The sequence below is a fragment of the Shinella yambaruensis genome, from assembly GCF_050859155.1.
Classification (GTDB): domain Bacteria; phylum Pseudomonadota; class Alphaproteobacteria; order Rhizobiales; family Rhizobiaceae; genus Shinella; species Shinella yambaruensis.
The window spans coordinates 3,776,463-3,822,500 of the sequence record NZ_CP150638.1; the positions used below are offsets into that span (position 1 = coordinate 3,776,463).

The window sequence follows — 46,038 nt, forward strand, 5'->3', positions numbered from 1 at the left end:
GGGCAGCGTCGACTTGCCGGGCACCAGCTTGAAATCGTATTCGCAGGTGTAGAAGGGCAGGCTCGCATCCGGATAATCGGGGTGCGGCGCGGTATGCATGACGAAGTTGCCGACGATCTGCTGCTTGGCGCCGAACACGACATCCGCCGCCAGCGCCTCGGGCGTGTCGGAGAAGATCTGCGTGATCAGGGTCTTGTGCCCCGGCGCGGACACGATGAAATGGACGTGCGCCGGTCGCATCGGCTCGCGGTTCTGGGCCCGCAGCAGCACGCCGACAGGCCCGTCGGTCGGCACGGGATAACCTGCGGGCTTGACCGAGCGGAAATGATACCGGCCATCGGCCTCGCTGATGAACTTGCCGCGAAGGTTGCAATCCTCCTGGGTTTCATCCTGGTTCTCGTAGAGGCCAACGGGCGATGCCTGCCACACATCGAGCATGGCCCCGGCAATCGGCGCGCCGTCGGTTCCGATGACCCTGCCGGAGAAGAAAAGCGTGGCACCGGGCGTCTGCGAGCGGGCGATACAGTCGCCGTTCGCGCAGACCGGCGCATCGCCGCGGTAGAACGGCCCGAGCAGCGCCGACATCGTCTCGCCCTGCATGCCGTCATTGTTGATGAGGTCGATCAGCGTGGATGCGCCGAGCACGTCGGCGGCGAGCACCACCTCGTTGTGGAATTCGTTCGTCCGCTGGCCGATCTCGACGATCCAGCGCAGCGCATATTCGAACTCCTCCTCCGTCGGGCGCGTCTTGAGGATGAACTGGTGGAGGTGTTCCACCAGCACGGTCATGATTTCCTTCAGCCGGGGATTGTCGGTGTCCGCCATCGCCGCAAGAACGGTGGGCGTCACGTCGGCTTCCCTGGTAATGAGCTTGGGCGGGGTGCTGACATAGTCCATTTCATCCTCCACTGCGTTCATGCGTCCATGGGTTCGCGCCGCTTGGCGGCGGCCGCGAGATGCGGGTACTTCTCGGTCAGCAGCGACCCGTGATAGTAGGTCGCGGAGAAGGCGGGCGTTTGCCGGATTCTCTCGAGCCAGCGGCCGATGGCGGGCGCTTCGCGCCACATCCCGGCAAGCCGGATGTCGTCCATCCGCACGATGACGGGCATGATCGCGATATCGGCAAGGCTGAGCTCCGCGCCCATCAGCCAAGGCCCGCCGCTGGCGGCAAGCCATGCCGCCATGCGGTCGATGCCGCGCTGCAGGCGCGCCAGGGTCTCGTCCATCTCAGCCTTCGGGAACCCGGTGCGCCCCATCTTCATGAGGAATTCGCGGCGCAGGGGCTTGCTGTCGCACAGCGCCTGGAACTCTTCATCGCCCATCGCCTGGAAGTGCGGCAGGAAGGCGAGGTTGTACGACGGCACGCGGATTGCCGGCGTCGGCACCTCGTCGATGAAGCGCAGCATCGCGCGCATCTCGGCCACCTTGAGCGGATCGCCGGGCCTCAGCGGCGTAACGCTACCGAGGATGTCCTCCAGATACTCCATGATGACGGCGGAATCGGTCACAGGGGCGCCGTCATGCAGCAGGGTCGGGACCACGCCATTGGGATTGATCGCGAGGTATTCGGGCTTGAGCTGATCCCCCTTGAAGAGATCGAGCCTGTGCTCCTCGAAGACCCTGCCCTTCGCATGAAGCACATAGCGGACCCGCTGGCTGCATGTGGACTGCGGCGCGTTGTAGAGAACGAATTCCGGCATGTCGTTTTCCTCTCGTTGACCGTACGAGCCGTATCCTCGATGTCGGGGCCTGGCGGCGCCCTGCTAGTCCCAGTTGAGGATGCGGGGGAGCCTTCCGCTTCTGGCGAGGGTTCCGACCAGTCCCAGCGGGAAGAAGATCAGGCCGATCGCCATCACCAGGCCGGTGCCGAGAATGTTGATTTCAGAGGCCCCCATGGTGGCGACGAAGAGCTCGTTGAGCGCGACGATCAGGATCGCGCCGATCACCGGCCCGGCGATCGTGCCCTTGCCGCCGAGGATGCACATCAGCACCATGTTGGCCGAGACCAGGATGAGCAGGAAGATGTTCGGCCGCAGATAGGTGAGATACTCCCCCCACACCGCGCCCACCATTCCGACGAAGAAAGCCGAGAGCGCGAAGGCCGCGACCTTGTAGAAGCGCGTGTCGATACCGGCGCTTTCCGCCTTGATTTCGTCCTTCGAAAGAGCGCGAAGGCCGAGGCCGAACTTCGAGTGCTTGATCTTGTAGGCCGACCATATGGTGAAGGCCGCGATCGCCAGCATCGCATAGTAGTAGGGCAGCTTGGCCCACTGCACAGAAAGATCGTTCGGCGGCAGGGTCAGGCCGTTGGCGCCGCCGATGAAATGCCAGTTGTCGAACAGGATGCGGGCGATCATCAGAAGGGCGATCGAGGAGATGATGAAGCTCGGGCCGCGCACCTTGAGCGTGACCAAGCCCACGGCATAGCCGATGGCCGCCGCGACGAGGCCGGCGAGCGGCGCGGTGATCAGCGTGGAAATGCCGTAGCGCGCCAGGAGCATGCCGGAGAAATATCCCCCGACGCCGAAGAACACGGCGTGGCCGAGCGAGACATAGCCGGCGAAACCGCCGAGGATGTTCCAGCCCGAGGCCATGGCGACATAGGACGCGGTGAACAGCACCAGGTGCAGGACGTAATTATAGTTGCCGACGAATTGCAGCAGCGGCAGCGCGGCGAGCAGCGCAAGCAGCGTGAGCGGAAACCAGGTCGCCCGGGTCTGGTCCGCCTTGCGCGACAGTTTCTCGTTGTGGGCGCGGCGTGCCTCGATGACGGCGCTGGCGCTGGAATCCTGAAGGGTAACGGCCATCATGCCATCTCCGGTTTTTCGCCGAACAGGCCCTGGGGCCGAACCAGCAGAATGATGAAAAGGGCGAGGAAGAAGGTCAGCGTCGACCAGGTGGCCCCGATCCAGGTGCCGACAAAGGCGGCGACAACGGACAGGATCAGCGCACCCACCACCGTGCCGAGGATGCTGCCCATGCCGCCGAGCACCACCACCGACATCAGCATGGCGATCCATTCCCAGTGCTTGGCCGGGAAGAAGCTGAACACGAAGCTGACCAGCGATCCGGCGGCGCCCGCAAGGCCGATGCCGATGGCGAAGGCGAGCACGCTGATGAACTGCACGTTGACCCCGAGGAGCTCCGCCGCCTCGCGGTTCTGCGTCGTGGCGCGGATGGCATAGCCGAGCCGCGAATATTTGAGGAACAGGGACAGCGCCGCGATGATCGCCAGCGAGACGAGGCCGGCATAGAGCTGCCCCTTGGGGATGAAGACATCACCGATGAAGAAGGCGGCGGTGGCGTAGTCGGGCGACGTCACCCGCTGCGTGTTGGTGAAGAGACCGCCGAGCAGCCCTTCCACCATCATTGCCAGCGCAAAGGTGAGAAGAACCGTCATCTCGGAATATTTGGCGCTCTTGGCCTCCCGCTGGAACAGCAGCCGGTAGAGCACCACGCCGACGGCGGCCATGGCGACGGCTGCGACGGGCAGCATGGCGATCGGATCGATGTCGAACGTCTTGAACGCCAGGTAGGTGATGTAGGCGCCGCCGATGATCAGCGCGGGATGAGCGAGATTGACGATGCGCATCACGCCGAAGACCAGCGACAGGCCGGAGCCCATGAGGGCGATGACGCCGCCAAGCGCCAGGCCCAGGATCAGAATCTGCAATATCTCTGCCATGTCTGTTCCTCGTCAGGCGGCCTTCTTGCCGCCGAGGTAAAGTTCCTGGATGCGCGGATCGGCCAGCACCGTGGCGGCCGGGCCTTCGAACAGCGTCCGGCCGAGATCGAGCACCACGCCCCAGTCGGCGTTCTTGAGGCCCATCAGCGCGTTCTGCTCGACGAGGAGCACGGTGACGCCTTCCGCCGACATCATCTTCATGATGTCGAACATCTCCTGGACGACCTTCGGCGCCAGACCGAGGGACGGTTCGTCGAGCATGACGATGTCGGGCTTGATGATGAGCGTGCGGGCCATGGCGAGCGTCTGCTGCTGGCCGCCGGACATGGTGCCGGCATGCTGGTCGGCACGCTCGCGAAGGATCGGGAAGCGTTCCAGGATGCCATCGATGCGGCGCTCGAGCTCCCGCTTGTCGTCGAGGATGAAGCCGCCCATGCGCAGGTTCTCGCGCACGGTCATCTTCGCGAACAGCGCGCGCTCCTGCGGCACGAAACAGATGCCCTTGCGCAGGATCTGGTCGGGGCGCAGCCCGTTCAGCCGCTCGCCCTTGAACACGACGTCGCCCTTGCGGATCGACAGCATGCCGCAGATCGCCTTGAGCAGCGTCGATTTTCCGGCGCCGTTCGGGCCGATGATGCAATGGACCTTGCCGGGCTCGATGGTCAGCTGGGCACCATCGATGATGGCGGGGCCGTCGCCGTAGCCGGCAGTGATGTTGGTGACCTCCAGAAGCTTCGTCATCAGGCTGCCTCGTCTTCCAGGACGCCGCCGAGATAGGCATCGAGCACATGGGGATCCTTGCGCACCACATCGGGCGTGCCGGCGCAGATGACCTTGCCGTGCGCCATGACCACGACCTTGTGCGAGAGCCGCATGATCAGGTCCATGTTGTGCTCGACGATCAGCACCGTCAGGCCCTTGTCGTTGAGCGCGCGGATATGGCCGACGATCTCCTCCATCAGCGACGGGTTGACCCCGCCGGCCGGCTCGTCGAGCAGGATGATCTTGGGATCGGACATCAGGAGCGCGGCAAGGTCCATGAGCTTCTTCTGGCCGTAGGAAAGGTTGTGGCCATCCTCGTGGGCGATGCGGGTGATGCCGAGGAAATCGAGGATCGACATCGCCTTGTCCTTTTCCTCGCGCGACATGGCCGGGCGGAACAGGCCGCGCAGGCCATCGACCCTGGACTGGACGATGACATTCTCGATCACGGTCATGTCGCCGAGATTGCGCGAGATCTGGAAGGTCCGGCTCAGGCCCTTCGCCGTGATCTTGTGGGGGCGGAGGTGGTCGATCCGCTCGCCGTCGAGCCAGACCTCGCCCGATGTCGGCGCCGCCGTCCGGCTGATGCAATTGAACGCGGTCGTCTTCCCGGCGCCGTTCGGTCCGATCAGGGCGGTAATCGCGCCTTTCTCGACCGTGAACGTGACACCGTCGACGGCCTTGATGCCGCCGAAATGCTTACAGAGGTTCTTCACTTCAAGCATGCGCCATCTCCTCTTCCGAGTTGCGCTGACAATGGCCGCAGTGGGAAAGATGCCCGGACCGGGCACCTTTCCGCTGCCGTCTTCTCAGAACCCGTTCTTGGGGTAGCGGAACGGCGACACGCCTTCGAATTCGCCGGTCGGGTAGACGAAGGTCAGGCTGCCGTCCTGCCACTGCGTCATGATGTGGGACTTCTCCACCGGCAGGCCGACTTCGTCCCAGGAGAAGCGGCCAAGGACGGTGCGCACGGGATCGTCCTTGGTGCGCGCATGCAGCCATTCACCCATCTTGGCATTGTCGGTCGTGCCCGCCCCGAGGATCGCCTGCTCGATGCCCTGGCAGACGGCGAACGGAATGGCGCTGTCCTCATCCGGCTCGACATCGTATTCGGCGGTGAAAGCCTTGACGAAGTCGGCATTGTTGAACGGCTTGCCGGCCAGCGTGCTCTCGAACGGCACGTCCTTGTGCCAGGTGGTGTGGATCAGCACGCCATCGGCCGCTTCCTTGCCGACACCCTCGACGAACTCCGTCTGCGCGCCCTGGCTGAGATAGACCAGCTTGGGCGTGGCGCCGACGGTCTTGAGGCTGCGCGTCAGCTGCACGGCCTCCTCCGCCGAGGCCGTCAGGCCGATGACCATTTCTGCACCGGAGCGCTTGATCGAGTTGGCGAGGTTCAGCCAGTCGTTGAAGCCTTCCTCCGGCCATTTTTCCTGCATCAGCACCTCGATGCCCGCATCGGAGAGATAGCCTGGCGCCAGATCGGCGATCTCCTTGTCGGTCGCCGGGTCCTTCACCTTCTGCCCGAGCAGGCCCGCCTCGATGGCATTGGCGAAGAAGTCGTCGGCCGAGACCACGGCGACCGACTTCGGCGCCTCGCCCGCCGGAATGAGCTGCTTGATCACCGCGGCCACGTCCTTGCCGGTATATTCGGCAGCGTTGACCTGGAAGTAGAACAGGTTCTTGTAACCCTGCTCGTAGATGCGCAAGGCGCCGCCCGAGGGAATGGCGTGCACCATGTTGTATTTCGAAAGGATGCTGGCGACGGGAAAGGTCAGGCGGCTCGAAAACGTGCCGTATACGACCTCGACCTTGTCGACATTGATGAAGCGCTCATACTGGTTGATCGCGGTTGCCGTGTCCGACCGGTTGTCGCTGACGACCAGCTCGACCTGCCGGCCGAGAATGCCGCCGGCGTCATTGATCAGCTTGGTGCAGAGTTCATAGCCGCGCCTGTGCTTCTCGCCGCTGACCGACAGGCCGCCGGTAATCGGCAGCGAAGCGCCTATCTTCAGGTTTTCGGCATGCGCCGCGCCTGCCATTATCGCCGCCGCGGCCGTTGCCGCGAGCAATGTGTTCAATCTCATACGCCTTCCTCCCGTTAGCGCTCGATTGCATCGATGACCAAGCGTCCGCTATTGGGACGCCCGGCTGCGTTCCATGCCCGGCAAAGTTCGTCCTGCGGCCTTGCCCGCTTTTCCGTCCGGGTCCATTGGGGATGTTTGCTCGCCCGCCCTCCTTGACGACCAAGCAGTTGCTCGATGCACGAACACTCCTCCAAGCCTTTCCGTGCAATCGATTGCGAAGATGAGGTATCATGGGACTTGCGTTTGGTCAAGGATTTTTGCAAACGATTGCGTACGCCGTCCGCGATCTGCTAATATGTGCAAATCAAAGGGGGCCAGATGCGGCAGAAACGGATTACGCTGAAGGACATCGCCCGTGAGACGGGCGTGCACGTATCCACCGTCTCCCGGGCCCTGGATCCGGTCGAGCGCAAGTCGATCACGGAGGAAGTCGCCAGCCGCATCCAGGCTGCGGCGGACGCGCTGGGATATCGGCCGAACCGCATCGCCGCGGGCCTGCGGACCAATCGCACGATGACCGTGGGCGTGATGATCCCCGACATTACCAATGTCATCTTCCCGCCGATCCTGCGCGGCATCGAAAGCGTTCTGGAGCCGCTGGGCTATGCGTCGATCATCGTCAACACCGACAGCGAGCGGGACAGGGAAACCCGTCTCGTCGACGTGCTGCGCGACCGCGGCGTCGACGGCATCATCCACGCGGCGGTGCTGAGGAGCGACCCTTCCATCGCGAGGGCGGCAGCCGAAGGCTTGCCGGTGGTGACGCTGAACCGCATGGTCGAGAACTCGCAGATCCCCTACATCATCAATGACGAGGATGCCGGCATCTGCGAGATGTTGCGCCATCTGCGCGACCTCGGGCATCGCGACATCGCCCATGTGGCCGGCCCGCAGGATCTGTCGACCGGCCAGCTTCGCCTGGCCGCCTTCCGCAATGCCGCCGCGACACTCTCGCTCGACTTCGATCCGGCTCTCGTGGCGACAGCCCGGCGCTTCGACGAGAAGGAGGGCGCGCGCTGCATCCGGGAACTGCTGGCATCGGGCAGGAGATTCACCGCCGCCCTGTGCGCCAACGACCGTCTCGCGCTGGGCGCGATCGACGAACTGCGCGAGCACGGCATCGATTGCCCCCGCGAGATCTCCGTCACCGGCTTCAACGACATGCCGTTCCTCGAACTGATCCGTCCCCGACTGACGACCGTCCGCATCCTCCAGCACAGCGCCGGCCAAACCGCCGCCACCGTGCTGCTGAAGCTCATGAACGGCGACAAGGCCGAAGACATTCCGATGGAGACGATCCTCCCCGTCGAAATCGTCGTTCGCGAGAGCACTGCCCGGGTCAGGCCGGACGATGAGGACCGGCCGGCATGAGGCAAGTCAGCCGGCGTAGTCCGTCGGCGCAGCAGGCAGGCCGCAACGTTCCCTTGCTGGAATTACCCATGGCAGCCCGCCGGCATCAATAGGTCGCCCGGCCGCCCGAAAGGTCGAACACGGAGGCGGTGGTGAAGCTGTTTTCGCGGGAGACGAGCCAGGCGACCATGCTGGCGGCCTCGTCGACCTCCAGGAACCGGCCGCGCGGGATCTTCGACAGCATGTAGTCGATATGCTCCTGCTTCATCTGGTCGAAGATGCGGGTGCGCGCGGCGGCCGGCGTGATGGCGTTGACGGCGATGTCCTGGCCGGCCAGCTCCTTACCGAGCGACTTGGTCATGCCGATCACCCCCGCCTTCGAGGCTGAATAGGCCGATGCGTTGGGGTTGCCTTCCTTGCCGGCGATCGAGGCGATGTTGACGATGCGGCCGTAGCCACGCGCCTTCATGCCCGGCACCACCGCTCGGTTCACGTAGAAGGCGCCGTTGAGGTTGATGTCGATGACGCGCTTCCAGTCGTCGAGCGGATAGTCGTCGAGCGCATGGTTCGGCCCGGCGATGCCGGCCGAATTGACGAGGATGGAAATCGGCCCGCGTTCCGCCTCGGTCCGCGCCACCGCATCGACCACCGCCTGCGGATCGGTGATGTCGACGGCGACGGCGCATGCCGCTTCGCCGAGTTCGGCAACGGCCCTTTGCAGTTCGGCAGCGTCAACGTCCCAAAGCGCGACCCTTGCGCCCGACGCGGCGATGCGCCTGGCGATGGCGAAGCCGAGGCCCTGCGCGCCGCCGGTGATGACGGCCGTCTGGCCGGTGAGGTCGATCTGGTTCATCCTGTTGATCCTGTCCTATTCGAAAAGCGTCAGCATCGCCCGGTCGGCGATCTCCATGCCGAAGCCGGGGGCATTCCCGACGGTGAGCTTGCCGTTCCGCGGCATCGGCTCGTCCCTGAACAACCGGCCGAAGACCGGAAGCACCGAGCGCCCGTCCGGGCTCGCGGCGACGTATTCGCAGTAGGGCGAGTGCGGCTGGGAGGCGATGAAATGGTAGGAATAGGGGCCGCTGCCATGCGGGATGACAGGGATGTCATAGGCCGAGGCATGCGCGGAGATGCGCAGCAGCTCGGTGAGGCCGCCCACCCACATGACATCCGGCTGCAGGACGTCGATCAGCCGTTCCTCGATCAGCCGCCGGAAGCCGTAGCGCGAATATTCGTGCTCGCCGGTGGTCCAGCGGACGGTCGGCTGCGCCTGCTTGATCAGCCGGAAGCCCTCCACGTCGTCCGGATGCAGCGCCTCCTCCCACCAGTAGATATCGAGCGGCTTGCAGGCTTCCGCCAGCCTGATGGCATAAGGCACGTCGAGCGACATGTAGCAATCCACCATCAGGGGATAGCCGGGGCCGACCTTTTCCCGATGCCGGGCGAGGAAGGCGACATTGGCGCGCAACCCCTCCTCGCCATCCGCGGGACCGTGCGGCAAGGGCACCTTGCCGCCCCAGAAGCCGAGCGCCTTGACCGCGTCCGGCGCCGGCCCCGTGCAGTAGAAGCTGATCTCCTCGCGGCTCAGCCCGCCGATGAGATTGTAGACCGGCTCTCCCCGTACCTTGCCGACGAGATCCCACAGCGCAAGATCCACTACGCTGATCGCGGCGATCGGCAGGCCCTTGCGGCCGTAGAACATCGAGGCCCGGAAGAGCTGGTCCCAGATGCGGTTGATGTTTCGGGCATCCTGGCCGACGAGGAAGCGGGAAAAATGGTTGCGGATCAGCCAGAGAGCGGGCGGCCCGCCGAAGCCGGTGGCAACGCCTGTCGCCCCCGTCTCCGTCTCGATCTCGACGACGATGGAGCCGAGCACCCCGATGCCCCAGCTCGTGCGGCTGGCCTTGTAGTCCGGATAGGCGGACATCGGGTTGCTGATCAGCGTGTCGATCAGCCAGTGCCCCTCCTTCTGCCGGTGGTAATCGCCGCCATCCCCCTGGCTTTCCACGAGGTAGGTGCGCACGGCGACGATACGGAAGGGTGAACTCATGGCCTTGCTCCGGCGGTCAGGTGGACTGTCATTGAAGATTGACGAACATGCCGCCGTCGACGAGCAGCGAGGCGCCGGTGACATAGGCCGCCATGTCGGACGCGAGGAAGGCGACGCAGGTCGCGACGTCCCGGGGCTGGCCGATACGGCCGAGCGGGATGCGCTTGCTGAAATAGGCAAGCTTCTCCTCGTCCTCGAGGTCCTCGCGGTTGAGGTCCGTCAGGATCGCGCCCGGCATCACCGAGTTGCAGCGGATGCCATGGGGGCCGAGCGCGATGGCGGTGGACTGCATCAGCGAATGCAGGCCGGCCTTGGTCGGCGTATAGTGCGTCTGCATGCCGCCGCCGACGAGCGCCGAGATCGAGCTCGTGGCGACGATGGCGCCGCCCGTGCCCTGCGCCTTCATCCGGTTGGCCGCCGCCTGGCAGATGTAGAAAGCCCCCTCGAGATTGACTGCGACGGTGCGCTGCAGGATCTCCGGCGGCATGTCGAGGAAACCGTGGAACGGGCAGATGCCGGCATTGGAGGACAGAACATCGACGCCGCCGAACGCCGTCACCGCCGCATCGACCAGTTTCGCGGCCGTGGCCGGCTCGCCGATATTACCTTCGACGGGCACGCATCTGCGGCCGAGCGCCGCGACCTCGGCGACGACGCCGTCGACCGCCGAAGCCCTGCCGTAGCCGCTGTCGTTCTCGCCGAAATAGCCGAGGACCACATCCGCGCCCTGCCGGGCGAACTCCACGACGATGGCACTGCCGATGCCGCGCGATCCGCCGGTGACGATGGCTCTTTTGCCTTCGAGAAGCATGGTCGGTTCTCCCTAGATGGCACGCGGCGCAAAGCCGGCTTCCAGCACCGGCATCAGCAGGTCTTCGAGATCGGCGATATCGACCCGCGCCGGTTTCGGCTCGCGCCCGGGAAAGCCGACGGCCGCGCGCACGTCCGGCGAGAGGAAGTAGATGGCCGCGATGGTCTCGCAGATGGTATCGTAGGTCGCCGGATCCGCCGCCTTCAGCGCCAGCAGCGCCGGGCGCGGCGGCGCATCGCCGACGGCGGCGATGACCTTGTGCAGCACGGTGACCAAGCCGGGGGCATAGGCCAGCGCCTGCTCCAGAAGCGCGCCGGCAATGCCGACCTCGCTGGCGGACAGATGACCGGGAGCCGGCGGGATGAGGGTATCGGCAAGCCCTTCGAGACGGCTGCGTTCGGCCTGGGTCAACGGTTCGGTGCTCATGACGCCATCCTCTGGCTTGCCCGGTTCGCAACGACATGGGCGGCGCTCCACGAAGCGAAGGCGGCGATGGTGGCGGTCGGGTTGACGCCGGCCGAGGTCGGCCAAACGCTGCCGTCGACGATGAAGAGATTGGCAACGTCATGGGCCCGGCCGTAACGGTCGACCACGCTGTCTTTCGGGTCGTCGCCCATCTTCGCCGTGCCGAGGATGTGCCAGCCGGATTCGCGGCTTTGCGGGGCGGTCACGGTGCGGTAGGCACCCGCCTCGATCAGCGATTCCCGCGCCCGCTCGGCCATGAACTTGAGCATGCGCCGGGAGTTCTCGCCCGTCTTGTAGTGGATCTTCACGCCCGGCATGCCGGTGTCGTCCGGCGCCGCCTCGTCGAGCTCCACGCGGTTCTCCGTGTCCGGCAGGTCCTCGCAGATGATGCCCCAGGAGACCGACCGGCCGAAGCGGCGGGCGAACTCCTCGTGGAAGGTCTCGCCCCAGAGTTGGTTCTCGTCCCCCCAGGGCCAGCGGCGGGCGATCTGGGCCGGGCTGCCGGTCGGTTGCAGGCTCCATTTCGAGCCGCGCACGAAGTCGCGGTCCTTCGATGTCTCGTAGAACTGCAGCGTATAGGCGACCTGCCCCCAGGCGCCGCGATAGCTTTCGAGCGGCTGGTCGAACAGGCCGACGACCGCGGCGGTGGGATGCAGCATCAGCCGCTTGCCGACGAGGCCGGAACTGTTGGCGATGCCATCTTCCTTGCCGGGCACGCGGCTGGAAAGCAGCAGGCGCGGCGTGCCGATGCCGTTGGCCGCGATGACGACGATGGCGGCCTTGGCGAGATGCTCCCTGCCCGTCGTACGGTCGATATAGACGGCGCCGCGTGCCAGCCCCTGCCCGTCGAGCTCGATGCGGATGACGCGGGCATTCGTCACGAGGCGCACGCCCTGGCTGATGAGGGCAGGCCAGTGCGTGCGGTCGGTCGAGGCCTTCGCCTTCTCCACGCAGCCCCACATGCAGGCGGTGCGCTGCTGGCACGGCTCCATGCCGTTGCGGGGCACAGTGGCGATGGCGTTGGTGCCGGGCCACCAGTGCCAGCCGAGCCTGTTCTGCGCGGCGGCGACGAGGCGACCCGCTCTCGTCAGGTCCACCGGCGGCAGCAGCTCGTCCTGTCCGGGATACATCGGATCGCCTGCGACGCCCGACACCACGAATTCACGCTCGGTGCGCGCGTAGTGCGGCATCAGGTCCTCGTAGGAGATCGGCCAGTCATCGGCGACGCCGTCGAGCGTGCGCACGCGGAAATCGCTCGGCAGGTTGCGCATCCAGTTCGCCGCCCAGGAGATGGACGATCCGCCGACACCGTTCCAGTAGAGCGGGATGATATCGGAATCCTCGACGGCGATGGGGTAGTCGCCGGATTTTTCGCGCTTGGTCGGCACATATTGCCAGTCGCGCGAGGCGGTCAGTTCGAAGCCGGGCTTGTCCGAGATCGCCTTGGAGTAGTCGACCCAGTCGCCCTGCTCGAGACAGACGACGCGCATGCCTGCCTCCGCGGCACGCTTGGCGAAGACCGCGCCCGAGGGGCCGGAACCGACCACCAGCACGTCGCAATCGATGGGTTTCAGCGTCTCAGCCATGTCTTACGCACCCTTGCGGTTGCGCCGCGCGCCGTAGCGGGAGGCGAGGATGTTCAGCAGCACGGCCGCCACGATGATGACGCCGCTGACGACCGGCTGCAGGTAGGAGTTGACGCCCATCAACACGAGGCCGTTGCCGATCAGCGAGATGACGAAGATGCCGAGCAGCGTGCCGAGGATGGAGCCGCGCCCGCCGGAAAGCGCCGTGCCGCCGACCACGACGGCCGAGATGACGCTGAATTCGAGCCCGCTGCGTGAGACGCTGGCATCGCCGACGCCGTTCCGCGCAGTGAGCAGGATCGCGGTAACCGCGGCGAGCACGCCGGCGATGACGAACAGCGCCACGCGGATGTTCCGGACCTTGATGCCCGCCAGATGCGCGGCGCTGGCATTGCCGCCGATGGCGAAGATGGAGCGGCCGAACGCCGTCTTGCGGCTGATGAAGACGAAGACGCCGAAGAGGACGAACATGACAAGCGCCGAGATCGGCAGGCCGAAGAGCTCGCCGCCCAGCCAGTCGAGAAAATCGTTCGGCGGAATGGTGACGGGGACGGAGTCGGTGAAATAGAGCGCCAGCCCGCCCAGCGCGCTCCAGAGGCCGAGGGTGCCGATGAAGGACGGCACATCGAACACGGCCCGCAGGATGCCGGGTATCGCACCGAGCGCCCCGCCGATGACCAGGGTCGAGAGGAAGGCCATGACCATGGGCATGTCGTCGGACTTCAGCAGGAAGGCGAAACAGACCGACAGGAAGGCCACCATGGGGCCGACGCTGATGTCGATCTCGCCCGCCACGATGATCAGCGTCGCACCCCAGGCGGCGATGCCGAAGGTCGCCGCATCGCGCAGGATCGATACCTGGTTGCGGAAGGTCAGGAAGTTGTTGGCGTAGAGATAGAAGGCGAGATAGAGCAGCGCGATCACGACCAATAGGCCGATCTCGTTCATGCGCTGGAAATCGAGGCGGCGCTGCGGCCTTGCGGCCGCCCGTGCGGCAGTGACGTCAGTCATGGTCCGTTCCATTTCGATGGTTCCGACCGGCAGGGTCGGATACCTGGCCAGCGATGCTGGCGGTCATCAGGTCGTCGGTGCTGATACCGGGCGCGGTGAAGGTCTTCACGATGCGGCCCTCGCGCAGCACCAGCACCCGGTCGCAGACCCGGGGCAGTTCCTCGATCTCGCTGGAGACGAAGACGATGCTCCGGCCTTCGGCCGCGAGCTTGCGGATGATGGCGTAGATCTGGCTCTTGGCCTCGACGTCGACGCCGCGCGTCGGCTCGTCGAGCAGGAGCAGGCGCGAGCCGGCATAGACCCAGCGGCCGATCACGATCTTCTGCTGGTTGCCACCCGACAGCGTGCCGATCGGCGTCGTCGTCTCCGGCGCCTTCACGCTCATGCGCTCGACGATCCCGCGTGTCGCGGCCGCAACCCGCCGGGCCGACAGGACCCCATAGGATGTCACGGCCCTGGCGTCGGTCATCACCGTGTTCTCGTCGATGCCGAGCAGCGGCACGATGCCGTCGTCCTTGCGGCTTTCCGGCGTCATGCCGAGCCCGCGCTTCAGCATGCCGGCCCAGCTCTCGCCGGTGACGTCGACACCATCGAGGCTCACGCTGCCGGCATCGGCCCGCTCCAGGCCGGCGATGATGCGCAGAAGCTCCGTCCGGCCCGAACCGAGCAGGCCGGCAATGCCGAGCACCTCGCCCTGCCTCAGATCGAAGCTGATATCCTGGAGCTTCGGCCGATAGCTGACATTGCGGACGGACAGCAGTGTCTTTCCGGCCGCACGCGGCGTGACGAGGTCGTCCTTCTTCTCGTCATGGCCGAGCATCATGCGCACGATGTCCCGCGTGTCGGCCGCACCGATATCGAGCGTCGAGACGATGTGGCCGTCGCGCATCACGCTTGCCGTGTCGGCGATCTCGCGGATCTCCTTCATGCGGTGGCTGACATAGATCAGCGCGACCCCGCGCTCGCGCATGCGGCGGACCGCCGCGAACACCTGCTCCACCTCCGCCGCCGCCAGCGAACTCGTCGGTTCGTCGAGGATCACCAGCTTCGGCGCGCCCATCGTGGCGCGGGCGATTTCGACGAGCTGGCGCTCGGCGGGGCTGAGCGCGGCGATCACGGTCGCCGGATCGAGGAAGAGGCCGAGATTTTCCAGCGCCTCGGCGGTGCGCCGGCGCATCTCGCGATGGTCGAGCACACCCCACCGGCGCGGCCAGGCGCCGAGGAACATGTTCTCCGCGATGCTGATATCGCGCACCAGGCTGAGTTCCTGGTAGACGGACCGCACGCCAAGCGCCGAGGCCTGGCGCGTCCGGTTCTCGCCCGACTGGTCGAGGGCCGCGCCGGCCAGCGTCACGGTTCCCTCGTCAGGCGTCTCGGCGCCGGTGAGCAGCCGGATCAGCGTCGACTTGCCGGCGCCGTTCTTGCCGAGCAGGGCGCGCACCTCGCCCGGCCGCACGGCGAAATCGACACGGTCCAGCGCAACGACGCCGGCATAGCGCTTCACGGCGCCCGAAATGCCGGCAATGGGCTGGACCGGTTGCTGCGATGGAGCTGGTGCTGCCATAGGGTCATTCGTTTCGAGAAAGGGAGCGTCGGCGTGTCGCCGACAGGAAGGAACGTGCCGGCCGGAACGCGACCGGCACGCTCGAACGGAAAGGCTACCGCCTCACGGCAGGCCGTCCGGATGGGCCGCAAGCCAGGCTTTCGCCTCTTCGGCGCTGGTGTAGAGGTCGATCGGGTTCGGCACGATCAACTCGCCCTGCGGCTCCTTCTCGATCGCTTTCACCGCCTGCTGCAAGGCGAGCTTGCCGAGCGCCTGGCCCGAGACGTCCACGGTGCCGCGCATCACGTCGCCGGCGATGATCTCCTGCGCGATCTCGGTGGTCATGTCGGAGCCGTAGGCCATGATCTTTCCGGCATTGCCGGTATTGCGGATCGCCTTGGCCGCGCCGAGCGCCGCACCGCCGGATTCGCCCCACAGGGCATCGAGGTCCGGATTGGCGGTGATGATCTTCTCGCCCGTCGAGATCGCCTTGTCGAGGATCGTCGCCTCCTGGTTGGAGACGATCTTGAAGCCCGGCACCTTCTCGCCGAGCGCCTTCTCGAACCCGAGCCGGCGCTGCACGCAGACATCGACGAATTCGCAGTTGAGAATGCCGATCTTCGGCTCGGTCTTGCCCGCCTTGACGAAATCGTCCGCCGCGACCTGACCGATCTTGTAGCCGAACTGGAAGGGATCGCCGACCGCGTAGGCGTAGACGTATTCCTTCATGTTCTTTTCGTTGAGACAGGTGTTGTAGCACACGATCGGTATGCCGGCCTCATGCGCCCGCCTGATCGCGCGTACCGACCCGTCCGGCGACACCGCCGAAAGGATGATCGCCTCCACGCCGGCCGAGACCAGCCGGTCGATGAAGGACGCTTCCTTGCCCACGTCGCCGCCGGCATTCGTCTCGATGATCTGGACATTCTTGCCGAGCTCGGCACCGCCGACCTGAACGCCCTTTCGGACGCCGGCGTAGAACCCCTGCGCGTCCAGATAGATCGCGCCGACGGTCAGTTCATTGTCCTGCGCGAAGGCAGAACCGTTCTGCATGACGGCCGCCAGCGCAAGCGCTGCGACGGTCGTGGTGAGTCTCCTCAACAAATCGAATTCCTCCCTGATGACGCTCCTCCATCGGCGCAGCAGCATCATCGGCAGAAACGCGAAAGTTGTCAACCGGTAATCTTGTAAGCTAAGTTTACAGGACGACTAAAAGGCGGCCGGCGCCCCGTCCCGCCTGCGGGTCTTCTCGGTGCCGACACGGTGCATGGCGTCGTAGGTCGTGCGGTTGATGGAACTCAGATGGGCCTGCATGGCCGCAGCGGCGGCTTCCGGATCGCGCGTTGCAAGCGCCTCGACGATCGCCTCGTGCTCGGCCGCGCTGCGGTCCAGCACGCCTGGCGTTTCGGAGGCGACACGGCGGTATTCCATGCCGAGCTGGTAAAGGCTGCGCGCCACCACCTCCATGAAGGGATTGCCGGCGATCGTCATGATCTGCTCGTGGAACTCGAGATCGAGCACGCGGAAGCCGACGGGATCCTTCGTCAGGCCGTAGCCGGCGGTCACCATTTCCCGCAATCGGGCAAGCGTCGCGTCATCGACGAGCGCGGCACCGAGCCGGATCAGCCCCACCTCGATGATCAGCCGCGCCTCATAGAGCGCGTTCACATTGCTCTCATCGAGCGCGATGACGAACTGGAGCGGCGCGAGAAGCCGGGAGACTTCGAGGCTGGTCACGTAGCAGCGCCCGCCCTGGCGGCTTTCCACGACACCCATGATCGAGAGCCCGCGCAGCGCCTCGCGCACGACGGGGCGGCTGACCTGCAGCGCGCGCGCCAGGTCGTTTTCGGACGGCAGCATGTCGCCGGCCTTCAGGTTGCCGGACCGTATCAGTTCGAGCAGTTGGTTGGCGACCCGCTCGGCCGCCGCCGGCGCACGCTCCAGCGGCGTGATCTGTCCCAGCTCTTGCATTGAATTCTCCACGTTTGCAGGCACGGCCGAACGGCCGAGACGAAGGTGGAGACTACAACGCGGCTCCAAAACCTGCAAACTTGTCTGGCAAGACGTCAGCAACCATTCGGTTTTCGCGCTTGCCGGTCACATCAGGCGCAACGTCGCCCGGCGCTGCGCCGCGCCCTTTTCCCTGGTCACGGCGTCGAACGCCCCGAAGCCCTCGTCAAGGCGCTTCACGAGCTCCGGTGGCGACAGTACGGGCGAAAGCGCACGGCCCTCGCCCAACGCAATGTTCATTTGGCGAAGACGCTTCAGGTCGTCGGTGCTGTCGATGCCCTGCGCGACGATGGCGGCCGACATCTGGCGCGCCAGAACCGCAAGGCCTGCAACGACGCCGCGGCTGCGTTCCGACCGGCTGACCTCCTCGACGAGCGCGCGGTCCAGCTTGAGCGTGCCGAAGTCCAGATTGGCGAGCCTGTTGCGCCGATCGATGGCCCTGCCGATATCCTTCGTGGCGAAGGCGACGCCCGCATCCCGCAGGCGCCGGATGCTTGCGAGATAGGTCTCGCCATAGTCCGGTTTCTCGTCGCGCCTCAGTTCCAGCTGAAGGCGGCCGCGCTCGATGGAGAATTCGTCGAGGAGGCGGCACAGATGGCCCGCGAAGGTCGGCTGCGACAGCAGGTTTTCCGGAATGTCGAGGTAGAGCGTGGGAATCCGCTGCAGGACGCGAGGGCCAAGTGCGCGGAATGCCTTGCCGAGGATGCCTGTGGAGAGTTCCAGGGCGAGATTGCCGTCCTCCGCGATCGCCCTGATCTCCGCCGGCGCGATCACGCCATAGGTTTTGTCGGTCCAGGCGGGCCGGACCTCCACTGCTCGCAACGCGAACGTCCTGAGGTCCAGGATCGGCCGGAAGACGATATCGACCGCACCGCGGCGCACCGCCTCCGACAGCGCCTTCTCCAGCCGGACCTTTCGCTCGTGGTCGACCAGCATGGGCGGGACAAACGGCCGGACGCAGTTCCGGCCGGCGGACTTGGCAGCGTAGAGGGCAAGGTCCGCATTGCGCATGAGGGCGTCGGTCGCCTCGCCCGCGCTGAGATCCCGCATATGGGAGAAGCCCGCGCTTGCCGAGACCTGGACGATGTTCTTCGCAAGGACCGCAGGCCTGGCGATCCGGTTGACGGCCCTCTCCGCATAGGACGAGGCCTCTTCGGGGCCGCCGACGAGGAGCACGGCGAACTCGTCCCCGCCAAAGCGGAACGAGGCCGCGGCCTGGTCCTTGTGGGTCGCGACGAGGATGGACGCGACATGCTTCAGCAGCGTGTCGCCCATGGCATGGCCAAGTGTGTCGTTGACCTGCTTGAAGCCGTCGAGATCGAAGTAGATGACGGAGAAATCCGCCTGCGGAACGGCATCCAGCTCCTTCAGCAGATTCTCGAAACAGGCGCGGTTACCGATCCCGGTCAGATGATCCGTGAAGAGCAGTTGGCGGTTTTCGGCAATGCTGCGGCCGAGGCGCTGGTTGAGGCGGCGGGTGAGATACAGCTCCGTCAGCACGTAGATCACGGCGCCGACGCCGAGGACGACATAGGCGATCTGGATCCGCTTCAACGTCGTCACGCTCTTGAGGTGGGTTTCGACCGCCTTGTTCATGCGCTTGCGGCGCGCCTTGTTGGCATCGTCGCTGAAGGCGATGATCCGTTCGCGGTATCGTCGCGCGAAAGCCCCGACGTCCCGATAGCTTTCGGGCTTTCCCTGCCGGAGCGTCGCGGCCGCCTGCTCCAGCGCCGGCATCGCCGACAGCAGCTCCGTGATCAAGGCCTCATCGAGCGCTTCGTCCTCCTGGATCCGCCGATAGGACTTGGTCGAAAGGACATCCACCCGCGACCAGAAGAGATCGAGCGCCAGCCCGACTTCCTTTTGCGTCCGCCGCGCATCGCCCTCGGCAAAGGCCTCCGCCTTGCTGAAGAAGGTCGTGGCTTCGAGCTCGAGCCGGCTCGCCTCCTCCAGCCGAGCTGAAAAATAGAGCCGGTTGTTGATACCGTCGGCGATGCCCGCCAGGCCGAGATAGCTGACCGGCAGCATGATGACGAAGAGCGCCAGGATGATGGGGAAGCGTACCAGCGGCAGCTTGCCGAGAAGCATTCGCAATGCCGTCATTGTGCCACGAGTTCTTTCAGCTGCCAGACGCTGCGGGATTCGTAGAGCGGGTCGGCAAGGGCGGGATTGTCCGTTGCCGGATAGACGATCCACGCCGGGCCCTTGTCGCGCACGGTGAGAGCCTTGCCATCGACCTCGACCGCGGCGATGGCCCCGTGGGCCTTGAAGTCTTCCGCCGGCACTTCGATCTCGTAGTTGTCGAGCGCGACGGCCATGTAGTTCGCCGCGTCAATGCCCGCCTCGTCGAGCAGCTTTTGGATCAGCGGCCCCTTCACCTCGTGGACAGCCCCGTCCGTGCCCGGCAGGATGGTCCGGTAGGTGACGCTTCCCACCCTGGCCATCATGTCCGCGGTCACGTCCAGGGTCCTGGCGCTGTCGGCGGTGCGGATCGTGAAGAGCGGGTCGGCAAGGGCCGGTACGGCGCCGAGCGCGACGGTGATGGCGAGGCCTGCTGCGATTTTGGAAAGAATGGACATTTCGATCTCCGTTGGTTGGCTGAAGGTCAGGCAGGGCGGCGCGCGGCTTGGCGGCGGCCTGCAAAGTTGCGTCGGCGAGGTTTTGGAAACTCGGCGGGTTCATTTTGCGATCGGCGGGAAACGGCCGTTCCGGCAAAGGTCGCGTCGATGTAGCCCAGCACGGCATCGGCGGGCAGCGGACGCGAATAGTAGTAGCCCTGGACAAGGCCGCAATCGAGCTCGCGCAGCGTGTCCAGTTCCTCGACGGTCTCCACGCCCTCGATCACGCAGTTGATCTTCATGTCGCGGCAAAGGGCGATCACCGATTTGACGATCTTGTAGCCGGTGGTGCTCTCGTTGATGTTGGTGACGAAGCTTCGATCGACCTTGATCTTGTCGAGCGGGAGCCGGTTGACTTGCCAGAGCGTGGAATAGCCCGTGCCGAAGTCGTCGAGCGAGATACCGGCCCCCATGGCTCTCAGGACGGTGACGGCCTCCACAAGCTGATCGAAGTCGCCGACGACGGCCGTTTCCGTGATCTCGAAATCGATGCGCCCGGGATCGACGCCGCTTCGGTTGAGGATCGCGACCAGTCGCAGCACGCTGTCCGAGGAACAGATGTCCTGCATGGAGAGATTGAAGGAGAGCCTGAGCCAGGCCGGCCAGGTCGCCGCGACGGCGAGCGCCTTGGCGAGCAGCACGCAGGTGAGCCGATTGGCGAGACCCGCGCGTTCGGCGACAACGATGAACTCGTCCGGCCGGACCGGCCCCAGGTCCTGGCTGTCCCAGCGGGCCAGCGCCTCGAAGCCGATCGGCAGGCCGGAGCGGACGTCCACGATCGGCTGGAAGGCAAGTGTCAGCTCCGCATCGAGGTCGGTCGTCTGCATCGCCTGCTCCAGGATCGAGTGCCGCCGGATCGCATCCTGGTGGTCCATCGTGAAGAGCGTCACGCGCCCGCGCCGGTGGTTTCGCTTCGCGTGGACCAGCGCATATTGCGCGGCCTCGTGGATCGAGCGGGCGCAGCCCGCAACGGTCCCCGACGAGGACAGCCCCATCGTGGCCGAGATGCGGGCCTCGACGCCGCCGACCGGATAGGGAACGGCGAGCGAGGCGCAAATTTCCTCGCATTCGGCCAGAACGGCGGCGACGCCATTGCGCGGCCGCTGCCAGACGAGCCCGAATTCATCGCCCCCCAGCCGGAAGACCATGAAGTCGATGTCGTCTTTGATCCCGAGACGTCGGGCAGCCTCCATCAGGACGTGATCGCCGCCCTGGTTGCCGAAGGCATCGTTGACGGCACGGAACCCGTCGAGGTTGACGACCGCGATGAAGAGTTCCGCATGCCTTGCGTTCATGCTGGAAAGGGCGGCATCGATTGCGGCGAGAAAATTGTGCCGGTTGGGAAGCCCGGTCAGCGCATCGTGATTGGCGAGCCACCTGTTTTCGGCGGCCAGGTCCTCGATTTCCGCCTGCTTCAGGCGCTGGCGCCGGCGCTCGCGAATGAGGCTCGCAAAATCGTTGTAGTGCGTACCGAGGATCGCCAGCATCGCCATCGACACCAAGACGATGTTGACGGCAACCGCGATGGAGGCCTGCGTGCCGGTCGAGACGAGGAAGACGACGAAGGGGATGTTGACGATGACGGCCGCGCACAGGGCGGCCAGAGGCAGGTGGATCAGGCAGAAGACGCAGCCGACCACCGTGATGCCGATGAAGAATGCCACCTGCCCCTGGGTGAACGCCGTCCCGTAGCTGTAGAGCGCCAGTCCCCAGGCAAGGAACGCGGCGGCGAGGAGGCCCGCCAGAACGGTCGTCGCCCTGAGCGAGCGGCTGGCCTGGGAAAACGATGGTTCGGCCTGCGAACGGCGCCACCACCGCAGCAGGCGCGCAACGCAAAGCCCCGTGAGGATGACGAGTATGTGCAGGGTCAGCGGCACGGGTGCACTTCCATGGTGGGAAAGCGCCACCATCCAGGCATTCGACAGCAGGATGACGTAGAGAAGCGGGATCTGCTTCGTCAGCGACTTGTATTGCGCGACGACCAGTTCCTCGCGATCGCGCGGATCCTGCTCTGATGCGAATACACGGAATAGCGGGCCTATCATTCTCGTGAACCTCCGCGGTGCAGCCGGCTCGGCGCGCCGCAAGAAAAATATCTGTCCCCTCCGGCACAGGGGGTTGCCGGAGGGGTGCAGCCCTCAGAACTCTTCCCAGGTGCCCGGATGCACGGCGAGAGCGCCGTGCATGCGCGGGAGCGAGCGAGGCTGAGGACGCGGGATGTCCTTGACGACGGCCGGCGCTTCCGCGCGGCACTGGCCGCGAAGCGCGAAGTGCGAGATGAGGTCCCGCAGTTTCAGCGCTTCCTCGGCGAGCGTCGCACCGGCAGCGTTGGTCTCCTCGACCATGGCCGCATTCTTCTGGGTCACCTGATCCATCTGGTTGACGGCGGTGTTGACCTCGGCGAGGCCGACCGACTGTTCCTTCGCGGCGGTGGCGATGGCGTCCATGTGCTGGTTGATCGAGCCGACATATTCCTCGATCGTCCGGAGCGCCTGGCCGGCTTCACGGACCAGCTCGACACCGCTCTTGACCTCGGCCGTCGAATTGCTGATGAGGCCCTTGATCTCCTTGGCGGCATTCGCCGAGCGCTGCGCGAGCTCGCGCACTTCCTGCGCCACGACGGCAAAGCCCTTGCCCGCCTCTCCGGCGCGCGCAGCCTCCACGCCGGCATTGAGCGCCAGAAGGTTTGTCTGGAAAGCGATGTCGTCGATCACGCCGATGATGTTTGAGATCTGGCCCGACGAGTGCTCGATGCGCCGCATCGCGTCCTCGGCATTGGCGACGACCGTGCCGGATTTCGCGGCGCTGACATTGGCCTGGGTCGCGACCTGCCGCGCCTCTTCCGTGCGCCTGGCCGAACTCGTCACATTGGCGGTGATCTGCTCCAGCGCAGCGGCGGTCTGTTCGAGGGAGGCGGCCTGCTGCTCGGTCCGCTTGGAAAGATCGTCGGCGCTGGTGCTGATCTCGCCGGTGCCCATCGAGATCGTCTCGGCACTATGCGCGACGGCGCCGAGTGCGCTCGCCAGCTGGCCGATCGTCGCATTCAGATCGTGCCGCAGCGGCTCGAAGTCCTGGTGGAAGGGTTCGGCCAGTTCGAAGGAGAGGTCACCCTTCGCCAGACGGCGAAGCGCGTTGGCAAGGCCACTGGTCGCCTGGTCGAGGCGCTCCTGCGCAGCCGCATCGGCTTCCGCCTGGATGCGAAGCCGCTCCGCCTCCGCACCATCACGCTGACGCTCGGCCTCCTGTTCGAGCGCAACCTTGGCAAGGGCAGCCTGGCGGAAGCCTTCAAGCGAGGTCGCCATGTCGCCGATCTCGTCGCGGCGATCCTGCCCCGCCACGGTCTCGCTCAATTGCTGGCCGGAAATCCGGTCCATGGCGCTCCGCAGGAACAGGATCCCGCCGATGACCCGCACGAAGACGGTAACGCCGAAGACGCCGAGGATCGCACCGAGAAGCGCGGTGGAGACGATGACGGCGGTCCAGTAGAACGCGGCCGTCGATTCCGCCGCATGGATCGCCGCCTTCAGCCGCGTTTCGAGAGCGACGTAGAATTCGTCGGCCGGCTGCATGATGTCGGCCTTCAGCTTGTGATAGTCCTGCGAATTGAGCATCGTGATGGCGCGCGCCCGGGACGCGGCACTGGTGCGTTCGTTGATGTCGTCGACCAGCGCCATGGCCTCGACCTCCAGCTTGACCAGCCCGTCCGAGCGCTTCTTTGCCTCGCCCAGCAGCGCGAACTCTTCCTTGGTAAAACCGGCCTGCTTCATCAGGTCGCCGATCGAAACCGCTTCACCGGACGGCCGCGGCTCGGCGATGCCGCCAGCGACGAAATCCCAATAGATGCGGTGATAGTCGGCCGGACGCGGCGCCTTGCCGTCCCGGATCGCGAGCACGCGGTTGTACTGATCCTTGAAATCGGGGTTACCCGTCGCGGCATAGGTGCGGACAAGCCGCGTCAGATCGTCCGAGGACTGCCGGACCTCATCGGCCAGCAGATAGGAGCGATACTGCGAGACATGGGCGGCCTTCACCTGCGTCTCGGCTTTCCCATAGAGCCAGAGCGAGAGGATGAGGCCGGCCGCCACGACAATCGTGGCGGCTGAGGAGATGATGAAGAACTGCTTGATGCGCATCGGGATGGCTCCGGAAATGAGCGACGTGCCCGCAATCGTTCGATCGACAGCGACCGACCTTGCGAGGCCAACCGAGCCTCGTCATGAGACAAGTTGTCATTGGAGCGGGAGCTCATTCCCGCCGGGATTCCATACGCGCCGGGCATCGGAGCAAGCTGCTCTGGACGCTTGCCATGCACGCCGACTGAGCGTGGTTGCTCGTTGCGCAGAGCCGGACTATGAGTATTTCAAATTAATGGTTAGTAAAAAATCAGCAACTTGACCGCAATATTACACCTGTATCGTAAAGTATCTTAGATACGCAGGGTGTATCTTGAGCTACACCTCAATTATCACTTGTTATAACATTCAATTTTAACTCATCATTAATCAAGAGAAGCGACAACATATCTTGAATAAATACAAATAAAGGCAAGATTCGAGGTTAAAAATGTCGAACGTTATTGAATTTCCTGAAAAGACCGATGCCGGCCTTGCAAAGGATCCGGGCAAAGACATTCTCAAGTTGATGGGAACCCTGGCGCAGGAACTGGAGGCCGTTCGCGACAATCTGCGTCGGCAGGTCATCACGGCGGGAAGCAAATGCAATTCCGCCGACGCGGCCAAGTGGTAGACGTCGGCCTCTATTGGATCTCTAGGCCGGCCTTCCGCAGGCCATCGGCCAAACGCTCGGTCAGTTGCGGGCTGGCGCGCCGGTTTGCGGCATCCTTCGGGAAATCCCTGGCGTAGTTGGGCCGGATCTTCAGCAGCTCGTCGCGGGCCGTCCGCGCGTTCTCCGCATCGCCCAGCTGGCCATAGGCGGCGGTCTTCAGGACCTCGTAGAGATAGTCGCTTCCCTGGCGGCCTTTTTCCAGAAGCTCGATGACCTCCCGGTCTCGGCCTTCCGTATAGGCACTGAAGGCAAGGGACATGTACGCCGCCGAGCTCGACGCAGCGCCGGCGGCGATGCCTTCCTTGACGAGGTTGCGTCCCTCCTCTTCCTCCCCGACCGTCGCCAGGCGAAGGCCGAAACGAACCTTGATGTCGGGATCGCCCGGATAACGCTGCAGCAGGGTCGATGCTATCGATTTGAACGTGGCGACGTCGCCGGTGCTGAATGCGATATAGGCAAGGGCCTCCTGCGTGAGGAAATTCTGGGGCGCCAGTTCCCGCGCCCGCGCGGCGGCGGCCGTCGCCTTTGCAATATAGGGAACCGGATCCTCGCCCTTCGAGACGGCATAGGTGCTCAGGCGATAGTTGCTGTACGCGAGCATGGCCCAGCCGTCCGCGAAATTCGGCGACGAGCTGAGCGTTCTATCGAGACAATCCACCGTCTGTTGCTGCGTTTCCTCGCCGTAGACGAACAGGATGCGGCGGGCATTGGAGAAGCACCTTGTCAGTTCGTTCGAGTTCACCACACGCGACTGCAGGATGGGCACTGCGCCATCGAGCCCGAGCACCTTCGAGGCGACGAGGCTTGCGACCTGCTGCGGCGTTCCCGCCCCATTCTTCGCCGCCGTCTGGCTTGCAGCCCACAGGACGATACCCGTTTCAGGATCGACCAGCCGCCAGGACACGGTGAGATCGCCCGCCCCTTCGCGCAGCGTGGTCTGCAACTCGTAGTCCGATGACATCGCCCCTTCGCCGGGAGACGGCCGGTTCCGATCGGAATCGACGATGGCCGCGCCGCCGACATTCGACAGCGTTGCCACCAGGACGTCGCCCGCCTCGGCCGCGAGCGCCTGGGCGTCTCCCGTGGCGGCCAGAACCTTGATCGGCTGAACGAAGATACGAGGCATGTAACCCGCCTCATCGCGCGTGCGCCCCATCGTCAGCCAGGCGCCGAGAGCAAGAAGCGCCAGGACGCCGCCGATTGCACCGAGGCCGATCAGTGCAGAGGCGCGCGAGAATACGGGGCGGTGTTCGTCTTTCGCCGGCCCGCCGGGCTCGCGCGCATATTCCCACCGCTTCCCGCCGCGATGAACGAATTCAGGCGTATAGCTGCCCTTCGCGATGCGGATCTCGACGTCGTCCATTCGCGTGTCATCGGCAAAATAGGCCAAAAGCGCCGCCCGCAAACGGCTGACGGTCGTTCGTACGATGGGATCGTCGACGGCATTGAAATCGTCCGTCCGGTTGAACAGCGCCGCGGCGATGGCCTCCGCGGTGATCCTCGTATCGGGCTGCTCGATGACCTGTGTAACGAGATACGTCAGAAGACCGGTCATGCGGTCCGACTTGCGGAAGGGATCCGTCGCCGTTATCGCCGCGACTGTTCGCCAGATCTGCTCTGCCGATGGCTTCTGCATGTTTGCCATATGATACTTGCGCTGCCTCCCCCCAAGGCGCGACACAAGAGCGCCGCTTATTAGGCCCTTCGTATATCCCGAATCGACCCGTTTTGCACGCAAGCGGGACGCGATCCCGCCCCACCGCGCCGGCGAGGACGCGGGAGGAGCCACTCATGGTCCGGATACACGCCATGGCTGCGGACGACGAAGCGAACGAACGCAAGGAGCCAGAGCAGGCTTTGGAAATCGAGCGTGCGCCGCCTTTTCGCCACCGCCCGGCGGACATCCACGGGTTGTCTCCTGCAGAACATGCCCTGAGTGCCGGGAGCGGCCGATCCGATAAATGCGGTGCGTAACATTGATACGGCGCTTCGTATCGTTACGCCAACACAAGTATCATTCAGGACCTTCCATAATTCCAGCGTAGCATAAACAGTCAATCTCATTCCGCTAGACATTCAATGAACGATTAATTTACCCTCAAATCAAGAAAATCCTCCCACATTTACATTCGGGGGATTCCCATGTCCATCAAGTTCAAGCTCCTCGGAGCCATTGCCATACTCAGCGCCATCGCGATCGGCCTTGCGCTCCATGTCCGGGGCATTCTCCAGGAAACCTCCGTCACGCTCGACAGCGTCTATACGGATCGCATCCTGCCGCTGAAGGACCTCAAGGTGATCTCGGATGCCTATGCCGTGGCCATCGTCGACGCCGCGCATAAGGCGAACCATGGCGCCATCACCACGGAGGACGGCCTCGCGTCGCTGAACAACGCCACGGCTTGGATCAACACGCACTGGCGGGCCTACACGGGTACGGAGCTCACGACGGAGGAGGCCAGCCTCGTCTCGAGCGCACAGCAAAAGCTGGCGGCCGCCGATGCGTCCGTGGGCCGCCTCAAAGGCATTTTCCAGTCCGCAAACCGTGTTGCGCTCGATGACTTCATTCAGAAGGAGCTTTACCGGAGCATCGATCCGGTAACCGCCACGATCTCCATCCTTTCGGACCTGCAGGTCAAGCAGGCGGAAACCATTCTCCTCGACAAGAAAGCCTCCTTCGAGCGATTGGAGACCATCGGCTCGATCGTCATCGGCTCCGTCCTGGTCGTCGCGCTGGTCTTCTTCATTTTTACCTCACGCCACATCGTTCGCCCGCTCGCAGGGCAGATTGCCGCCATGCGCCGGCTCATCGATGGAGACCTGACGGATGACGGGAGCCCCCATGACCGGAAGGACGAAATTGGCGAGATGGCGCGCGCCATCGCGACGTTCCGGCAGGCGGCGCGCCGCAATCACCAGCTTGAACGGGAAGCTGGCGAAGCCCGCCAGCGCGCCGAGGCGGAGCGGATGGCGATGCAGGAAGAGGCCGAGCACCGCGCGAAGGACATGATCCGGCAGGCCAATTCGGAGCTTGCAAGCGGCCTGAAGAGGCTCGCGGAAGGCGACCTCGCCTTCAGCCTGGAAACCCCTTTCTCCGCGGAATTCGAAGGCCTTCGCCACGATCTCAACAGCGCCGTCGGACAGCTCGGGCGGACGCTCGCCTCCGTTTCCGAGGCGATCGTATCGATCGGCAGCGGCACGCAGGAGATCAGCCGCGGGGCCGACGATCTCTCGCGCCGGACCGAGCGCCAGGCCGCGGCCCTCGAACAGACGGCGGCCGCGCTCGACGAGATCACCGCAAATGTCACGAGCGCATCGCGCAGGGCCGACGAGGCGCGTGCCGTTGCCGCGCAGGCGAACGAAAACGCCCAGAAGTCCCATGCCGTGGTCGTCGATGCTGTCGATGCGATGCGGCGGATCGAGGAGTCCTCCAACCGGATCTCCAGCATCATTGGCGTCATCGACGAGATCGCCTTCCAGACCAATCTCCTGGCGCTCAACGCGGGCGTCGAGGCCGCGCGGGCGGGCGAGGCCGGCAAGGGCTTCGCCGTCGTCGCCCAGGAAGTCCGGGAGCTGGCGCAGCGTTCGGCCGGCGCCGCCAAGGAAATCAAGGGATTGATCAAGACCTCCAGCGGCGAGGTCGAAGGCGGCGTGAAACTCGTGAGCGCGACCGGCGGGGCCCTGAAGGACATCAGCGAATATGTCGCGACGATCAACCATCATGTCGATGCCATCGCCATGTCCGCCAGGGAGCAGTCGATCGGCCTGCAGGAGGTCAATTCGGCGGTCAACCAGATGGACCAGGTCACGCAGGAGAACGCCGCGATGGTCGAGGAGACCAATGCGGCATCGGCGACGCTTGCAGATGATGCGGCCCGGTTGAGGGAGATGGTCGGGCAGTTCCGCCTGTCCAGGACCTGCGATGCCGGACGCGAGGTCCATGGCCTTCGCTCTATTGCCTCGGCAATGGCGGCGCCGGCGGTCACGGCGCAAGGCGCCAGGCTGGCGGCAAACGGCTGGCAGGAATTCTGATCCCCTGCCGCTCTCTCAGCCCGACACCATTCCAACTTTGTCACCCCGGGAGCAGACCTTGGTTAAGCGATCCAGCCTGATGACGCGCATTCTGACCCAGCAGAACACCGAGATGGTGAAGGACACGAACGCGGTGACCTCGATGCTTGCGCAGGAAGCGTCGCGCCTGCGACAGCTTCTGAGCCACTTCCGCCTCGCGAACAGCACCACATTGCGCGCGGTCGCCTCCGGCCTGGCCCCGACCTCCGGCGCGGCGTCCAAGACCGGGAGCCGCCGCTCCGCCGGCACGTAGACAATAAGGGGCCAAGGCCGGAGGGGAATCCCTCCTCCGGTCTTCGGGGGCATTCGATACCCTTGATTCCTTTTCGATAACGCCGCCGACCGGTTGGCTTGCCCGGCAACTGCTTCGGCCCTTGCCCTTCGGTCCGCGCTCCTCACCGGAGCCATTGCCCCGGCGAACCGACACACGCGGAAACGCTGCCAACATTCACGCCTATCAAGCGGCTGCCAAACGATCATCGAGGGCTTTCGGCCGCCCCGGAACCTGGCAACGCCCGTCCTTCACGCTGCCTCCCGAGGAAAAGGAGGTATCGGCATGAGCCCGGTGAAATCTCTTGCACCTTGCTTGCCCCCTCGCCCTGCCGGCGGATTGGTGTTGCAAAACGCGCTGACGGCGGAGGCCTACTGGCCCCCGTGAGCTTTTTTGCCGGCGGCCAAGCAAAGAGAACGCCGCCGACGTCCTGCTCAACCAGTCAACGACGATTCCCCGGCTCGATTCGGACGGACGCGCCGGATTGAAGGGACAGAAACGAGCGGCCGCATGACGACGGAACGCGGCGACGAGCACTATCGAACGTGTCCGGACAAATGCAGCCCTAAGGCAAAGGGACTGCGCCCGGATCACCCGGAAAATACCGTTGCGTTGATAAACCGCGGACGGATGAATTTCCGATTGTGGAAATGCACGGTTTCGACGCCGAAGATCGATGACAGCATGGTGTAGATGGTGCCCGTCTCGATGAGGATCACGCTGTCCTGATCGGAAAGCGCGGGAATTTCGTCGAGATAGAGGCCCGCCGGCGCAAGCAGGTCTGCCCGCCCCATCTGAACCGACCAATCCGCCGTATACCGCCCTTCCCTGTTGGCAATGCTGGTCAGCCTCAGGGCGTTCGGCACATTTGTCGTCTCCGACAATTCGCCAAAGACGGCATAGAGCCGCTTCGCGTAGCCCCCATCCAGAGCGGTTTCGCGCGAGACCATGTCCGCCACGATCAGGCTCGCCTGCTCCAGTCGCGCATTGGACCGGTACATGTCGAACACAGCCAGGCATCCGAGCAGCAGGAGCAGAATGACGGGGGCGACGATGGCAAACTCGACGGCCGCGGCGCCGGTCTTGTCATGCAGGATACGCATTGCATCTCATCCGGGTTCGTTGACGAAGGCAAACAGCGAGGTCAGCCGGACCTCGCCGGTCTCGCTGTGTGGCATGGCAAATCCGAATTTCAGGCCGGGCGACCACGGCGCCAGCATGTAGCAGGCGCGGACATAGACCATCTGCGCACGCCGCCCGGGATTGAACGCGGTCGCCGGCGCGATCGGCACCTTTCGATCGACGCAAGGAGCATCCGCGGCAGGAAAGTCGCTCTCCCGGTCTATCGGCGTGAATTCGAGCCGAAGGGCCGTCTCGCAATCCGCAAGGATGATCGCCTCACGACAGACACGCTCGCGCACCTCTTCGTATGTCGGATCTGCAAGGCTGCCGATCTGCAGCGATCGGGACGCGACCGCTAGCCCCCGGTCCAGCATGATCGACTGCGTGATGATCCAGCCGGCCTCCAGGGTGGCGAAGATCAGCAGCAATGTGACGGGCGCGAGAATGGCGAACTCGATTGCGGCGGCGCCATCACGGCCTTGCAGCAGGCTTTTGGTCATCCGACCATGTTTGATGTTCGCCCGGCTCATTGGGTGAGCCTCAGCTTGCGTATGCTGCCCGATATGGACTTGAACGCCTCGGCGATCTGCAGGCCTTTAACCGAGAAGTAGTGCGCACGGCTTGTCGCGCAACGCGCCATCTGCTCGTGGGCGATGCCCTCGACCTCGAAGCCGATCGTGAAGACGACGACGCCCTTCTCCTTTGCAAGGTCGCAGACGCGGTGAAGCTGCTCGACGGCGGTGGCTTTGTTGGTGATGTACTTGTTGTCCGGCGGAAGGTCGGGAGAGCGATAGGGATCCTTGGGACGGTATTGCCCCATGACCTCGCCGTCGGTCATCAGCACGATGACCTTCAGGGTCGATTCGTCTTCGAACTTTGCCGGCCGGTTTGCGAATGCCTTCGGCATGAGGCCGCCGGCAATGGCCGCATTGGTGATCGCGGTCCCTGTCGGATCGAGCAGCATGAGACCCCACTGCATTCCGAACTGCGTTCCCGTTCCCCCGTGCCGCTCGAGCTTGTCGATGCGCGCCTTCAGATACGACGCGTCATTGGAATGGTAGGTGATCGCGGTCTCGCCGACGGGACACCACCATGGCTGCAGGTCCGTCCGCCCGAAGTACTCGTCCGTGAAGTGCGCGATCTGCTGCCGGTTCTTGAAGCTGGGCGTCAGGTTCCCGAAGCGCTCGGCGGAAAACTCGAAGCATGAGGAATAGTCGTGGAAGCGCCCGCCGGGGTTGAGCTTGTCGAAGACGGCAGCGCCGGCGCTCACCTGGCCCGCGAAGGGAACGATGCTGAGCGAGGTGTAGGCCCTGGTCTCCTTGGTCAGCAGCGCTTCCACGAACTGTCTGGCGGCTACCTTCAAGTTCCCCAGGCGGTTGTTCTCGCCCATCGAGCCCGAGACATCCAGGATCAGGGAAAGTTCGAGATTTTGCCGCGCCTCGGTTGCCGATGCCACGACCTCGATGCGCATCGTGTCTATGCCCGCGAGCGGAAGGAAGGCGGTCTTTATCACGTAGCTCGCAGACGCTGCGATCTCGCGCGCTGTCGACTTGGCGATCGAGGAGCCGATCGTGATGGTCACGTCATCGGCGTAGGGCAGGGTCTTGAAGTAGTCGCGGAGCGTCTTTTCCGTTTCCTGTCTCTGCGAAAGCGAGGCGGCTGCGAGCACCCCGCGGTCAAGGCTGCCCTGCAACTCGCGCCGAATAAGCTCGCGGTGCGCGAGGTCGATACCGGCTCCTGCCATGAGGGCCATAACGGAAAGACAGATCGCGAACATGATCGCGACGTTGCCCGTGGCATCATTCAGAATACTGCGTTTCATTCCGTCGTCCTTGCACCCGCACCCGTGACAGCACGACGCCCATGGCACGATCGGTCGACCGTCCGGCCGGAAGTGGCCGTCGCCATGGATCGCTCACCGGATCGCCAACCGGGATCCGTTCCGCGCATGTCAGATGCGACGTTCTGATTGTGAGATCCACGCCGCCGGCGCTAATCCGCCGCTGGCATCAGGACCGTCTATCCGCCAAGTTTTCCCTCAAAAGGCCGTAGGGCCGATCGAAGCGAGACATCATGCTCGCAAAGGGGATGATCAGTGATCGCCCCCAGCATTGGCCCGGAATCTTATCAGGAAGTTAAAAATTGATATTTGCAAAAGATACGTAACGATACACGGAGTGTATCTTGATATTTCGCCATAACAAGCATCATAATCAAGATATTACTTCATGTATTCTATACATTCCTAAATATCATAGCTGGAATCAAAAAAATATAGCATTAATTACAATTGCCAATCATGCGGGCAGATTTCATTTCCATGGAAATATCATTCTCTTGAATAAAAGTATATTTTATCTTTGACTAAGCAACGTGAACGACCGCACGCCCGGGCAGCCGTCCGATGCCCCGCCGTAACTGCGAGACCGGAGCCACACCTTCCTGATACGTATGCTAAGCGCCGTCGAAGGCGATGATCACCTTGCCCGACTTGCCGCCGGCCATCAGCCGGTAGGCCGCCGCTGCCTCGTCCAGTGCAAAGGCATCGGTGATGATGTCGTGCGGGTGCAGGCCCCAGGCGTCGAGGTCCTCGCAGCATTGATCCATGTTGTGTACACTGGTCACCCAGGAGCCGTAGATCGTGCGCTGGCGGTGCAGGAGATCGTCGCTGACGTCGAACTGGACCGGCCCCGTTTCGCCGATATAGACGCAGCGTCCCCAGGTCCGTGTCGCCTGCAGCGCCAGTAGCCGGCCGCGCGGATTGCCCGTGCAGTCGATGGTGACGCCCGCCCCGCCCCGGGTCAGCGCCTCGATCTCGCCGAGCGTTTCGGCGCCGGCCACCAGTCCATGGTCGACGAGACCCAGCCCTCGTGCCATCTCGACGCGATCGGCCTGCGTATCGACGCCGATGGCAAGGCGCGCGCCGCGTCCCTTCGCCAGCATCAAGGCCGCCATGCCGACCGGCCCGAGGCCGACCACGACGATCGCATCGCCGCCCGACACATTGCCGCGCAGCACCGCCTCATAGGCCGTGCCGACGCCGCAGGAGATGAAGCAGCCGTCCCGGTAGCTCAGCGAATCCGGCAGGTGCACGAGGTCGCGCTCGTCGGCGACAAGGTATTCGGCATGGCCGCCATCCCGCTGCCAGCCATAGGCGGCGCGCGCGGGATCGGTGCAGGAGATCTGAAACCCCTTGCGGCAGTTGCGGCAGAAACCGCAGCCGGAGATATGGTAGACCGCCACGCGGTCGCCGGGCTTGAAATGGCGGCAGCCGGCGCCGAGTTCCACGACCTCCCCCGCCGGCTCGTGCCCGGCGACGACGCCCTGGTAGGCGGTGCGCGGATCGTCGCCCAGATGCTTGTGGTAGATATAGTGGATATCGCTGCCGCAGATGCCCGACGCCTTCATCTTCAGCAGCACCTGGCCGATACCGGGTGCCGGCCTCTCGATCTCGCGCAGCTCCACCGTCGAATTCCCCGGCAGGTAGGCGGCCAGCATCCTGGGCATCGTACTTCCCCCTCTTATCCGTTGACCTTCGCCATGAAGTCCGTGTCGCGCACATCCACCATGGCCCCGGCATAATCGTCGCCCGCCCCGGAGGCGAGCCAGGCGATCGCTTTTGCCGCGACCTTGGGATCGGAGAGCTTCTCCTGCGGAATGCTGGAGACCTCGTTGATACCGGCAGCGCGGATGCTCGCCTGCATCGCCGTGTCGACCAGGCCGGGAGCGATGCCGAAGCAGCGGATGCCCTCGGCCTTGCCTTCGGCGTCGATGGCACGCGTCAGCATCAAGAGCGCCGCCTTGCCGGAACAATAGGCCGCCCAGCCATGCAGCGGCCGCACCGCGGCACCGGACAGGAGATTGACGATCCGCCCATGCCCGGCAAGGCGCGGCCAGGCGGCCGTCACGACGGCGGCGGCACCCGACACGTTCACCCGCATCGCCAGATCGAACTTTTCCGCGTCGAGCGCCGCGACCGGCGCCATCGGCTCGATCGTCGCGGCATTGTTGACGACGACATCGAGACCGCCGAGCCGGTTCGCAATCTCCGCCACCCGGCTTTTGACATTGGCGAGATCGGCGACATCGAGCGCCGCATCCAGCGCCCGTCCGCCGGCCTCCTCGATCGCCTGCACGACCGCGGCGCAATCACCGGCGCGCCGGCCGCAGACCGCGACGTGCGCACCGGCCCCGGCCAGGGCGATCGCCGTCGCCGCGCCGAGACCGTGGCGCGCGCCGGTGACGATCGCCGTTCTGCCTGCAAGATCAATGGTCATGATGAGGCCTCGATGGCGTTGAGCACGGTCTGGCGATCCGGAGAGACGCCGTAGGCCTGGAAGCCGCCGGTAATGGAAATCACCTCGCCGGTGACGAAGTCCGCATCCGGGCCGAGCAGCCACGAAACCGCGCCGGCCACATCCTCCGGCTTGCACCAGCGCCCGAGCGGAATGGAGCCGATCACCTGCTTTTCGAAAGAATCCCAGTCCTTGCCGAGCTTTTCCGCCTTCTTGCGGAACGCCGCCTCCATGCCCGTGCCGACGCCGACATGGCCGGGGGCGACGGCGTTCACCCGCACGCCGGTCGCGGCCATCTCGACCGCCAGGCACTGCGTCAGCGCCGCCACCGCATTCTTCGAGGACATGTAGACGGAAGAGAACGGATTGCCGTAGCCGAGCCGGGTGACGATATTGACGATATGGCCTTCGCCCTGCGGCCCCATCACGCGCGCCGCCTCGCGGCACATCAGGAAGGTGCCGCGGGCATTGACCGTGTGGATGCGGTCCCAGTCCTCGACCTTCGTCTCGACCACCAGGCTCTGCATGTGCACACCGGCATTGTTGATGACGGCGGCCAGCCCGCCATGGGCCTGCGCCACCTCGCCGACCGTGGCGACGACCGAGCCTTCCTCCGCGATATCGAGCACACGCCAGTCCGCGCCGATGCCGGCTGCCGCTTGGCGTGCCGCATCCGCATCACGGTCGGCGATGACGACGGCAAAACCGTCGGCCTTCAACCGGGTGGCGACGGCAAGCCCGATGCCGCCGGCGCCGCCCGTGACGATGACTGCCTTGCCGCTCATGCTTTTCTCCAGGCAAAGAAGAGGTCGCGCATCTTGATCGTCTCGGACATCACGTCGTCGTGCACCGTGTCGAAATAGTCCTGATGGACATATTCGCTGGCGACGTAGCCGGCAAAGCCGCTTTCCCTGAATGCGGCTAACATGGCCGGGAAATTCAGCGTTCCCTGCTCCATCTTGGCCTGCAGCGCCCCCGGCCGGGCCTGGCGCAGATGGGCGTGGCCGAGCCAGGGGATCAGCACGTCGATCTCCTCCTGCCGGTAGCCGGAGACGGCAAAGTGCGCGTAATCGAGCGCCAGCTTGACGCCCGGCACGCGCGTGCACATCTCGGCGGTCAGGCTCGGGGTCTCCAGATAGGAATGCACATGCGGCTCGACGCAGACGTCGATGCCCGCCTCCTGCCCCGCCTCGACCAGGGGGTTCAGAGATTCCGCCGTTTCGTTCAGCGCCTGCGCCCGCGTCTGCGCGCCGTTGATGATGCCGGGCAGGATGAAGACGGTCGGCGCTCCCGCCGCCTTGCAGAAGGCGAGCACCTTGCGGAAATCGGCAAGGTTCTCCGCACGGTGATCCGGCAGGGCGAGATTGCGCTCGGCCGGCGAGGAGCCGAACAGATGATAGAGGTTGGACACCGGCAGGGGCAGCCTTGCGGCGATCTCGCGGCCATAGGCCTCCGGCTCCGCCAGCAGGCGCGCCTTGTCGAGGGCGGAGCGGTAGAAATAGCCGATATCGAGGCCTTCCATGCCGATCGCGTGCGCAACGGCACCCACCTCGTCCAGCGTCAGCAGCGGGAAGGACCAGCTCGTGATGCTCAGTTTCATCGTCATACCTCCTCCATCCGCCCGGATTTCGCGGAGCGGTACATTGCGTCGAGCACGGCCGTCGCGCGCGCGCCGATCACGCCATCGGCCGGATTGACCACATCCCGGCCCCGGCACAGGTCGACCAGCCGGGTGATCGGCTCCACCTGTTCATAAGCACCGGCATCCGCCTCCAGCGTCTCGACATGGGTCCTGCCATCATGGCGCACGGCCTCGACGCGCGCCCGTTCGATATCGAACAGCAGCATGCCCTCAGTGCCGAACACGCGGATATCGAGCTGGAAACCCCGCGCCTTCGGCACGGTGGCCGAGCCCGACAGCACCATGGTCGCGCCGTTGGCGAGCTCCACCACCGCGGCGTCATAGAAATCGACGCCGGCGGGCGACAGCCCCGTCTTCGCGAAGACCCGGGCCGGTGCGAGGTCGACCAGGCGGAACACCGCGCCCAGCCCGTGCGTCAGCTGGCCCCAGCCATAGCCGCCGGAGCGTTTGGGATCGGCCCAGGTCGAAGCCGGCGGGCGGAACAGGTGATCCTTCGTCTCGACCATCGGTTCGCCGCCGAAGAGATCGGCGAGTGCGGAAGCCATCTGCGCGACGACATGGCGGACCTCGCCGACCCAGCCCTCGCGGATCAGCCGATGTGCAGCATCGGTCATCGCCTTGTAGTTCCAGCCATAGGGCATGATGATCTCGCCGCCCCGGGCCTCTGCCAGCGCGACGAGGGCGCGCGCATCGGCGGCGGTCGTGGCCATCGGCTTTTCGATCAGCACCTTCAGCCCGCGCTCCAGCGCAAGCGTCGCATGTTCGGCATGCAGCACATGCGGCGAGGCGACGACGACGCCGTGCAGCGTTTCTTTCTCGAGCATGTCGCGCGCGTCGAGATAGGCGTGCGGCAGGCCGAAGGTTTTCGAAACCGTCTCCAGCCCGTCCGCATCGGGGCGATTGATGGCGACGATATCGACATGCGGATTGGCGATCAGCGCCGGGATATGGCTGAGGGTGGCCCACCAGCCGGCCCCGATGACGCCGATATTGACCGTGTCGGGCATTTTCTCCTCCTCGCTCACGTCTTTGAGCCGGGCACCGGCCGGCGCAGCGGCCGGCCGGCGAGATGGGCGCGGATATCGTCGGCGACGAGCCCCTGCAGCGCCTCGATCGCCGCCGCGGAATACCAGGCCGCATGCGGCGTCAGGATCAGGTTCGGCGCATCCCGCAGGGGCGATTCCGGCGGCAGCGGCTCGATCTCGAAGACATCGAGTGCCGCCCCGGCGATCCTGCCGGCCTTCAGCGCCTCGGCGAGCGCCGCCTCGTCGACCAGCACGCCGCGCGCCGTGTTGACGACGAAGGCATTGGGCTTCATGCGGGCCAGCCGCCCGGCATTGACGAACTTCATCGTCTGCGGCGTGCCGGGCGCATGCAGGCTCAGGACGTCGGCGCGCTCCACGAGGGTTTCCGGATCGACCAGCTCGACGCCGAGGTCCTTCGCGGTTGCTGCATCCAGCATGGGATCGGCCGCCAGGAACCGGAAACCGGAGGGGCGCAACCGGTCGGCGACGGCCCGCGCGATCTGGCCGAAGCCGAGGAAGCCGACCGTCGTCTCGCGATAGGCGGCAAGGGGCCTGGCCACGGCCACCGCCGCCCATTCGCCGGCGCGGATGCTGGCGTCCAGCCGCACGACCTTGCGCAATTGCGTGAGGATCAGCGCAACGGTGTGATCGGCCACCTCGTCGATGCAATAGTCCGGCACGTAGCCGGCCGGCACGCCGCGCGCATTGGCGGCGGGTATATCGAGATTGTCGAAGCCGATGCCGTAGCGAATGACCGCCGCCCCCTCGGCCAATCCCTCGATCGCCCGCGCGGTCAGCGGCGCGAACTGCACCACGGCGACATCCGCCCCGCGCACCGCCTCGGCCACCTCGTCCGCCGTGCGGCATTGACAGGCGAAAAACTCCGCGCCGGAGGCGATCGCCGCCGCCTCTTCCTGCGCGAGCGCCGGGAACGTGTAATCGGTGACGACGACTTTGCGCTTGTCCATGGTCATGCCTTGGTGAGGTAATCGTGGATGATCTCGCCGCTCACCAGCGTGAAGTCGGCCTTCCAGAAAAACGCCTCGATCGGCTCGACCACCGGCAGGCGGTAGACCGGCGCCTGCGCGTTGGGCCGAAGCTCGACGGTCGCCGGTCCGACCCAGCATTCGCGCACGGCAACGTCGGTCAGCTTGCGCGAGGTGATCTGCCGGATCGCCGGCCGGCCGTCGATATGGTCGATCGCCTTGAGGTTGAGGTTCGTGCCGAAATCGAAATGCCGGCGCATCTCGGCCGGATCGACCTGGCGCTGCTTGTAGGGCGTCGTCACGGTGACGACATCGATTCCGTTGCGCTCGACCGTGCCGACGATGAGATCGCCGCGGAACTCCAGCGAGGGATTGGCATATTTCTTCGGCTGGCCGTGGATTTCACGCCCGTGCGACACGCCGCCGTCCGAATGCAGGAAGAGATAGGGCGAATAGGCCCCGGCCCGGCCGGCGACCTCCGCGCCGAACATCACGTTGCATTCATGATAGGGGCCGATCCAGTCCGTATCGTTCATCTTGTAGAGATGGATCGCCACGACATCGCCGGTCGCGCGGACCGGCGGCGGGGCGAGGAAGGCGGCCGCAGCGGGATCCGTGCGGTAGAAGACGGTCAGGATCTCGCAATCGCGGAACCGGAAGGGGAACGGCGGAATGAAGGGCGCATCCCACGGCGTGGAGAACCCGCCTCTCGCGATATCGGCTTCGGTGGGCTTCGTCAGCCCCCAGCGACGTTCGGTCATGCCCGGCCTCCGGCTTTCATCGATTCCCGCGTCGAGCGCAGGACATTGCGCATATGGGCGGCCATCGCGGCGCGCGCGGCCTCCGCGTTCTTTTCCCGGAGCGCCTGCACGATCGCCCGGTGATCCGCGATCGACCCGCTGATGACCCCGGCCGTCTCGGATGCGACCTTGCGGAATTCGAGGCCGAGGATGTTCAGGCTCTCGGCGGTGCGGGCGAGGAATTCGTTGTCGGCAAGCTCCGCAAGCCGCCGGTGGAACGCCGTATCGACCTCGCGATACTGCACGGGCGTTTCCGTCGCAGCCTCCTGCGCCGCGATCAACCTTTCGAGAAAGGCGACATCTTCGGCGCTCGCATTGACCGTCGCCCGGGCCGCGATATCGCCCTCGATCAGTTCGCGCGCCTCGTAGAGCTTGTCCACCTCGGTGTTCTGCAGGGTCAGGAAGAAGGTCAGCGGCTTCAGCAGATCGGCCGCGCTCAACTGCGAAACGACGATGCCGCCGCCGTGCCGGATTTCCAGCACCCCGAGGACGGCGAGCGCCCGCACCGCCTCGCGCACCGTCGGGCGGCTGACCTGAAAGGATTCCGCCAGGCTGCGCTCGGACGGCAGGTGATCGCCCGCCTTGAGATTGCCCGCCGTCACCAAGCCGAGAATCCGCGACACGAGGATTTCCGTGAGCCCGGCCTTCTTGACCGGTTCGACGCCCGAAAGGCTCCGTTCCTGCACGCTGCTTCCTCCCGATGCTTCCCGGTGGCCATCTGCGCATCTTGACCCCAATCTTGTCAAGTGGCCAAGTGGCCTTACCACTTATTGACGTAATGGCAGAGATAGTGTTAGTCAATCGCCAGCGTCGGCGGGTGAGGAGCAGAACCGCACGGCGCGTGAGGAACCATCATGCGTATCCGCCATGTACGACCCTATGTGATCGCCTATTCCGATCCGAACGACTTCGCCAACCGGCGCATGACGACGCTGGTTCGCGTCGAGACGGTGGACGGCGTCGTCGGCTGGGGCGAAGGCATCGCCATGTGGCCGGAGGCCTGCAAGGCGACGGCGACGATCATCGCAGCGCTCGGCGATCTGCTCGTCGAGACCGGCGAGATCGACGTGCGCGGGGCCTGGGAACGCATGCGGGCGCATTGCTGGTGGTATGGCGAGGGCGGTATCGCTTGCTTCGCCTACAGCGCGCTCGACATGGCGCTCTGGGATATCGACGGCAAGCGCCAGGGCAAGCCGCTCCATGCGCTGCTTGCGGACAATGCCCGGACGTCCCTGCCCGCCTATGCGTCCAGCCATGTCAACAAGGCGACCATCGAGGACTGCGTGGCCGAGATCGCCGGCTTCCAGCAGCAGGGGTTCAAGGGCGTCAAGCTCGGCTTCGCCAAGAAGGGCCTGTCGAACATCGGCCGCGATCCGGATAACGACGTCGCCTTCATCAGCGCCCTGCGCAGGGCCGTCGGCAAGGATTTCGAGATCATCGTGGACGCCGGCAACGGCGTGAAATGGGACGTGGCGACCGCCATCGCCACCGTCAGGCGCATGGCCGAGTATGACATCGGCTGGATCGAGGAACCCTTCTATCCCACCTTCATCGAGGACTATCGCGCGCTGAAGGCCGCGGTCGACGTGCCGATCGGCACGGGCGAGCGGGAATGGACGGTGAGCGGCTACAGACGGCTGATCGAGACGGGCACGGTCGATGTGCTCGGCGTCGACCCCGCGCGCGCCGAAGGCGTGACGGGCTTTCGCATGATCGACGCACTCTGCGCGGCAAACTGCATTACCATCAACGCCCATGCCTGGAGCACCGCCATTCTCACGGCCGCCAGCCTCCACCTCTCGCTGGCCTCGCGCACGGCGCGGCTGTTCGAGCTGAAACCCTTTCCGGTCGTCGTCCAGAACGAGCTCGTGGAGGAGCCCATCTGGCATGCCGGCGGCGAGATGTCCGCACCCGCCGGCCCGGGGCTCGGCGTCACCATCAACGAAGCGGTGCTGAACCGGCTTGTCTTATGATCCGAACAAGTAAACTTGCTTGACAAGTTTACCAATGCAATTGACCATCGGCGTTTTCAGGGAGGAGAACATGATGAAATGGAATTTGGCGGCTCTGGCCTCGGCCACCGCGCTCGCACTGACGATTGCAGGCACCGCTGCGGCGGAGGACTTCCACGGATTTGACCCTGCCAGTTTCGATGGCGCGATGCTCTCCGCAGAGCAGCTGCAGGCGATGGTGAAGGACGCGACCGCCGTCACCCCGCCGCGCAACGGCTCCAAATATGTCATCGGCTTTGCCAACCTGCAGCGCGACATGACCTTCGGTGTCGTGGTCGAAAAAGGCATCCAGGCCAATGCCGATGCGGCCGGCGTCGAACTGACCATCGCTGACAACCGGCTCGACGGCCCGACCGCGCTCGCCAACGCGCAGTCCTTCGTCCAGCGCAATGTGGACTATGTCATCGAGTTCCAGACGGACGTGAATTTCGGCCCAACGGTGATGAACGTCTTCAACCAGGACAATGTGAAGGTCGCGGCCATCGACATTCCGATGGAAGGCGCGACCTTCTTCGGTGCCAACAACCCGAAGTCCGGCTTCATGGGTGGCTCCTATCTCGGACAGGCGGCCATCGCGAAATTCGGCGCCGACAAGGTCAAGCAGGGCTATTACGTCATCGGCGAGCTGCCGCAGTCGGGTGCGATCCCGGCGATGCGCACCGAAGGCCAGCAGGCCGGCTTCCTGTCGGCGGTGCCGGATTTCCCCAAGGAACAGATGCTGCGCATCGACACCAAGAACACGCTGCAGGAATCCTTCACCCAGATGACCAACCTGCTCGGCCGCATTCCGGATGGCGTGCCGATCATGATCAACGCCATCAATGACCAGTCCGCGATCGGCATGCTGCGCGCCGTCAAGCAGGCCGGCCGCGAGGCCGACGTCATCGCCGTCGGCAACGGCGCGGACGAGACCCAGGCGCTGGCCGAGGAGCCGGAACTGGTCGCCGCCACCGGCTACTTCCCCGAGCGCTACGGCAACTACCTCATCCCGATCGCGCTGGCGGCCCTTGCAGGCAAGGAGCTGCCGCCGGCCGTGCTGGTCAATCATGTCATGATCACCAAGGCCAATGTCTGCGAGTACTACAAGGACTACAAGTGCGGCGAGAAGCCGAACTTCGACTATGCCTTCCCGCAGGCGGAATTCGAAGCCCATCTCGCTTCGCTGAAGGGGCAGGAATCGCTCAAGGGTTACGAGACGCTGATCCCGAGCAAGTGACGTTACAGCCGGGCGCGCGGTTTTCGCGCGCCCTTTCGCGCATGGGAGGAATGGATGGCAGGCCTTGTTGAGATGACCGGCATCGGCAAGTCGTTCGGCCGTGTCGCCGTGCTGTCCGATGTCTCCCTTCGGGTCGACGAGGGCAAGGTCGTTGCCCTGCTCGGGGCCAACGGCGCCGGCAAGTCGACGTTGATGAAGATCCTGTCGGGCAACTACACGCGCGATGCCGGCGAGATCCGCATCGACGGCCGGCCGGCCGATTTTCGCGCACCGGCAGACGCCATCGCCGGCGGCATCCGCCTGCTGCCGCAGGAGCTGTCGATCTTTCCGGACCTGACGGTGGCGGAGAACATCATGCTCGGTGCGTTGCCGACAAAGGGCTCCGGCCCGCTGCGCACGGTGGACAAGGCTGCCGTGGAAGCCCGCGCCGCCGAGCTTCTGGTGCGCATGGGCCTCGACTGGCTTTCGCCGAAGACCCGCATGGGCACGGTCTCGCACCATGTCCAGCGCATCGTCGAGATCGCCCGCGCCATGGCCGGCAATGCCCGGATGCTGATCATGGACGAGCCCACCGCCTCGCTCGCCGACGCCGAGGTGAAGATGCTCTTCCAATGTGTCCGCCGCCTCCAGGCCGAGGGGATTTCCGTCGTCTACATCTCCCATTACCTCAAGAAGGTCTTCGAGATCTCCGATGAGATCGTCGTCCTGCGCGACGGGCGCAATGCCGGCCGGTTCGAGACGAAGAAGACCGATGTCGATGCCGTGCTGGAAGCGATCGTCGGCAACCGGGTCGGAAACCTCTATCCGGATTTTGCCCGTTCGACCGGCGTCGCATCCGACGTCGTCACCGTCGAAGGCCTGACGGTGGACGGCTGGCTGCACGGTGTCGACTTCACCATCCGCAAGGGACAGATCACCGGCATGCACGGGCTGATCGGCTCCGGCGTCGAGATGGCCGGCCGTGCCCTGTTCGGCGCCGTACCGAAGGCAAGAGCCGCCCGCACGACCGTCGACGGCCGGCCCTATGCGATCCGCAATGCCGAGGCGGGCGTTGCCGCCGGCCTCGGGCTGGTCGCCGCCGAGCGCAAGCAGGAAGGCATCATCTCCATGCTGAGCCTGCGGGAGAACATGTCGGTCTGCAACCTGCCGCTTTTCACCAAGGGGCTCGTCGTCCAGCGCAAGACGGAAACGGCCACCGCCGACGACTGGATCCGGCGCTTCGCCATCCGCGCGCGCGGCGCCGAACAGGCGATCGGCAGCCTCTCCGGCGGCAACCAGCAGAAGGTGTGCCTCGCGCGCTGGCTGATCGGCGACCTCAAGGCGCTGATCCTGGAAGAGCCGACCCGCGGCGTCGATGTCGGCGCGCGGGCGGAAATCTACCGGCAGATCCGCCAGATGGCCGATAACGGCCTCGGCATCCTGCTGATCTCCTCGGATGCGGAGGAGGTCGCGGGCCTCGCCGACCGGTCGGTCGTGCTGGACGGCGGCCGCGTCGCCGCGACCTATGAGGCGCCGGTCTCGGCCGCGGCACTGATGAATGCCGCCTCCAAACCGGCCGCCGCCGAAGCCATCTAGGGCAATTCCACCATGAGCCCGCGAGGGTTTGCGGTCGGGATTGCGTGAAAACAAAGAGATAGAGCATTTTCGGGCGATCCGCCTCGCCGGAAATGCTTCAAATCAGGAAAGAGGATTCCATGTCCGAGGAAACGGCCAAGACCGTGGGTAGCCAGAGCGAAGCACCGAAGCCCGAGGCCGGGCGCAGCCTGCTCGGAAAGTCCTGGGCGGGCACGGCGATGCTGCTCGTCATCTACCTCCTGCTGCTGGTGGTCTTCACCATCCTCTCGCCCTTCTTCCTGACCTTCAAGAACCTCCTGTCCATCGGTTCGAACATGGCCTTTGTCGGCCTGATGGCGGCGGCCGGCACGCCGCTGATCATCGCCGGAGGACTGGACCTTTCCGTCGCCGCGGTGGCCGGAATTTCAGGCGTCATCGTCTCGCTGTGTTATGCCGCCGGCATCGACATCTGGCTTGCCTGCGCCATCGCCATCCTCGCCGGCGGCGCAATCGGCGGCGGCAACGGCATGCTGACCAACGGTCTCAGGCTCAATCCCTTCATCGTGACGCTCGGCTCGATGAGCATCATCACCGGCCTGTCGCTGGTGCTGACCGGCGGCCTCACCCAGCCGCTGGCCATCCCCGGCTTCAACTGGATCGGCTCCGGCCGCATCCTCAGCGTGCCCGTGCCGCTGATCCTGATGTTGGTCTTCTTCGCGGCCATCTGGTGGGTCATGGCTTTCACGCCCTTCGGGCGCTACATCTATGCCTCCGGCGGCAATCCCGACGCCAGCCGCATGCTGGGCATCCCGGTCGATCGAACGCAGATCAAGCTTTACATCCTTTCCGGCGTCTCCGGCGCGCTCGCCGGCATCGTCGTCGCCGCAATGCTCGGCGCCGCCGCCCCGGATGCCGTCGGCAAGCACCTGCTCACCGTCATCGCGGCCATCATCCTCGGCGGCACCAGCCTCTTCGGCGGCCGCGGCTCGGTCTGGGGCACGCTGCTCGCCGTGCTCATCCTCGGCACGCTGAACAACGGCCTCACCCTGCTCAACGTCTCGAGCTTCTGGCAGGACGTCACTAAGGGCGCCGTCCTGCTGCTCGCCGTCGGCCTCGACCAGCTCCGCATCCGCTCGCAGATTTGAAAGGAACCGACATGCCCGAACGCATCGCCTTCCGCATGATCCTCAATCCCGGCCAGGCGGCCGAATACAAGAAGCGCCACGACGAGATCTGGCCGGAGCTGAGCCAGGCCCTGCGCGACGCCGGCGTGTCCGACTACTCGATCTGGCTGGACGAGGAGACAAACCACCTCTTCGCAACGCTGGTGCGGGCGGACGACCACAGCATGGACGCGCTGCCGCAAACGGACGCGAACCGCCGCTGGTGGGATTTCATGGCCGATATCATGCAGTACAACGACCGCGGCGAGCCGCTTGTCGTGCCACTCAAACCGGTCTTCCATATGGCGTAGAGCCCCGCCGAGACGCCGGCGGATACGGATTTGGAAGGAAGCTGGGCCGCGGGCAAACGACGAAGCGCTTTCAACAGATCGGTCGCCGCGCAGCCCGTCTCATCCACGCCGACACGTCCTCGCATGCACGGGACAATCGGTTGCTGAGCCTGGCGGTGCCGGCGGCCACGAGGAGCACGATCTCCTCGCCGACGCGCAGGCAGATCGTCTTGGCGATCTGCTCGGGCGCCACGCCATGCGCGGCCGCGGCGAGGGGCACGGTCGCGGAACTCTGTTCGGTGACCAGCACGGTGATTTCGGGAGCGTTTTCGCAGAAGAAGGCACGGACGGATTCGAGCGACATGCCGTCTTATAACCACGCTTGCCTTTGCGTTGCAATGTTTTGGGATGTTCGGGGTGGGATGAAGCGCTGTCGGGTTACGGCGAGGCGGCACAGCCCAGAAACGCAAAAAGCCCCACGGAGGGGGCTCTTTGGGATCGTTGGTTGCGGGGGCAGGATTTGAACCTGCGGCCTTCAGGTTATGAGCCTGACGAGCTACCGGGCTGCTCCACCCCGCGATATTCCGGTATTTCAAGAAGTGGGGTTTCCGCTTTTGCGGTCCTTGTCGGTTTTGGCCGATTTTGTTCCGAGAAGATTGTTTCACATTGCCTTTAGCAGACCTGGCAGCGACCTACTCTCCCGCGTCTTGAGACGAAGTACCATTGGCGCTGGGGCGTTTCACGGCCGTGTTCGGAATGGGAACGGGTGCGGCCACCCCGCCATGACCACCAGGTCGGCTAAGGGCAATGTTGATGCCTTCGGCATGA

The 46,038-nt window shown here is 64.9% G+C and carries 42 protein-coding genes, 1 tRNA gene, 1 rRNA gene and 1 pseudogene (1 of these 45 cut by a window edge); 10 read left to right on the forward strand and 35 right to left on the reverse strand.

Features of this window, described 5'->3' with window-relative positions; genetic code table 11:
• The 7 genes from WMC41_RS18430 to WMC41_RS18460 form a co-directional block, all read right to left on the reverse strand.
• A protein-coding gene (locus WMC41_RS18430) for a dioxygenase (protein WP_272806778.1) crosses the window boundary here: on the reverse strand, nucleotides 1-897 show its 5' portion. Its footprint begins 30 nt before the window's first position; the window shows 897 of its 927 coding nt (coding positions 1-897); it begins with the start codon at nucleotides 895-897; its stop codon lies beyond the left edge, outside the window.
• 17 nt (nucleotides 898-914) lie between these two features.
• Complete coding sequence (locus WMC41_RS18435) at nucleotides 915-1,700, reverse strand: glutathione S-transferase family protein (protein ID WP_432345515.1); 786 nt, start codon at nucleotides 1,698-1,700, stop codon at nucleotides 915-917.
• Between the two features lie 63 nt (nucleotides 1,701-1,763).
• Complete coding sequence (locus tag WMC41_RS18440) at nucleotides 1,764-2,807, reverse strand: branched-chain amino acid ABC transporter permease (RefSeq protein ID WP_432345517.1); 1,044 nt, start codon at nucleotides 2,805-2,807, stop codon at nucleotides 1,764-1,766.
• Nucleotides 2,807-3,685: a branched-chain amino acid ABC transporter permease gene (locus tag WMC41_RS18445; protein WP_244769745.1), complete on the reverse strand. Its 879-nt coding sequence runs from the start codon at nucleotides 3,683-3,685 to the stop codon at nucleotides 2,807-2,809. Before WMC41_RS18445 ends, WMC41_RS18440 begins: the two co-directional genes overlap by 1 nt.
• 12 nt (nucleotides 3,686-3,697) lie before the next feature.
• Nucleotides 3,698-4,426, reverse strand: a complete 729-nt coding sequence (locus WMC41_RS18450; RefSeq protein ID WP_244769744.1) for an ABC transporter ATP-binding protein — start codon at nucleotides 4,424-4,426, stop codon at nucleotides 3,698-3,700.
• Nucleotides 4,426-5,172, reverse strand: coding sequence for an ABC transporter ATP-binding protein (locus tag WMC41_RS18455; RefSeq protein ID WP_272806781.1), 747 nt, complete (start codon nucleotides 5,170-5,172; stop codon nucleotides 4,426-4,428). The genes WMC41_RS18450 and WMC41_RS18455 overlap by 1 nt, the downstream gene beginning before the upstream one ends.
• A gap of 84 nt (nucleotides 5,173-5,256) precedes the next feature.
• A complete protein-coding gene (locus WMC41_RS18460) occupies nucleotides 5,257-6,534 on the reverse strand; it encodes an amino acid ABC transporter substrate-binding protein (protein ID WP_432345521.1) in 1,278 nt (425 codons plus the stop codon).
• Nucleotides 6,535-6,852: 318 nt separating this feature from the next.
• Here WMC41_RS18460 and WMC41_RS18465 point away from each other — a divergent pair, with 318 nt between their 5' ends.
• Nucleotides 6,853-7,905, forward strand: coding sequence for a LacI family DNA-binding transcriptional regulator (locus WMC41_RS18465; RefSeq protein ID WP_432345524.1), 1,053 nt, complete (start codon nucleotides 6,853-6,855; stop codon nucleotides 7,903-7,905).
• Nucleotides 7,906-7,990: 85 nt separating this feature from the next.
• On the opposite strand, the gene WMC41_RS18470 is transcribed toward WMC41_RS18465, so the two are convergent.
• The 13 genes from WMC41_RS18470 to WMC41_RS18530 form a co-directional block, all read right to left on the reverse strand.
• Entirely contained in the window at nucleotides 7,991-8,737 is a 747-nt protein-coding gene (locus WMC41_RS18470; RefSeq protein ID WP_288079573.1) for an SDR family NAD(P)-dependent oxidoreductase, read from the reverse strand.
• A gap of 15 nt (nucleotides 8,738-8,752) precedes the next feature.
• Nucleotides 8,753-9,934 carry an L-rhamnonate dehydratase gene (gene rhmD, locus WMC41_RS18475; protein WP_244769739.1) on the reverse strand — a complete coding sequence of 394 codons (1,182 nt, stop codon included), beginning with the start codon at nucleotides 9,932-9,934 and terminating at the stop codon, nucleotides 8,753-8,755.
• Between the two features lie 28 nt (nucleotides 9,935-9,962).
• Entirely contained in the window at nucleotides 9,963-10,745 is a 783-nt protein-coding gene (locus WMC41_RS18480; protein WP_432345528.1) for an SDR family NAD(P)-dependent oxidoreductase, read from the reverse strand.
• A 12-nt stretch (nucleotides 10,746-10,757) separates the two neighbouring features.
• Nucleotides 10,758-11,171 carry a hypothetical protein gene (locus WMC41_RS18485; RefSeq protein WP_432345530.1) on the reverse strand — a complete coding sequence of 138 codons (414 nt, stop codon included), beginning with the start codon at nucleotides 11,169-11,171 and terminating at the stop codon, nucleotides 10,758-10,760.
• Nucleotides 11,168-12,796 (reverse strand): GMC family oxidoreductase, encoded by a 1,629-nt coding sequence (locus WMC41_RS18490; RefSeq protein WP_288079570.1) that lies wholly within the window; start codon nucleotides 12,794-12,796, stop codon nucleotides 11,168-11,170. The genes WMC41_RS18485 and WMC41_RS18490 overlap by 4 nt, the downstream gene beginning before the upstream one ends.
• A 3-nt stretch (nucleotides 12,797-12,799) precedes the next feature.
• Nucleotides 12,800-13,807 (reverse strand): ABC transporter permease, encoded by a 1,008-nt coding sequence (locus WMC41_RS18495; RefSeq protein ID WP_432345533.1) that lies wholly within the window; start codon nucleotides 13,805-13,807, stop codon nucleotides 12,800-12,802.
• Nucleotides 13,800-15,371, reverse strand: a complete 1,572-nt coding sequence (locus WMC41_RS18500) for a sugar ABC transporter ATP-binding protein (RefSeq protein ID WP_432345536.1) — start codon at nucleotides 15,369-15,371, stop codon at nucleotides 13,800-13,802. Before WMC41_RS18500 ends, WMC41_RS18495 begins: the two co-directional genes overlap by 8 nt.
• A gap of 102 nt (nucleotides 15,372-15,473) precedes the next feature.
• Entirely contained in the window at nucleotides 15,474-16,451 is a 978-nt protein-coding gene (locus WMC41_RS18505) for a substrate-binding domain-containing protein (RefSeq protein ID WP_432345539.1), read from the reverse strand.
• A gap of 108 nt (nucleotides 16,452-16,559) precedes the next feature.
• Nucleotides 16,560-17,321, reverse strand: a complete 762-nt coding sequence (locus WMC41_RS18510; protein ID WP_432345541.1) for a FadR/GntR family transcriptional regulator — start codon at nucleotides 17,319-17,321, stop codon at nucleotides 16,560-16,562.
• A gap of 126 nt (nucleotides 17,322-17,447) precedes the next feature.
• A complete protein-coding gene (locus tag WMC41_RS18515; protein ID WP_432345543.1) occupies nucleotides 17,448-19,463 on the reverse strand; it encodes an EAL domain-containing protein in 2,016 nt (671 codons plus the stop codon).
• Complete coding sequence (locus WMC41_RS18520; protein WP_244769730.1) at nucleotides 19,460-19,939, reverse strand: hypothetical protein; 480 nt, start codon at nucleotides 19,937-19,939, stop codon at nucleotides 19,460-19,462. Before WMC41_RS18520 ends, WMC41_RS18515 begins: the two co-directional genes overlap by 4 nt.
• 26 nt (nucleotides 19,940-19,965) lie before the next feature.
• Nucleotides 19,966-22,023 (reverse strand): putative bifunctional diguanylate cyclase/phosphodiesterase, encoded by a 2,058-nt coding sequence (locus WMC41_RS18525; RefSeq protein ID WP_432345546.1) that lies wholly within the window; start codon nucleotides 22,021-22,023, stop codon nucleotides 19,966-19,968.
• Between the two features lie 93 nt (nucleotides 22,024-22,116).
• Entirely contained in the window at nucleotides 22,117-24,111 is a 1,995-nt protein-coding gene (locus WMC41_RS18530) for a methyl-accepting chemotaxis protein (protein WP_432345549.1), read from the reverse strand.
• Between the two features lie 430 nt (nucleotides 24,112-24,541).
• Here WMC41_RS18530 and WMC41_RS18535 point away from each other — a divergent pair, with 430 nt between their 5' ends.
• Nucleotides 24,542-24,724, forward strand: a complete 183-nt coding sequence (locus WMC41_RS18535; protein WP_432345552.1) for a hypothetical protein — start codon at nucleotides 24,542-24,544, stop codon at nucleotides 24,722-24,724.
• Nucleotides 24,725-24,734: 10 nt separating this feature from the next.
• On the opposite strand, the gene WMC41_RS18540 is transcribed toward WMC41_RS18535, so the two are convergent.
• Nucleotides 24,735-26,501: a hypothetical protein gene (locus tag WMC41_RS18540; RefSeq protein ID WP_432345555.1), complete on the reverse strand. Its 1,767-nt coding sequence runs from the start codon at nucleotides 26,499-26,501 to the stop codon at nucleotides 24,735-24,737.
• Between the two features lie 71 nt (nucleotides 26,502-26,572).
• Between WMC41_RS18540 and WMC41_RS18545 the strand changes: the two genes are divergently transcribed.
• The 3 genes from WMC41_RS18545 to WMC41_RS18555 all read left to right on the forward strand — a co-directional run bounded on the left by WMC41_RS18545 (nucleotide 26,573) and on the right by WMC41_RS18555 (nucleotide 29,087).
• Nucleotides 26,573-26,737, forward strand: a complete 165-nt coding sequence (locus WMC41_RS18545; RefSeq protein WP_432345557.1) for a hypothetical protein — start codon at nucleotides 26,573-26,575, stop codon at nucleotides 26,735-26,737.
• A gap of 168 nt (nucleotides 26,738-26,905) precedes the next feature.
• Nucleotides 26,906-28,795, forward strand: a complete 1,890-nt coding sequence (locus WMC41_RS18550) for a methyl-accepting chemotaxis protein (protein WP_432345560.1) — start codon at nucleotides 26,906-26,908, stop codon at nucleotides 28,793-28,795.
• A 58-nt stretch (nucleotides 28,796-28,853) separates the two neighbouring features.
• Nucleotides 28,854-29,087: a hypothetical protein gene (locus WMC41_RS18555; protein ID WP_432345563.1), complete on the forward strand. Its 234-nt coding sequence runs from the start codon at nucleotides 28,854-28,856 to the stop codon at nucleotides 29,085-29,087.
• Nucleotides 29,088-29,695: 608 nt separating this feature from the next.
• Here WMC41_RS18555 and WMC41_RS18560 read toward each other — a convergent pair.
• From WMC41_RS18560 to WMC41_RS18610, 11 genes are all read right to left on the reverse strand, one after another.
• Nucleotides 29,696-30,208, reverse strand: coding sequence for a TadE/TadG family type IV pilus assembly protein (locus WMC41_RS18560; RefSeq protein ID WP_432345565.1), 513 nt, complete (start codon nucleotides 30,206-30,208; stop codon nucleotides 29,696-29,698).
• A 6-nt stretch (nucleotides 30,209-30,214) separates the two neighbouring features.
• The gene (locus WMC41_RS18565) at nucleotides 30,215-30,757 is read right to left on the reverse strand and encodes a TadE/TadG family type IV pilus assembly protein (RefSeq protein WP_432345567.1); all 543 of its coding nucleotides are present in this window, start codon (nucleotides 30,755-30,757) and stop codon (nucleotides 30,215-30,217) included.
• Nucleotides 30,754-32,049 (reverse strand): pilus assembly protein TadG-related protein, encoded by a 1,296-nt coding sequence (locus WMC41_RS18570; protein ID WP_432345570.1) that lies wholly within the window; start codon nucleotides 32,047-32,049, stop codon nucleotides 30,754-30,756. The genes WMC41_RS18565 and WMC41_RS18570 overlap by 4 nt, the downstream gene beginning before the upstream one ends.
• A 632-nt stretch (nucleotides 32,050-32,681) precedes the next feature.
• Nucleotides 32,682-33,734, reverse strand: a complete 1,053-nt coding sequence (locus WMC41_RS18575) for a zinc-dependent alcohol dehydrogenase family protein (protein ID WP_432345572.1) — start codon at nucleotides 33,732-33,734, stop codon at nucleotides 32,682-32,684.
• A 14-nt stretch (nucleotides 33,735-33,748) separates the two neighbouring features.
• Entirely contained in the window at nucleotides 33,749-34,504 is a 756-nt protein-coding gene (locus WMC41_RS18580) for an SDR family NAD(P)-dependent oxidoreductase (RefSeq protein ID WP_432345575.1), read from the reverse strand.
• A complete protein-coding gene (locus WMC41_RS18585; protein WP_432345577.1) occupies nucleotides 34,501-35,307 on the reverse strand; it encodes an SDR family NAD(P)-dependent oxidoreductase in 807 nt (268 codons plus the stop codon). The genes WMC41_RS18580 and WMC41_RS18585 overlap by 4 nt, the downstream gene beginning before the upstream one ends.
• A complete protein-coding gene (locus WMC41_RS18590) occupies nucleotides 35,304-36,122 on the reverse strand; it encodes a sugar phosphate isomerase/epimerase family protein (RefSeq protein WP_432345578.1) in 819 nt (272 codons plus the stop codon). The genes WMC41_RS18585 and WMC41_RS18590 overlap by 4 nt, the downstream gene beginning before the upstream one ends.
• 2 nt (nucleotides 36,123-36,124) lie before the next feature.
• Nucleotides 36,125-37,171 carry a Gfo/Idh/MocA family protein gene (locus WMC41_RS18595; protein WP_432345581.1) on the reverse strand — a complete coding sequence of 349 codons (1,047 nt, stop codon included), beginning with the start codon at nucleotides 37,169-37,171 and terminating at the stop codon, nucleotides 36,125-36,127.
• A gap of 14 nt (nucleotides 37,172-37,185) precedes the next feature.
• Nucleotides 37,186-38,157: a C-terminal binding protein gene (locus WMC41_RS18600; protein WP_432345584.1), complete on the reverse strand. Its 972-nt coding sequence runs from the start codon at nucleotides 38,155-38,157 to the stop codon at nucleotides 37,186-37,188.
• Nucleotides 38,158-38,159: 2 nt separating this feature from the next.
• Nucleotides 38,160-38,936 (reverse strand): acetoacetate decarboxylase, encoded by a 777-nt coding sequence (locus tag WMC41_RS18605; RefSeq protein ID WP_432345586.1) that lies wholly within the window; start codon nucleotides 38,934-38,936, stop codon nucleotides 38,160-38,162.
• Nucleotides 38,933-39,661, reverse strand: a complete 729-nt coding sequence (locus WMC41_RS18610) for a FadR/GntR family transcriptional regulator (protein WP_244769712.1) — start codon at nucleotides 39,659-39,661, stop codon at nucleotides 38,933-38,935. Before WMC41_RS18610 ends, WMC41_RS18605 begins: the two co-directional genes overlap by 4 nt.
• A gap of 168 nt (nucleotides 39,662-39,829) precedes the next feature.
• On the opposite strand from WMC41_RS18610, the gene WMC41_RS18615 reads away from it, so the two are divergent.
• The 5 genes from WMC41_RS18615 (at nucleotide 39,830) to rhaM (ending at nucleotide 45,231) form a co-directional block, all read left to right on the forward strand.
• Nucleotides 39,830-40,948, forward strand: a complete 1,119-nt coding sequence (locus WMC41_RS18615; protein ID WP_432345589.1) for a mandelate racemase/muconate lactonizing enzyme family protein — start codon at nucleotides 39,830-39,832, stop codon at nucleotides 40,946-40,948.
• A gap of 73 nt (nucleotides 40,949-41,021) precedes the next feature.
• The gene (locus tag WMC41_RS18620) at nucleotides 41,022-42,203 is read left to right on the forward strand and encodes a sugar ABC transporter substrate-binding protein (RefSeq protein ID WP_432345592.1); all 1,182 of its coding nucleotides are present in this window, start codon (nucleotides 41,022-41,024) and stop codon (nucleotides 42,201-42,203) included.
• 54 nt (nucleotides 42,204-42,257) lie between these two features.
• Nucleotides 42,258-43,778, forward strand: a complete 1,521-nt coding sequence (locus WMC41_RS18625) for a sugar ABC transporter ATP-binding protein (protein ID WP_432345594.1) — start codon at nucleotides 42,258-42,260, stop codon at nucleotides 43,776-43,778.
• A 119-nt stretch (nucleotides 43,779-43,897) separates the two neighbouring features.
• Complete coding sequence (locus WMC41_RS18630) at nucleotides 43,898-44,902, forward strand: ABC transporter permease (RefSeq protein ID WP_272806813.1); 1,005 nt, start codon at nucleotides 43,898-43,900, stop codon at nucleotides 44,900-44,902.
• Between the two features lie 11 nt (nucleotides 44,903-44,913).
• The gene (rhaM, locus tag WMC41_RS18635; protein ID WP_432345597.1) at nucleotides 44,914-45,231 is read left to right on the forward strand and encodes an L-rhamnose mutarotase; all 318 of its coding nucleotides are present in this window, start codon (nucleotides 44,914-44,916) and stop codon (nucleotides 45,229-45,231) included.
• A gap of 127 nt (nucleotides 45,232-45,358) precedes the next feature.
• Here rhaM and WMC41_RS18640 read toward each other — a convergent pair.
• From WMC41_RS18640 to rrf, 3 genes and pseudogenes are all read right to left on the reverse strand, one after another.
• Nucleotides 45,359-45,574: pseudogene (locus WMC41_RS18640) on the reverse strand (YbaK/EbsC family protein); the annotation flags it as partial.
• Between the two features lie 138 nt (nucleotides 45,575-45,712).
• Nucleotides 45,713-45,789: transfer RNA gene (locus WMC41_RS18645), tRNA-Met, on the reverse strand.
• 100 nt (nucleotides 45,790-45,889) lie between these two features.
• Nucleotides 45,890-46,004: ribosomal RNA gene (gene rrf / locus WMC41_RS18650) — 5S ribosomal RNA — on the reverse strand.
• Nucleotides 46,005-46,038: the final 34 nt, after the last annotated feature.

Coding starts and splice junctions, on each gene's coding strand:
- WMC41_RS18630 (WP_272806813.1), top strand. CDS start 43,898: ATGTCCGAGGAAACGGCCAAGACCGTGGGTAGCCAGAGCGAAGCACCG.
- WMC41_RS18595 (WP_432345581.1), bottom strand. CDS start 37,171: ATGCCCGACACGGTCAATATCGGCGTCATCGGGGCCGGCTGGTGGGCC.
- WMC41_RS18470 (WP_288079573.1), bottom strand. CDS start 8,737: ATGAACCAGATCGACCTCACCGGCCAGACGGCCGTCATCACCGGCGGC.
- WMC41_RS18460 (WP_432345521.1), bottom strand. CDS start 6,534: ATGAGATTGAACACATTGCTCGCGGCAACGGCCGCGGCGGCGATAATG.
- WMC41_RS18465 (WP_432345524.1), top strand. CDS start 6,853: ATGCGGCAGAAACGGATTACGCTGAAGGACATCGCCCGTGAGACGGGC.
- WMC41_RS18495 (WP_432345533.1), bottom strand. CDS start 13,807: ATGACTGACGTCACTGCCGCACGGGCGGCCGCAAGGCCGCAGCGCCGC.
- WMC41_RS18545 (WP_432345557.1), top strand. CDS start 26,573: ATGGCTGCGGACGACGAAGCGAACGAACGCAAGGAGCCAGAGCAGGCT.
- WMC41_RS18560 (WP_432345565.1), bottom strand. CDS start 30,208: ATGCGTATCCTGCATGACAAGACCGGCGCCGCGGCCGTCGAGTTTGCC.
- WMC41_RS18520 (WP_244769730.1), bottom strand. CDS start 19,939: ATGTCCATTCTTTCCAAAATCGCAGCAGGCCTCGCCATCACCGTCGCG.
- WMC41_RS18620 (WP_432345592.1), top strand. CDS start 41,022: ATGAAATGGAATTTGGCGGCTCTGGCCTCGGCCACCGCGCTCGCACTG.
- WMC41_RS18570 (WP_432345570.1), bottom strand. CDS start 32,049: ATGAAACGCAGTATTCTGAATGATGCCACGGGCAACGTCGCGATCATG.
- WMC41_RS18490 (WP_288079570.1), bottom strand. CDS start 12,796: ATGGCTGAGACGCTGAAACCCATCGATTGCGACGTGCTGGTGGTCGGT.
- WMC41_RS18575 (WP_432345572.1), bottom strand. CDS start 33,734: ATGCCCAGGATGCTGGCCGCCTACCTGCCGGGGAATTCGACGGTGGAG.
- WMC41_RS18485 (WP_432345530.1), bottom strand. CDS start 11,171: ATGAGCACCGAACCGTTGACCCAGGCCGAACGCAGCCGTCTCGAAGGG.
- WMC41_RS18605 (WP_432345586.1), bottom strand. CDS start 38,936: ATGACCGAACGTCGCTGGGGGCTGACGAAGCCCACCGAAGCCGATATC.
- WMC41_RS18525 (WP_432345546.1), bottom strand. CDS start 22,023: ATGATAGGCCCGCTATTCCGTGTATTCGCATCAGAGCAGGATCCGCGC.
- WMC41_RS18445 (WP_244769745.1), bottom strand. CDS start 3,685: ATGGCAGAGATATTGCAGATTCTGATCCTGGGCCTGGCGCTTGGCGGC.
- rhmD (WP_244769739.1), bottom strand. CDS start 9,934: ATGAGTTCACCCTTCCGTATCGTCGCCGTGCGCACCTACCTCGTGGAA.
- WMC41_RS18435 (WP_432345515.1), bottom strand. CDS start 1,700: ATGCCGGAATTCGTTCTCTACAACGCGCCGCAGTCCACATGCAGCCAG.
- rhaM (WP_432345597.1), top strand. CDS start 44,914: ATGCCCGAACGCATCGCCTTCCGCATGATCCTCAATCCCGGCCAGGCG.
- WMC41_RS18535 (WP_432345552.1), top strand. CDS start 24,542: ATGTCGAACGTTATTGAATTTCCTGAAAAGACCGATGCCGGCCTTGCA.
- WMC41_RS18565 (WP_432345567.1), bottom strand. CDS start 30,757: ATGAGCCGGGCGAACATCAAACATGGTCGGATGACCAAAAGCCTGCTG.
- WMC41_RS18510 (WP_432345541.1), bottom strand. CDS start 17,321: ATGCAAGAGCTGGGACAGATCACGCCGCTGGAGCGTGCGCCGGCGGCG.
- WMC41_RS18580 (WP_432345575.1), bottom strand. CDS start 34,504: ATGACCATTGATCTTGCAGGCAGAACGGCGATCGTCACCGGCGCGCGC.
- WMC41_RS18440 (WP_432345517.1), bottom strand. CDS start 2,807: ATGGCCGTTACCCTTCAGGATTCCAGCGCCAGCGCCGTCATCGAGGCA.
- WMC41_RS18585 (WP_432345577.1), bottom strand. CDS start 35,307: ATGAGCGGCAAGGCAGTCATCGTCACGGGCGGCGCCGGCGGCATCGGG.
- WMC41_RS18515 (WP_432345543.1), bottom strand. CDS start 19,463: ATGACGGCATTGCGAATGCTTCTCGGCAAGCTGCCGCTGGTACGCTTC.
- WMC41_RS18600 (WP_432345584.1), bottom strand. CDS start 38,157: ATGGACAAGCGCAAAGTCGTCGTCACCGATTACACGTTCCCGGCGCTC.
- WMC41_RS18450 (WP_244769744.1), bottom strand. CDS start 4,426: ATGACGAAGCTTCTGGAGGTCACCAACATCACTGCCGGCTACGGCGAC.
- WMC41_RS18500 (WP_432345536.1), bottom strand. CDS start 15,371: ATGGCAGCACCAGCTCCATCGCAGCAACCGGTCCAGCCCATTGCCGGC.
- WMC41_RS18530 (WP_432345549.1), bottom strand. CDS start 24,111: ATGCGCATCAAGCAGTTCTTCATCATCTCCTCAGCCGCCACGATTGTC.
- WMC41_RS18615 (WP_432345589.1), top strand. CDS start 39,830: ATGCGTATCCGCCATGTACGACCCTATGTGATCGCCTATTCCGATCCG.
- WMC41_RS18480 (WP_432345528.1), bottom strand. CDS start 10,745: ATGCTTCTCGAAGGCAAAAGAGCCATCGTCACCGGCGGATCGCGCGGC.
- WMC41_RS18590 (WP_432345578.1), bottom strand. CDS start 36,122: ATGAAACTGAGCATCACGAGCTGGTCCTTCCCGCTGCTGACGCTGGAC.
- WMC41_RS18550 (WP_432345560.1), top strand. CDS start 26,906: ATGTCCATCAAGTTCAAGCTCCTCGGAGCCATTGCCATACTCAGCGCC.
- WMC41_RS18625 (WP_432345594.1), top strand. CDS start 42,258: ATGGCAGGCCTTGTTGAGATGACCGGCATCGGCAAGTCGTTCGGCCGT.
- WMC41_RS18455 (WP_272806781.1), bottom strand. CDS start 5,172: ATGCTTGAAGTGAAGAACCTCTGTAAGCATTTCGGCGGCATCAAGGCC.